This window comes from Streptomyces sp. NPDC014870, from assembly GCF_043081505.1.
Lineage (GTDB): Bacteria > Actinomycetota > Actinomycetes > Streptomycetales > Streptomycetaceae > Streptomyces.
In genome coordinates this window covers 1-57,326 of sequence record NZ_JBIBWQ010000014.1, presented here as the reverse complement: position 1 = coordinate 57,326, position 57,326 = coordinate 1, and the positions used below count along the sequence as shown (strand labels likewise).

Here is a 57,326-nt window from a genome sequence, read left to right as displayed (position 1 = left end):
CCATCCGCCGCAGCGCCCCGCGTACGCCCTCGGCGAGCGACTCCGGGCTGTGGGAGGCGTGCGCGGTGAGCGAGGAGGCCATGTTGATGGCCATGAACTCCATCGTGCCGCCGACGGTGTACGCCGTGTAGAAGAACGCGTTGTGCGCCGCGTCGAAGCGGACGGCGACCATCACCGGCAGCAGGTTGATCATGGCGAGGCTGAACAGCGCGCCGACGGAGTCCCCCGCCATGAAGCGCCCGATCTCGCGCATGCCGGGCGGTTCGCGGTCGCGGTCGGCGCGGGCCTGCCGGGGGATGAGCCGGCGGAAGACGAGCCAGCCGAGCGGTACGACCGACAGCGCGATCGCTGCCGACCAGGACACGAACACGCCGAGCACCGGCATCGTGGTGGCGAAGGCGGCGAGCAGCAGGAGCTTGCCGATGGAGAAGCCCGCGTTGCCGATCGGCACCCAGAAGGCACGCCTGAGCCCCGTGAGGACGCCATCCTGGAGGGTGAGGAGCGCCCAGCCGACGCAGGACGCGGTGAAGAAGAGACCGGCGGAGAGCGAGCCGAGCGGTGCGTACGACGGGCCCCACCAGTCGAGCGTGAGGAGGAAGACGCCGCAGGCCAGGGCGACCACGATCGAACTGACCAGGTAGATCCGGCCGACCAGCGGGCCGGTGGCGCGCCCGGCCCGGGGGACGTAGCGCACGACGGCGCCGATCATCGTCGTCGCGGTGATGGAGGCGAGCAGCCGCTGCGCGGCGATGGCGGCGGAGCCCTGCCCGACGGCCTCCTCCGAGTAGTAGCGGGCGGCGACCAGCCAGAAGCCGAGGCCGAGCGCGGCCGAGACGCCCGTGGACAGCATGAGGGCGTACGCGTTCCGGAACATCGAGTCCCCGGCGGACCCGCCGGACCCGCCCACCTCCTCGGCGCCGGGTGGCGGATCCGACGTCCCCTTCCCCCGCTCCCGGGCCTCCCCATCCGGCTCGTGCAGCCGGACGGCGTCAGCCACGGTCGCCGTCGCCGTCGCCGCCGTACCGCACCGGCCGGACGCCCGCCGCGTCAAGGGCGCCGATCACCTCGGTCGCCCGCCGGGGGTCCACCGGCAGGGCGTGCCGGGCGAACCAGGCCGCGGGCCCTGGCGCGCGCGAGGGGTCGGTGAAGAGTTCACCCGCGTACGTGTCGAGCGGCGGGTCGTAGAGGTAGCCGGTGACGATCCGGCGGCGGGCGAGCGCGGCGATCGCCGCGTCCCGGTCGTCGACGAGCAGCGGGACCCGGAACAGCGGCTGGATCCCGGCCCGTTCGGAGCACGTGCCCCACTCGCTCGCCGCCAGCCGCTCCGTACCGGCCCGGTGGACGGCGAGCGTGGTGTCCAGACCGGCCAGCAGGCGGTCCGTACGGCGCAGCCTGGCCGGGCCTGCGCCGAGGCGGTAGTCGTGCATGTCCACGCGGATCCAGGAGTGGAAGGGCGTGAGCCCCGGCGCGGCGGCGAGCGCCTGCTTCAACTCGTCCGCCCGCAGCGGCATCCGGATCTCCTCGCGCTCCTCCATCCCCAGCAGCCGCAGCGTGGCGTGCGCGGCCTTCACGAGCCGCAGCGCGCGGACGGTGGCCTCGGCGTACGGCCTTACGAGATAGGCCAGTTCGGCCGTCGTACGGGCAGGGTGCAGCAACTCGTCGCGCGCGGCGACGAGTTCGGCGCGCAGCGCCGGGTCCGCGATCGTCAGGAAGCCGCCGGTCTTCGCCCCGGTGTGCTTGGAGAGGCTGAACACGGAGGCCTCTCCCCAGGTGCCGACCGGGCGCCCGCCGACCCGGGAGCCGATCGCGTGGGCCGCGTCCTCCAGGAGCGGGATGCCCAACGCGTCGCATCGGGCGCGCAGTTCGGGAGCCGGGTCGGGGTTGCCGTACAGATTGGTGGTCAGTACGGCGGAAAGGCCGCGCCAGACCGAGTCCGGTACGGCGGCGATGTCGATCGACCCGTCGAGCGGGTTCAGCGGCGCCTGCACCGGGCGGAGCCCGGCCGCGAGGACCACGAAGAAGATGACGTCGTCGTTGACCGGTGACATCAGGACACGGCCGCCGGGCGCGCACCAGTGGCGCAGCGCGAGATAGAGACCGAAGCGGCACGACGGCACATGGAGGCACTCTCTGCCCCCGAGCCGGCCGCGCATGCGCTCTTCCAGTTCCGCGTACGCAGAAACCATGCGATTCCCCCCTGAACCCCGGCCCAATGTGTCCCATTCCGGGCGCCCCGTCAATAACGCGGAAGGGCCTGTCCGGTGAAGAACAGGCCCTTTCCACAGGTCACTTGGGGTGCCCGGAACGGGGGTGCGCCGGAGCGCGGGGTGCGCCGGAGCGCGGGCGTCGGCTCGGGGGAGAGCCGCCACCCGAGGACGTCACTCCTCCAGGGTCAGCCCCTGGCGCAGCCGTGTCAGCGTCCGCGAGAGAAGACGGGAGACGTGCATCTGGGAGATGCCCAGCTCCTCGCCGATCTCCGACTGGGTCATGCCGGCGACGAACCGCAGGGAGAGGATGCGCCGGTCACGGGGCGGCAGCGAGGCGATCATCGGCTTGAGCGACTCGATGTACTCGATGCCCTCGAGGCCGTGGTCCTCGTAGCCGATGCGGTCGGCGAGCGCGCCCTCGCCGTCGTCCTCCTCGGGCTGGGCGTCCAGCGAGCTCGCGGTGTACGCGTTGCTCGCGGCCATGCCCTCGACGACCTCGTCGCGGCTCAGGTCGAGCTCCTCGGCGAGTTCGCCGACCGTGGGGGCGCGGTCGAAGCGCTGGGACAGTTCGTCACCGGCCTTGGCCAGGTCGAGGCGGAGTTCCTGGAGCCTGCGCGGGACGCGCACCGACCACGAGGTGTCGCGGAAGAAGCGCTTGATCTCGCCGACGATGGTCGGCATCGCGAAGGTGGGGAACTCCACGCCACGGGCCAGGTCGAAGCGGTCGATGGCCTTGATGAGGCCGATCGTGCCGACCTGGATGATGTCCTCCATCGGCTCGCTGCGGGAGCGGAACCGCGAGGCGGCGAACTTGACCAGGGCCAGGTTCAGTTCGACCAGGGTGTTGCGGACGTACGCGTACTCGTGCGTGCCCTCTTCGAGGGCGTCGAGCCGAGCGAAGAGCGTCTTCGAGAGCGCCCGCGCGTCCAGCGGGTCGACCTGGTCGAAGGGACCGATCTCGGAGATCTCGTCGATCTCGGCGATCCCGTGGAAGTCTTCGGGGGTGGGGAGTTGGGCGGGGAGTCGGGTGGGGGTGTCGGTGAGGGGCTGAGGTGCTTCTGCCGACGGCGCGTCGTGGGTACGCGGGGCGTCGAGCCGGGGTGACATGGTCTCCTCCATCGTGTCTTCCTGCTGCGGTTTGCGGCGCCTCCAAGCCGGTCGTCGAGAACGTTCCTTACTAGCCCTACCCGTTCTTAGCGCAAAGTTGCAAGTGTCAATTGTCCGTTTTGTGGGGTTGTGTTGCGGTGTTGGGGTGCAAGCCTTGACGTCGCGCTTGTATGGTTCGAGGCACGTCATCCGGCATCCGCGAGAGCGAGAAGAGGCACGGGCATGGACCGCCAGCACATCGGCAGCGCGCAGCCAGGACGGCTGCGGGTCGAGGTCCGCACCGTGGGGGCGAGCGAGGTCCTCACTCCGGTGGGTGAGCTTGATCACCACACGGCCGAGGTGTTGCGTGCGCCACTCGACCGCGCGCTCGAAGCGGGCCGGTCACGGCTCGTCGTCGACTGCTCACGACTCGACTTCTGCGACTCCACCGGTCTCAACGTGCTCCTCGGGGCCCGGCTGAAGGCCGATGCCGCGGGGGGCGGGGTCCATCTGGCGGGGATGCGGCCGGTGGTGGCCAGGGTCTTCGAGATCACCGGTGCGGACGCCGTCTTCACCGTGCACGAAACGCTCGCGGCGGCGCTGCCCGACTAGCGCGCGGCGGGTGTCGTCGGGAGATGACCGGGCAGGAGAGCCCCGGTTTCGTCCGTTGTCTGGTGAATCTTTCTGGTGGATTCGGTGAGGTGAAGCGCTGATGGACACTGCTGCCGGTGGCAGGGAGGTCGAGGAGTCGGTGGGTCCCGTCGTGGAGGACGCCGTTCTCGATGTACGCACGCTCGCGCTCGGCGCCACCAGCGGGACCGTTCCGCTCGCCCGCGACTTCACCCGGACCGCGCTCTACGACTGGGGCTGGCTGCCGGCCGCGACCGCCGACGCGAGGGCGGCCGCCGAGGACGTCCTGCTCGTCGTCTCCGAACTGGTGACCAACGCCTGTCTGCACGCCGAGGGCCCCGAGACGCTGCGCGTGCTGCGCCGGGCCAAGGTGCTGCGCCTCGAAGTCACCGACCTGGGCGCGGGACAGCCCGCGCCGCGCACCCCGCACCGGGCCGCGCGGCCCGGCGGGCACGGCATGTTCATCGTCCAGCGGCTCTGCCTCGACTGGGGCATCGCCCGCGCGGCGGGCACCCCCGGCAAGACCGTCTGGGCGGAACTGGCCGCACCCTCCTGATCCTCGGCTCTTCAGCTCCTCGTGCCCGAGGCTCCTCGGTTCCTCGCGCCCGAGGCTCGTCAGCTCCTCGTGCCCGACGCTCCTCGGCTCCCGTGCCCGCGTCTTCGCGGCCGGTGTGACCGGGCCCACTTTCGGTCCTCCTTTTGTCTTCCCTCCGCAAGGCCCCAGGCGTACCTTGACGCGCAATCTGATGTGCCGTCAGTAACTTCGCGGTGAGGGGTGCTTGGATCGTGCCGTACCGAAGGAGAACAGCGTTCGCGCTGGCAGCGGCGGCGGCCGGCTCGGCTGTGCTGGCCTCGGCCCCCGCCGCGCACGCCACCGTCGTCGACGTGAACTACGCCTGCGAGACGAAGATCGGCCCCAAGAGCGCCGTCTCGCCCGTCGACATCAAGGCCGAGAAGAGCGGCTCCGGCTACACGATCACCATGTCCTTCGAGAAGGGCGTCTCCGACAGCCCGATCGAACTGCCCAAGGGGGTCATGACCCCGCGCGCCGAGCTGAAGCTCGGCGGCGCCGACTCGGGCACGCTGAAGGTCAAGGGGACTCCGAACACCGAGGCGATCCCGCCCAACACCCCCATCAAGATCGGGCAGTTGACGGGCACGTACACGCCGAAGAAGAGCGGCAAGGTCACCTTCACGGCAGGCCTGCTCACCGTCCACGCGCTCGGCATGGACGCGGCCGTCTGCACCCCCAAGAACAACCCGGCGCCCGCGCTCGAACTGGACGTGACGGCCGCCGGCGGCTCCGCCGACTCCGGCGGCGGGTCGTCCGACTCGGGCGGGGGCGAGTCCCCGAGCGGCGGCGAACTGCCCAAGACCGGCCCGCTCGAGTCCGCGACGGCGCTCGGCACGCTCGGCGGCACGGTGCTCCTGACCGGCGCGGCCGGAGTGCTCTGGCTCACCCGGCGCACGGCTCGCTGATGCGGACGGCGTGGGCCGGGACCGCGACCGCCGTCACCGCGCTGCTCGGAGCGGTGGCGGCGGCGCCCGCGCCCACACCGGCCTCCGGGTGGACGGCGGGAGCGGCCGGGGCGACCCAGCAGCGGCCGTACGTGTACCTCGAGGGCGCGGCGGGCAGCGTCCTGCAGGACACCCTCTCGGTCAGCAACCCGGGCACGCGACCGCTCGCCGTGCGGCTCAGCGGGCAGGGCACCCCGCTCGCCTTCGCCGCACGGACCGTGACCGTACCGGCGCGGACCCGGGCCGACGTGCCGTTCGCCGTCACCGTGACCGCCGGCACCGCCCCCGGCGACCATCGGGGCACGGTGACCGTGGCGGCCGACGGGCGCGAGGTGCGGGTGCCGGTGCACCTGCGGGTCAGCGGGCCGAGTCTGGCCGCGCTCACCGTCGAGGACGTCACGCTCGACGCCTCCGGGACCCTGCGCTACACCGTGGTCAACCGGGGCAGCACCGTCCTCGCGCCGAGCCTGGCCGTACGCGCCGACGGCGTCCTCGGCACGGTCCTCGACCGCCCGGCCCGCGCCCTGCCGCTCACCCTCCGCCCCGGTGAGCGCGCCACCCGCGCCGAGCCCTGGCCCGACCCGCCCGCGCTCGACTCGGTCACCGTCCACCTCCGCGCGACCGCCCCCGGCGCGACGCCGGCCGAGGCCCGCGCCGAGCGGGTCTTCGTGTCGACGGGCGCGGCCGTCACCGGCACGGGCGCCCTGCTCGCCGCGGCGGGCGCGGCCGCCCTCGTCCTGCGAAGACGCCGGGTACCGGCCCCGGAGCGGGCCGCGGAGGACGAGGGATTCCCGGTGGAGCAAGCCCAGTTGGCCGACGTGACGGCAGGAGCGGACCGATGAGAACGAGCGGTACGGGACGGCGCGCGGGCGCGCTCGCCGGGGCGGTCCTCGCCGCCCTGCTCCTCGCCCTGCTGCCGACCGTGGCCCAGGCCGAGGCCCAAGCTCAGGCTCAAGCCCAGGCCAAGGCCCGGCCCCAGGCTCGGGAGTCCGGGCCGACCGTCGCGCTGTCGCAGACCGAGGGCGGCAAGGGCGGCGAGATCACCGTGAGCGGCGCCGGCTGGAAGCCGGGCGCGCTGCTCATGCTGCTGATCTGCGGCCAGGGCGAGCCGGGCAAGGGCGTCGTCGGCGGCACCAACTCCTGCGCCAACACCCAGGGCCGGGCGGCCACCGTCGGCGCCCAGGGCGCCTTCAGCCAGAAGATGCCGGTCGCCGAGCCGCCCAAGCCCTGCCCGTGCGTGGTGCACGTCGCCGGGGTCACCGGTCAACAGGACGTCGTGGACGTGGCGTTCACGGTCGCCGGCCATCCGACCGCCCCGCTGCCCGAGGCCACCGGCACCGGACGGCTCGCCGTCCTCGCCTCCGTACGCCTCGAAGGCTCCAGCGGTGTCCTCGTCTGGTTCGGCGCGCCCGCCCGCCGCGAGGTCGTCTTCACCGTCGGCAACCTCGGCCAGACCCCCGTCAAGGACCCGGTCTTCCAGGTCGGCACCAGCCACGGCGTCTTCTCGCCGCAGTACGAGGAACGGCAGTGGCGCGGCACGATCCAGCCCGGCAAGAAGGCCCAGATCAAGCTGCCCGTCGAACTGTCGGCGGGCGCGCACGGCGACTACGAGGTCTCGGTGAGGTACGCCGGGAAGGTCCTGGTCGACCAGCCGTGGGGGGTCGGCCGGCCCTGGGGCGTGACGCTCTTCTGGCTGCTGCTCGCCGTGGTCGTCCCGGCGGCCCTCTTCCGGATCGGGATGGCGGTCGTGGACCGGGTGCGCCCCGGCGCCGTCGCCGGCTCCCGCTCCTCAGGGTCCCGCACCGCCGGCTCCCGCTCCTCCGGGTCCGGCTCGGGCGGACGCCGCCGGCGCCGTGCCCTCGTACGTACCCCCGAACCCCGCCCCGCGCCCGAGCGGGACGAAACCACAGCCACCACGGTCCTGCCGTGGTTCACCCCGGACTCCGCACCGTCCGCACCGTCAGAGATCAGCCCGACGACGAAGGGACACCAGTGAGCACGCAACGGAGGATGAGCGCGGCGGGAGTCGCGCTGATGCTCGGCGGCGCGGGGATCATGCTGGCCGCCAGCCCCGCGCAGGCGGCCGAGGTCTCGTACAAGACCGAGTGCATACCGCCGTCCATCTCCGGTCTCCCACCGGTGCAGGGCACCACGAAGGTGGAGATCACCGCACCGGCGGAGGCGAAGGTCGGCGACGAGGTCGAGGTCGTCTGGAAGACGGTCGAGGCCGCGTCCAAGAACCCCGACGTCCTCGACCTGGAGCAGAACACGGTCAAGCCGACCGGCACGATCAAGATCGGCGGCGCGGGGAGCGGCACGCTCGCCATGGAGGGGCCGCGCTCGAACCCGCCGATCCCGAAGAACAGCCCGATGAAGCTGCCGGACATGAAGGGCAAGCTGAAGCTGGACAAGGCCGGCGAGATCACGCTGACGCCGGACAAGTACAACATCAACGTCTCGAAGCCGCTGTCGACGGACACGAAGTGCTCGCCGAAGGAGGCGGTGCCGGTCGGCGCGACGATCAAGGTGACGGAGGGCGGCGGCGGTACGACGACGTCGGGCGGCACCACGACCTCGGGTGGCACCACGACCTCCGGCGGCACGACCGCGTCCGGGGGGACCACTTCCGGCGGCACGACCGCGTCCGGCGGCACCACCTCCGGCGGCACGTCCGGGGGCGGCGGCGGGCAGACCGACTTCACGGGCAAGGAAGTCGCCGTCCAGTTCTCCTGCCAGTCGCCGGGACCGGCGAACATCACCTCCAAGGTCACCATCAACGCCAAGAAGAGCGGCGGCAACTACGAGCTGACGGTCAAGACCGCCAAGGGCGTCATGGACAGCCCGGCCCCGCTGCCCGCGGGCGCGCTCAAGCCGTCGATGGCGGTCAAGCTCGGTGGCGCGGACAGCGGCACGGTCAAGGTCGAGGGTCCGGCGAACGCGGCCCCGCTGGAGCAGGGCAAGCCGGTCGACCTGCCGGACATGAAGGGCACGTACAAGCCGGGGGCGAACGGCAAGTCGACGCTCAGCCCCGGCACGCTGACCATCAACGTCTCGCTCGGCGGCTCGCCGATCGTGATCCCGTGCCAGGTCAAGGGCACGGTCCAGGCCTCCCTCGAACTCGACACGTCCAAGGTCGAGGGCGGCGCGGCGGGCGGCGGTGACGCGGCGGCCGGCGGCGGCTCCGGTTCCGGTTCGGGTTCCGCCGGTTCGGGCGGCGGGCTCGCCGACACCGGTGCCGAGGACGACGGCGCCCTGCGCGCGCTCGCCCTGGTCGCCGGCACGGTGATCCTGCTCGGCGGCGCGGTGTTCACGTTCACCCCGTGGGCGCGGCTGAGGCGCTGACCCCGGAGCGACCCCGGAGCGGCCTCCGGAAAACGGCCGAGGGCCGCCGCACCGAAACCGGTGCGGCGGCCCTCAGGCTTGTACGGAGGGGTGCGTCAGTGGACGCTGCCCATCATCCCCTGGACCTTCTTGCGGTACATGAAGACCGCGAAGCCCGCGAGGACGGCGAGCGCCGCCTGCATACCGATGATCCCTGTCCCGTTGAGGTCCACGCCCGCGAGCGAGAGCAGACCCGTGGTGCAGTCACCGGCGGTGACGGCGAGGAACCAGACACCCATCATCTGGGAGGCGTACTTCTGCGGAGCCATCTTCGTGGTCACCGAGAGGCCGACCGGGGAGAGGCAGAGCTCACCGATGGTCTGGATCATGTAGATCGAGACGAGCCACATCGGGGAGACCTTGGTGCCGTCGCCGGCCATGCCCATCGGGACGACGAAGACGAAGAACGACGCGCCGACCAGGACCAGACCCATCGCGAACTTCACGATGGTGTTCGGCTCCTGGTTCTTGCGGGCCAGCCAGAGCCACAGCCAGGCGAAGACCGGGGCGAGCGCCATCACGAAGAGCGGGTTCAGCGACTGGAACCAGGTGGCCGGGAAGCTGAAGCCGAGCAGCGAGTCCGAGGTCTTGCTGTCCGCGAAGAGCGCCAGCGTGGAGCCACCCTGGTCGTAGATCATCCAGAAGACGGCGGCGGCGACGAAGAACCAGATGTAGCCGTTCATCTTCGACTGCTCGGTCTTGTCGAGGTCCTTGTCGCGCTTGATGCGGACCAGGACGGCGACCGGGATGATCAGACCCGCGAGGGTGATCGGCACGAGCGCCCAGTTCAGGGTGTACATGCCCATCGCGACGACGGCGCCGTAGAAGACGGCGATCGCGGCGACGGCCAGGCAGACCTTGACCAGGATGCTCTTGCGCTCCTCGGCGGAGAGCGGGTTCGGGACGACGCTGCTCTTCGGGCTCAGGCTCTTGGTGAAGGCCAGGAAGCAGGCGAGGCCGAGGCCCATGCCGACCGCGGCGAGGGCGAAGCCCAGGTGCCAGTTGACCTTCTCGCCGAGGGTGCCGACGGCGAACGGGGCGACGAACGCACCGAGGTTGATGCCGATGTAGAAGAGCGTGAAGCCACCGTCACGGCGCGGGTCGTCCGGGCCGTTGTAGAGGTGGCCGACCATCGTGGAGATGTTGGCCTTCAGCAGACCCGAGCCGACGGCCACGAGCGCCAGACCGACGAAGAACATCGCCTGACCGGGGATGGCCAGCGAGGCGTGACCGGCCATGATCACGAAACCGGCGATCGTGACGGTCTTGCGGGCGCCCCAGACGCGGTCGCCGAACCAGCCGCCCGGCATGGCCATCAGGTAGACCATCGAGACGTAGACGGAGTAGATCGCCGTCGCCGTGGCCGCCGTCATCGCGAGGCCGCCGCCCTGGCTGCCGGTCGCGGCGTCCGCGCCTCCGGAGACCAGGTACAGGACGAGGAGGGCCCTCATGCCGTAGTAGGAGAAGCGCTCCCACATCTCGGTGAAGAAGAGGGTGGCCAGGCCGCGGGGGTGGCCGAGGAACGTCTTCCCGGAACCAGGGGTTCCGGTCGAAGCCGTCGTCAGGCTGGACGCCATGTCGATCCTTGCTCTGTCGGGACGCGCGCTTTGTGAGCGTGATGCGCCCGGTGGGGGAGGCCGGCACCGGCGGTGAGCGGTCGCACTCCGCCGGGATCCACGCCCCGGTCCGCGTCATCGCGTCCCGGAACCCGGCCCACAGGTCATTCACTGTCCTCAAGATTGGCGATGCCGACCTTGTGCAGAGAAGAGACCTTTGGCGCGATTAGCACTCCAAAGGTCCCCGTTTACCGCTACAGACGTCTCGCCACCTTACGACACGACAGTGACTGAATTGGAAGGACTTGAGAGATGGATCACAGGTGACATAGGAACCAACGGATGTCATTCCAAGGTCATGAGCAGGATGGCCGCCTTGATCCCCAGGGTACGGGGCAAGCCTGTGGATCATGCCCCGGGGCATGAGCGGCGCGGACTACCATCACCCCATGACCCGTGTACTGCTCGCCGAGGACGACGCATCCATCTCGGAGCCACTGGCCCGCGCGCTGCGCAGAGAGGGATACGAGGTCGAGGTGCGCGAGGACGGACCGACCGCCCTCGACGCCGGACTCCAGGGCGGCGTCGACCTCGTGGTGCTCGACCTCGGGCTGCCGGGCATGGACGGCCTCGAGGTCGCGCGGCGGCTGCGCTCCGAGGGGCACACGGTCCCGATCCTGGTCCTGACCGCCCGCGCCGACGAGGTCGACACGGTGGTCGGGCTCGACGCGGGCGCCGACGACTACGTGACGAAGCCCTTCCGGCTCGCCGAACTCCTCGCCCGGGTCCGGGCCCTGCTCCGGCGCGGCGCCACCGAGCCGGCCGTCGCCCCCGCGACGCACGGCGTGCGGATCGACGTCGAGTCGCACCGGGCCTGGATGGGCGACGAGGAGCTCCAGCTCACCGCGAAGGAGTTCGACCTGCTGCGGGTCCTGGTCCGCGACGCGGGCCGGGTCGTCACCCGCGACCAGCTGATGCGGGAGGTCTGGGACACCACCTGGTGGTCCTCGACGAAGACGCTCGACATGCACATCTCGTGGCTGCGGAAGAAGCTGGGCGACGACGCGGCGAACCCGCGGTACATCGCGACGGTCCGCGGCGTCGGCTTCCGCTTCGAGAAGAGCTGAGGCGGCGGGAAACCGCCGCGCCGGCCTCCCCCGGAGGGACAGTTGCGCCGCCGTCTGATCAACTCCACGCTCGCCGTGGTCCTCGTCGTCATCGCTGTCTTCGGCGTCTCGCTCGTCATCGTCGAGACGCGCACGATCTCCTCCAGCGCCCAGGAGAGCGTCGACTCCGAGGCCGTGCGTCTTGTCTCCATCGTCGACAGCCGTCTCATCGGCGGGGAGCCCGTCAACCCCGACATCCTCGCCGAGCAGAGCGGCGCCAAGCGGTACGCCCTCATCGAGATCCCCGGCCGCGCCCCCATCGAGATCGGCGAGCGCCCCGAGGGCAGCGTCATCCGCGGCAAGGCCGAGGGCGAGCGCGGCGAGACCGTGACCGTCGAGGAATCGCGCTCCACGATCACCAGCGAGGTCGGCCGCACCCTGCTGATCATCGGGGCCGTGGCCCTGCTCGCCGTCGTGGCCGCCGTCCTGCTCGCCGTACGGCAGGCGAACAAGCTGACGTCCCCGCTCACCGACCTCGCCGAGACCGCCGAGCGCCTCGGCTCCGGCGACCCGCGCCCCCGCCACAAGCGGTACGGCGTGCCGGAGCTCGACCGGGTCGCCGACGTCCTGGACGCCTCCGCCGAGCGGATCGCCCGGATGCTCACCGCCGAGCGCCGGCTCGCCGCCGACGCCTCGCACCAGCTCCGTACGCCCCTCACGGCGCTCTCCATGCGCCTGGAGGAGGTCTCCGTCGCCGACGACCTCGACACGGTCAAGGAGGAGGCGACGATCGCGCTCACCCAGGTCGAGCGGCTCACCGACGTGGTGGAGCGGCTGCTCACGAACTCCCGCGACCCCCGGACGGGCTCCGCCCTCGCCTTCGACCTCGACGAGGTCATCAAGCAGCAGATCGAGGAGTGGCGCCCGGCCTACCGCAGCGGGGGCCGCGCCATCGTCCACTCGGGCAAGCAGGGCATGCGCGCGGTCGGCACCCCCGGGGCCGTGGCCCAGGTGCTCGCCGCGCTGATCGAGAACTCCCTCATGCACGGCGGCGGCACGGTCGCCCTGCGCACCCGCGTCACCGGCAACCAGTCCGTGATCGAGGTCACCGACGAGGGCCCCGGCGTCCCCGCCGACCTCGGTGCGCGGATCTTCGAACGCGCGGTCAGCGGACGCAGCTCCACGGGCATCGGCCTCGCGGTCGCCCGGGACCTCGCGGAGGCGGACGGCGGACGTCTGGAGCTGCTCCAGCAGCACCCGCCGGTCTTCGCGCTCTTCCTGAGCCGCGAGGTCAGGAGCCGCAAGGACGCAGAACGGGAGCGCCCGGTCCGCTGAGCGCCGCCCCGACGGGCCAGGGCCTGTCCGGCGGATCATGACCGGGGCCGCCGGACAGGCCCTAGCGCACCCGGTCCGGCTGCTTCCGGCCGCCCTGCTTCGGGGTCTGCTCCAGGAACGATTCGGCGGTCTGCACGGCCTCCCGGGCCGGCAGCGTACGGAACACCCACGTGCGGTACGACCAGAAGCGGAACAGGGTCGCGACGCCGATCCCGAGGAACTTGAAGACGTTGCTCTGCAGCGGGGTGTCCCAGCCGAAGCCGTACGTCGCCGCGTACAGGATCCCGTTCTGGATCACGAGCCCGGCCGCGCTGAACACCAGGAAGAGCGTCAGCTCCTTCGTCCGCTGGCTCTTGTCGCGGTCCCGGTAGGTGAAGTACCGGAAGCCCAGGTAGTTGAAGCCGATCGCGACGACCGTGGCGATGACACTCGCCCGGACCACCTGCAGGTCCGTCAGGTGGCGGACCAGGTTGAAGACCCCGAGGTCCACCAACAGGCCGAGACCGCCGACCGCGCCGAACTTGGCGAACTCACGCGTGAGCCGGTCAAGCCGCACACGCAGTGCGCTTTGTTCACTCATGGTGATGGTCCAGCCCCGTCTGTTCGGATTCGTCAACCCAGCCATGCTAACCAGCCCACCTGTGACCCGCCCGAGGACATTGCAAACATCGGAAAATCCGGCTCGGCTGTCGTAAACCACAGGCGGACGAGGCTTCCCGCATGGTGCGGATACCCTAAGAGGGTGACGTTCCCGGTAGTCGGCATGGTCGGTGGCGGTCAGCTCGCCCGAATGACCCACGAGGCGGGCATCCCCCTCGGCATCAAGTTCAAGCTGCTCAGTGACACCCCGCAGGATTCGGCGGCGCAGGTGGTGAGCGAGGTCGTCATCGGCGACTATCGCGACCTGACTACGCTCCGTGACTTCGCGCGCGGCTGTGACGTGATCACCTTCGATCACGAACACGTCCCCGCCGGTCATCTGCGCGCCCTGGAGGAGGACGGCGTCGTCGTCCGGCCCGGGCTCGCCGCGCTGGTGCACGCCCAGGACAAGGGGGTGATGCGCGCCAAGCTCGACGAGATCGGCGCGCCCAGCCCCCGCCACCGCATCGTCGCCGATCCGGCGGACGCGGCGGCCTTCGCGGCGGAGGTGGGCGGCTTCCCGATCATCCTCAAGACCGTGAGCGGCGGTTACGACGGCAAGGGCGTCTGGTTCGTCCGCACGGAGGAGGACGCCCACGACCCGTTCCGGGCCGGCGTCCGGGTCCTCGCCGAGGAGAAGGTCGACTTCACGCGCGAGCTCGCCGCGAACATCGTCCGCTCCCCGCACGGCCAGGCCGTCGCCTACCCGGTCGTCGAGTCGCAGCAGGTCGACGGGGTCTGCGACACCGTGATCGCGCCCGCGCCGAACCTGTCCGACGAGCTGGCGGGCCAGGCCCAGGAGCTGGCCCTGCGCATCGCCAAGGAGCTGGACGTCGTCGGCCACCTGGCCGTGGAGCTGTTCGAGACGCGCGACGGCCGGATCCTCGTCAACGAGCTGGCCATGCGCCCGCACAACTCCGGCCACTGGACCCAGGACGGCGCGATCACCTCGCAGTTCGCCAACCACGTCCGCGCCGTCCTCGACCTCCCGCTGGGCGACCCCCGCCCCCGCGCGCCGTGGACGGTCATGTGCAACGTGCTCGGCGGCGACTACCCGGACATGTACTACGCGTACCTGCACTGCATGGCCAGGGACCCGCAGCTCAAGATCCACATGTACGGCAAGGACGTGAAGCCCGGCCGCAAGGTCGGACACGTCAACACCTACGGCGACGACCTCGACGACGTGCTGGAGCGCGCCCGTCACGCCGCCGGCTACCTGCGAGGAACGATCACCGAGTGAGCAGCATGAGCACCGCCACCGCGCCGGTCATCGGCATCGTCATGGGCTCGGACTCCGACTGGCCCGTCATGGAGGCCGCCGCCCAGGCCCTGGACGAGTTCGAGATCGCGTACGAGGTCGACGTCGTCTCCGCCCACCGCATGCCGCGCGAGATGATCGCGTACGGCGAGCAGGCCGCCGACCGCGGTCTGAAGGCGATCATCGCGGGCGCCGGCGGCGCCGCCCATCTGCCGGGCATGCTCGCCTCGGTGACCCCGCTGCCGGTCATCGGCGTGCCGGTCCCGCTGAAGTACCTCGACGGCATGGACTCGCTGCTCTCCATCGTGCAGATGCCCGCCGGGGTGCCGGTGGCCACGGTCTCGGTCGGCGGCGCGCGCAACGCGGGCCTGCTCGCGGCCCGGATCCTCGCCGCCCACGACGCCGAACTCCTCGGCCGGATGCGGGAGTTCCAGCAGGAGCTGAACGACCAGGCGACCGACAAGGGCAAGCGGCTGCGCGCCAAGGTCGAGGGCTCGGAGTCGTTCGGCTTCGCGAAGTGAGCGCCGGGGTGAGCGCGAGCGCGGCCGAGCGGCTCGCCGAGGCGCGCGGGCTCCTCGCCTCCGCCCCCGTCGTCGACGGCCACAACGACCTGCCCTGGGCGCTGCGCAAGAACGCCGGCTACGACCTGGACCGGCTCGACATCGCCGCCGACCAGACCGGCGCGCTCCACACCGACCTCGCCCGGCTGCGGGCGGGCGGCGTCGGCGCGCAGTTCTGGTCGGTGTACGTCTCCACCGAGCTGACCGGGGACGACGCGGTGAGTGCCACCCTGGAGCAGATCGACGTCGTCGACCAGCTCCTCGTGCGGTACGCGGCCGAGCTGGCCCCCGCCCTGACGGCGGACGACATGGAGGCGGCGCGCCGCCAGGGCCGGATCGCCTCGCTCAAGGGCGCCGAGGGCGGCCACTCCATCAACAACTCCCTCGCCACGCTGCGCGCGCTGCACACCCTGGGCGTGCGCTACATGACGCTCACGCACAACGACAACACCGCGTGGGCGGACTCGGCGACCGACGCACCGGGCGTCGGGGGGCTCTCCCCGTTCGGCCACGAGGTCGTCCGGGAGATGAACCGGGTCGGCATGCTCGTCGACCTCTCGCACGTGGCGGCCACGACGATGCGGGACGCGCTCGCCACCTCGGTCGCGCCGGTGATCTTCTCGCACTCCTCGTCCCTCGCGGTGTGCGACCACCCGAGGAACGTGCCCGACGACGTGCTCGGCCGGCTCCCCGCGAACGGCGGGGTCGCGATGGCCACGTTCGTGCCCAAGTTCATCCTGCCCGCCGCGGTGGAGTGGACCGCCCGGGCCGACGAGAACCTGCGGGCGCACGGCTTCCACCACCTCGACACGACCGCGGAGGCGATGAAGCTGCACCGCGCCTTCGAGGCCGAGAACCCGCGCCCGATCGCCACGCCGGCGACGGTGGCGGACCACCTCGACCACATGCGCGAGGTGGCCGGCGTCGACCACATCGGCATCGGCGGCGACTACGACGGTACGGCGTTCACCCCGGCCGGCCTCGACGACGTCGCGGGGTACCCGAACCTGATCGCCGAGCTCCTCCACCGGGGCTGGTCCCACGCCGACCTGACCAAGCTGACCTGGTCCAACGCGGTGCGCGCGCTCCGGGACGCGGAGGCCGTCTCCCGTGACCTGAGCGCCCGCCGGGGCCCGTCGAACGCGACGCTCGACTCCCTGGACGCGCCCGCCTCCTGATGGTCCATCACTTACTGAGTGGCCCGTCGCCGACCGAACCGGCGACGGGCCACGGCCGTCCCCGAGGGCCCGCGGTCACCGCCTCCGTCCCCCGAACGGCCTACTCCACCGCTCCTCACGAGGGGCTTCGTGCCACGGTGGACGGTACTGCCCAGTAAGTTCGGAGTTGTCACCACCATGGCAGATCTCGAAGATCATCACCCCTTCTCCGTCGAGCACACCGGCCCCGCGTCCGGCGACCTCGACACCCCCGAACAACCGCTGCCCCTCGACGAGTTGACCCGCGCGCAGGCACTTCTCGCCGCGCAGCCCGTCGTCGAGGGGCACTTCGACCCACCCCGGGATCCCGACCCGGAGGACCTTCCGCCGGTGCGGGCGGCGGAAGCCGGCGCGCAGCTGTGGTCCCTGCGCGTCGGCCCCGGAGAGGACGCGGCGGGCGTCATCGGCACCCTGCGCCGCATCGACGCGATCCGCGCCCTGGTCGCCGCCTGCCCCGAGGACCTGCGCCTCGCGCACACCACCGCCGAGACGGCCCACGCCGTCAACTGCGGCCGGACCGCGGTGCTCCTGGGCCCGGTGAGCTGGTCGGCCCTGGCCGGCTCGGTCGCCGCGCTGCGGGCGTACCACGCGCTCGGGGTACGGGCGGTCAACCTCACCCGGTTCGACGGCTTCGGCCGCGAGGCCGTACGGGAGATGAACCGCCTGGGCCTCGTCGTGGACCTCTCCGGGGCGGACCCGGAGTCGGTCCGCCGTACCCTCGCGGTCACCAGGGCCCCGGCCCTGCTGACCCGCGCGGAGCCGGCGGGCCTGCCGGACGACGTCCTCGGCCTGCTCGGCGGGAACGGCGGCGTCTGCATGGTCCCGGTGACCGAGGACCTGTCCGCGACCGCGGACACCCTCGACCGGGTCCGCGGTCTGGCGGGCCCGCACGGCGTGGGGCTCTCCCGCACCACGGACCCGGCCACCGGCTACGCGCCGCTCTTCGCGGAGCTCCTCCGCCGCGACTGGCCCGCCCCGGACCTGGTCGCCCTCGCCCACGGCAACGCCACGCGCACCCTGCGGGAGGCGGAGTTCCTCTCCCGTACGACGCGCCTGCGCCGCGCGGCCTGAGGAACGCGGAAGGGTCCCGCCTCCCTCACGGGCGGCGGGACCCTTCCCGTATGAAGACCTACGCGCGCGGGCGCCCCATCGCGCGGTACACCCAGCCCGCCTCGCGCCAGCGGGTGGCGTCCAGCGCGTTGCGGCCGTCCAGGATCACCCGGGAGGTCACCGCGGGCGCCAGCTCCGCCGGGTCCAGCTCGTCGCGGAACTCGCGCCACTCCGTCAGGTGCAGCACGACGTCGGCGCCGCGTACGGCCTCGAGGGCCGACTCCGCGTACCCGAGGGTCGGGAACAGCCGGCGGGCGTTCTCCATGCCCTTCGGGTCGTAGACCGTGACCTGTCCGCCCTGCAGGTGGATCTGGCCCGCCACGTTCAGCGCGGGCGAGTCCCGTACGTCGTCCGAGTCCGGCTTGAAGGTCGCGCCGAGCACCGCGACCCGCTTGCCGAGGAACGAGCCGCCGCCGACCGCGTCCCGGGCCATCTCGACCATCTGGCCGCGCCGGCGCATGTTGATGGAGTCGATCTCGCGCAGGAAGGTCAGCGCCTGGTCCGCGCCCAGCTCGCCCGCCCGCGCCATGAACGCGCGGATGTCCTTCGGCAGGCAACCGCCGCCGAAGCCGATCCCGGCCCGCAGGAACTTGGCGCCGATCCGCTCGTCGTAGCCGATCGCCTCCGCCAGCTTCGCGACGTCGCCGCCGGCCGCCTCGCAGACCTCGGCCATCGCGTTGATGAAGGAGATCTTGGTCGCCAGGAAGGAGTTCGCGGCGGTCTTCACCAGCTCGGCGGTGGGGAAGTCGGTGACGACGAACGGCGTGCCCTCGGAGATCGGGGTGGCGTACACCTCGCGCAGCAGCTTCTCGGCCCGCTCGCTCGCCACACCCGCGACGACCCGGTCCGGGTGCAGGGTGTCGTTCACGGCGAAGCCCTCGCGCAGGAACTCCGGGTTCCAGGCCAGCTCCACGCCCTCCGGCAGCAGCTCCGCGAGCCGCTCGGCCGAGCCGACCGGCACCGTCGACTTGCCGACGACCAGGGCGCCCTCGCGCACCACGGCCGCCAGCGATCCGAAGGCGGCGTCGACGTAGCTCATGTCACACGCGTACTCGCCGTGCTTCTGCGGCGTGTTCACGCAGACGAAGTGCACGTCGCCGAAGGCGCCGACCTCCTCCCAGGAGGTGGTGAAGCGCAGCCGGCCGGTCGACCCCTCGATCCCGGCGACGTGCCGGGCGAGCAGCTCCTCGAGGCCGGGCTCGTACATCGGTACGCGGCCGGTGGCCAGGAGCTCGATCTTCTCGGGCACGACGTCGAGGCCGAGCACCTCGAAGCCCAGCTCCGCCATGGCCGCTGCGTGCGTGGCGCCGAGGTAGCCGGTGCCGATCACCGTGATCTTGAGGGCCATACGGGACTCCAGGGAGGTCGGGCGGAATGCCTGCCCGAGCATAGTCGTGCGCTCTCGTGCCCTGGTCCGGGGCCCGGAAGGGCCCCGTCCGCGGGTCACCGGAATCAGCGGTCGGACGTGACCGTCACCGGCTCGTCGTTCCGGATCTGCGAGACCAACTGCTTCACCTTGGGCATGTCCCACTTCAGGGAGCCCTGCGGGGCGCTGCCGGAGATCGGGATGTTCATCGACTTCCCGTCGCCGCCGCTGATGCCCTTCATGGCGAAGAACATCTTGCCCAGGTCGTAGAGCGACATGTCCTTGTCCACGATCAGCGTGTCCAGGCCGGCCCCCAGCGTCGGGTACAGCCTGAACGGGTTGAGGATCGTGCCCGGTGTCGCCGCCTGGTTGGCCAGGGCGGAGAGGAACTTCTGCTGGTTCTTCGTCCGCGCGAGGTCCGACTCGGCGAAGGCGTACCGGGTACGGACGAAGGCGAGGGCCTGCTCGCCGTTGAGGGTCTGCTCGCCGGCCTGGAAGTCGGCGCCGGACTTCTTGTCCTTGAAGCCCTTCTCGATGTTCATGTCGACACCGCCGAGCGCGTCCACGATGTTCGCGAAGCCGGCGAAGCCGATCTCCGCGTAGTGGTCGATGCGAAGGCCGGTGTTGAACTCGACCGTGCGGACCAGCAGCTCCGGGCCGTCCATCGCGTAGGCCGCGTTGAGCTTGGAGCCGCCGCGCGCCCCGAACTTCTTGCCGGACTCCGAGCCGACGAAGGACGGGATGGTGACCCAGGAGTCACGGGGGAGCGAGACCATCGTGTTCCCGCTGGAGCAGGCCGCGAGGATCATCATCGAGTCGGTCCGCTTGCCCTCGGCGGAGCCGGTGTGCAGCTTCTTCTTCTCCTCGGCCGACATGCCCTCGCGGCTGTCGGAGCCGACGATCAGGTACGTCGTGCAGTCGCCCTCGGCCGGCCGCTCGATGACCTTGGAGAGGTCGACCTCGTTGCGCATCTGGGAGCTGGCCCAGGCGTACGTGCCGACGCTCCAGGCGAGCACGCCGACGACGAGCACGATGGAGCCGACCTTGATCCGGCGGCGCCAGTCGGGCGCTGCCCGACCGGGCTGCGGCTGCGGCGCGTACCGCGGGTCGTGCTGCGGCGGAATCGTGCCGCGGCCCCCGCCCTGCGGGGAGCCGTAGACCTGGCCGCTGCTGTAGCCGCTGTCGTAGCCGGAGGCCTGCTGCTGGGTGAAGTTCGGGTTGTACGGCTGGCCCTGGTCGTAGCCCTGGTCGTACTGCGGCTGCTGCTGGGGCACCTGCGGGCGCTGCACGTGACGCATCCGGCGGGGACCGTCGGGCTGCGAGTTCGGCCAGTCATTCATACGGACCATCTTGCAGGCCGCCCCTCTGGCGCCGACAGGGCGGGTGGGGATTCGGGGCGGCGCTGTTGCCAAGCTGATGCAAAGAGGACCGGACCGGGACGCGGCATAAGGTGGAGGGCATGACAGACCAGGGCGATATCCCGGGAAAGCCCACATCGGCGTCCCGCACCACACTCAGCCACATCATGACGAGCCATGACACCAACCTCCTCGGCACGGTGCACGGCGGCGTGATCATGAAGCTGGTGGACGACGCGGCGGGCGCCGTCGCGGGCCGCCACTCGGGCGGGCCCGCGGTCACCGCGTCCATGGACGAGATGGCGTTCCTGGAGCCGGTCAGGGTCGGCGACCTGCTGCATGTGAAGGCCCAGGTCAACTGGACCGGCCGGTCCTCCATGGAGGTCGGCGTCCGGGTCATGGCCGAACGCTGGAACGAGTCCACACCGGCCCAGCAGGTCGGCTCGGCCTACCTGGTCTTCGCGGCGGTCGACGGTGACGGCAAGCCCCGTCCGGTGCCGCCGGTCATCCCGGAGACCGAGCGGGACAAGCGCCGTTACCAGGAGGCCCAGATCCGCCGCACCCACCGCCTGGCCCGCCGCCGCGCGATCAAGGACCTCCGCGAACAGCGCGCCGCCGACGGCTACGAGGACTAGGGCCTGTCCGGCGGATCATGACCGGGGCCGCGACGCCTGGCACGGCGCCTCGCCGCGTTGCCGAAACGCCCCGATAGCTCCGCTATCGAGACGCTCCGGCGCCTTGCGATGCACCGCACCAGACGCCGCGTCCTATCCGGCCCTGATCCGCCGGACAGGCCCTAGAAGGCTTCCCCTTCGGAATGTCCTAGATGTTCCGAATGCCCCGGATGTCACGGACGTTCAGGGAGCTACGGACAGACCACCTGGTCCCCGGAGACCGCCTCGAACGGACCGCCCTCCGGCTCGTCCGTCCTGACCGGGGTGACGCCCTTGAAGTCGAGCCCGGCGACCACCCGCAGCGTCCCGCCCCGGCCCTTCACCGCCCGCAGCTCCACCCCCGGCAACGCGGCGGCCAGGGACTTCGCCGAGCGGTCCCAGCGCGGGTCGTACTCCACCAGCGTCCGCCGCCGCTCCGGGCCCTCCCCGGTGCGCGGCGCACGCGTCGTGTCGAAGCCGGTGGCGCGCAGCGCGTCGTCCACCTTGCGGCCGAGGCCGTCCGTCCGGGTCCCGTTGTAGACCTGCACCCGGATCGTCTTCGGGGCCACGTCCACCACCACCGGCTTCGGCCCGCCCTTCGCGTCGGCCGTCTCCGCCCGCGGCGCGGCCAGCGGCCGGTCCTCGCGCAGCGCCTGGAAGAGCTTCTGCGCCTTGGGGGCGTCCCACTTCACCGTCGAGCCGATGCCCGGCACGGGGAAGCTCATGTCCCCGACCGGCACGGAGACGAACTCCGACGACGCCGGCGTGAAGCCCTGCATCGCCTTGGCGAGCGAGAGCAGCTGCTCCGTACCGAAGCCCGCGTCGGCCCGGACCGAGTTCAGCATGGTCGTGGCCACCTCGCGGAACCGCACCGGGTTCAGCAGCACCCCGCCGCTGGACATCCGGTCGATGAGCGCCGCGAGGAAGCGCTGCTGGCGCTGCATCCGGCCGATGTCGGCCGCGCCGTCCACATGGCGCGAGCGCACGTACTGCAGCGCCTGCCCGCCGTTCAGCTCGTGCGGCCCGGCCGCCAGATCGAGGCCGGTGTACGTGTCCTTCATCGGCCGGGGCGTGCAGATCTCCACGCCGCCGACCGCGTCGACCGTCTTCATGAAGCTGGTGAAGTCGACCTCCAGATAGTGGTCGATCTTCACGCCCGTCATGTTCTCCACGGTCCGCACGGTCAGCCCGGGCCCGCCCTCGGCGTAGGCGGCGTTCAGCTTCACCGGATGCGCCTGGTGCCGCTTGCCGGTCGTCGCGTCCGTGTGCTCGGGCATCTCGGCGTACGAGTCACGGGGGAGGCTCACCACGCTCGCCCGGTCCCGGTCCTCGCTGATGTGGACGAGCATCACGGTGTCCGTGCAGTGGCAGGGCGCCCCGCCCAGCCGGTACGCCTTGCGCTGCTCCGGTGTGATGCTGTCGCGCCCGTCGGTCCCCACGACCAGCACGTTCATGCCGTGCCCTGCCTGGGGGCGGTTCTTCATGTCCTTGAACGGGTCGACCCGGTTGATCCCGGTGTCCAGGCCGGTGACCAGCGCGTGCCCGATGCCGCCCGCCCCGAGGACGACGACGGAGAGGGTGGTCGCCATCCGCATGCCCCACCGGGGCCGCGCGACCCGTCTGCCGCGGCGTGCCGGTACGGGACGGGCGACGGGCCGGGGACGGGGCGTGCGGGGCGGTGTGGGCACCGGGGGACACCTCCGCGGGTGTGACGAGGGAGAACCGTGAGCACCGTAGGCCCATACGATCAGCGCAAGGGTGCGGCCGTCCGCGCGCCGCGCTCGGTGTCCCCCATTCGCGGTAACGTGTCGGGCAATGAACGCCACGCCCCCCGTCTCCGTGATCATGCCGGTCCTCAACGAGGAGCGGCACCTGCGCAACTCGGTCCGTCACATCCTCGAGCAGGAGTACGACGGCGAGATGGAGGTGGTGATCGCGCTCGGCCCGTCCACGGACCGCACTGACGAGATCGCCGCCGAACTGATACGTGAGGACCCCCGCGTCCACACCGTGCCCAACCCCACAGGCCGCACGCCCGCCGCCCTCAACGCGGCGATCAAGGCGTCCCGTCACCCGATCGTGGTGCGGGTCGACGGTCACGGCATGCTGTCGCCCAACTACATCGCGACCGCCGTCCGGCTCCTGGAGGAGACCGGCGCGCAGAACGTCGGCGGCATCATGCACGCCGAGGGCGAGAACGACTGGGAGCACGCGGTCGCCGCCGCGATGACCTCGAAGATCGGCGTCGGCAACGCGGCCTTCCACACCGGCGGCCAGGCGGGCCCGGCCGAGACCGTGTACCTGGGTGTGTTCCGGCGCGAGGCGCTGGAGCAGCAGGACGGCTACAACATCGAGTTCATCCGCGCCCAGGACTGGGAGCTGAACTTCCGTATCCGCGAGGCGGGCGGCCTGATCTGGTTCTCGCCCGAGCTGCGCGTCCAGTACCGCCCCCGGCCGAGCGTCCGCGCGCTCGCCAAGCAGTACAAGGACTACGGCCGTTGGCGCCACGTCGTGGCCCGCTACCACCAGGGCTCGATCAACCTCCGCTACCTCGCACCGCCGACCGCCGTCTGCGCGATCGCCGCCGGTGTCGTCGTCGGCGCGGTGCTCACCCCGCTCGGCTTCCTGATCCCGGCCGGCTACCTGGCCGCGATCACCGCGGGCTCGGTCCCGGCGGGCAAGGGCCTCCCGCTGAAGGCCCGCCTGCAGATCCCGGTCGCCCTCGCGACGATGCACATGTCCTGGGGCTACGGCTTCCTGACGAGCCCGCGCGCGCTCGCGAAGAAGGTCATCGCGAGCCGCCGTCCGGCGGTGACGACGACCGCGTCGCAGGTCTGAGACGACGTAAGGACACGCACACGGCGAACGGCCGGGTCCCTTCCGGGGCCCGGCCGTTCGCCGTCGTCACACCCGGTCCGTCAGCTCTTGCCGTCCCAGCGGTAGACGCTGTAGACGTCCATGCAGTCCACCTTGTCGTCCGCGCCGACCGGCAGGTCGCCCTCCTTGGACGTCGGCTTCTTGTACGTGGCGCCCTCGCGCCAGTCCGCGCCGATGACAAGTGTGATGCTCTGCGCCGTGGCGTCCGCGCGGACCGCCGAGTCGGGCAGCCCGAGCGCCTTGGCCACGGACAGCGCGTCCGCCTTGCCCTGATCGCCGCCGGACTTGGGGTACTTGATCACGGTGTCCTTGCGGGGCTCGGCGTTCCGCGAGGCGTCCGCCTTCGTGAACCCCTTGCCCTGCAGGGTCTGCTCCATCGCGCCGGCCCGGCCCTCGGTGGGCGCCGCGCCGTCGCCGCCCGTGCCGTTGACGACCATGACGGCGAGCGTCGCGGGCGCGGCGGCCGTCGGCCCCTGCGGCTTCGGCTTCGCGGACGCGGTCGGCTTGGCGCCGGCCGGGTCGCCGTTCTTGTCGAAGGCGACGTCGTCGCGGAGCATCGCCCACATCTTCTCGGCGGCGCTCGGCACCATCACGAGCTTGTTGTTGTCCTGCGACCACTCGGTCGTGGGGACCGTCGCCGTCGTGAGGCGGTCCAGCTTCACGTTCTTGAGCTGCATGGAGAGATCGAAGAGCTTCGTCACCGAGCGGATCTCGTCGGAGACCTGCAGCGCCTCCGTCGCGGTCTCGGCCAGGCCCATGAGGCGTCCGGTGTCGGTCCAGGCGTTCTGCTTCTGGAGCTTCTCCATCATGCCGTTCATGTACATGTGCTGGGCCTTGGCGCGGTTCTGGTCGTTGCCGAACGCGTGCCGGGTGCGCAGCCACTGGAGCGCCTGCTCGCCCTTGATCTCGGTGGTGCCCTCCTTGAGCTTCAGACCTGAGCCGCCCTTCACCAGCCGCGTCGACCTGTCGTGGACGCCGGTCTTCACACAGACCGGGACGCCGCCGACCTCGTCGGCCATCGCGACCACGCCCGCGAAGTCGACCATCATCCAGTGGTCGATGTAGACCCCGGTGAGGCTCTCCCAGGTGGTCAGCGTGCAGCCGGGACCACCGCGGGCCAGGGTGTCGTTGATGGGATCCGTGGTGGTCGCCGCGTAGGTCTCGCCCTTCTCGCCCGTGCACTTGGGGATCTTGACGATGGTGTCGCGCGGGATCGAGACGATGTTGGCGTTCTTCCGGTCCGCCGAGATGTGCAGCAGCATCTGCACATCGGCGAGCGGCTTGCGGTTCCGCTCGTTCTTGCCGCCGCCCAGCGCCACGTTCTTGTCGTCGGAGCGGTCGTCCGAGCCGATCAGCAGGATGTTGAGCGGGGTGTCGCCGAGCGCGTTCGGCGCGGCCTTCTTCACACCGCTGTCGCCACCGGCCCGGTGACCACCGCGGAGGTTGTCGTTGAGGTGCTGGTAGTACAGGTATCCGGCGGCGGCCGTCCCCAGTATCAGGAACGACAGGGTCGCCGCGACCCAGCGGAGTATCTTGCGTTTGCCGCTCTTCTTGGCGCGCCTGCGCGGTCCTTTGCGCCGGTGGCTCGCACGCCCTTCGCCGTCGCTCCGGCCAGGACCGCTCGTGTCGCCCTTGCCCGCGCTCGGGCTGTCGGAACGCCGGTCGCCCGGAGCCGGGGCGCCGGCGGGCCGGTCACCCGGTCCCCGTTCGCCCTCGTCCCCGTAGAGACTCTCGTCCCAGCCCAATTCGCGGGCGTGCGGAACGCGACCCCGGGTCCCCTCCCCACGCACGCTGTTCTGTCCCACCCCTGGTCCCCCTCCTCAGGCGCGCGCCGAGCCCCGGTGTTTCCGGGTCACTGGGCGCACACCTTCTTGTCTGCGGTCTGAGCACCCTCCGGCGCCTTTGCCGGACCGGTGATGGGCACCCCCGCGCCCTTGAAGTCGGCACCGAGGATCAGCGTCATGGGTGCGAGCGCCTCGGCGTCCTGCGTGTCCGGCTTGAGCGCCGTGGCGGGCAGGCCCATCATGTCCGCGAGCTTGCGGGCCTGAGCGGCCTGGTTCGGTGCGTAGGTGAGCGTCGTCTTCGCCGCCTTCTCGGGGGCGTTGCTCTTGTTCGTGGACCTGGTGACGCCCTGCTCGTTCTGCAGCCAGTTGATCGTCGACTGGGCGGCGCCCTGGATGCCGCTGCCGTTGAAGACGTCGACGCGCACCTCGCGCGCGGTGGAGCGGGTGCCCTTCAACAGGGCGGCCTGGGCGTTCTTGGCGTCCTGCTGCTTCTGCTTCACCTCGGTGAGCGAGGTGTCGGACTGCAGCATGGCGAAGAGCTGCGGCGCCTTGGTCGGGTCGGGCACGACCGTCGCCTTGATCTTCTCGGCGGGGTTGTCGATGACCGGCAGCGTCGTGAAGGTGATGTTCTTCGTGTCGATCTTGGCGAGTTCCTCGCCGAGCGACTTGAGCTTCCCGATGCTTCCTATGCCGGAGTCGACGGTCAGCGCCTTCGTGGCCGCCTCGGCGAGGTCGAGCAGCTTGCTCGGACTGGTCAGCGTCTCGTCCGACTTCATCTGACGGATCATCGAGCTGAGGAACTGCTGCTGGACCTTGATCCGGTCGAGGTCGCTCTCGTTGCCGAAGCTGTGGCGGGTGCGGACGAAGGCCAGGGCCTGCTCGCCCTGGATGACCGACTCACCGGCCGGCAGGTTGAGCTTGGAGTCCTTGTCCTTGACCGGCTTGACCAGGCAGACCTTCACGCCGCCGACGGCCGTCGTCAGCTCCTTGACGGCGTTGAAGTCGGCCATCATGAAGTGGTCGACCGTCAGTCCGGTGAGCTCCTTGACCGTACGCATCGTGCAGCCGGGGTCGCGGTCGGACTGGCCGAGACTGACGTTGAACCGCTCGTCGGACTGGCCCGGGATCGTCTTGATCTTCCCGTCCGGCATCTTGGTCTGGCACTCGGGGATCTCGGTCTTCAGGTCGCGCGGGATGGACATCGCCGTGGCGTTCGTCCGGTCCTTCGAGACGTGGAAGAGGATCGTGGTGTCGGCGTGGCCGGGGCTGTTCTTGTCGCCGTAGCCCTCGTTGCCGTCGCCGGTCCGCTTGTCCGTGCCGATCAGCAGGATGTTGATGGCCTGGTCCTTCTTGAAGCCCGTGCTCTGGGCCCCGACCACGTCGACCTTGTTGATGTTCCCGTTGAGGTGGTCGTAGTAGGCGTACGCGCCCACCGCGCCGCCCACGAGCACGAACGCCATCGTCCCGCCGGTCCACAGCAGGACCTTCTTCTTGCGGGACTTCGCGGTCTTGCGCTTGCGCCGGCCCTGCTGCGGGACGCCGCCCGCGGGCCCCTCGGGGGCGCGGCGGCGGCGCTGGCCGGGAACAGGGGCCTCGGCGGGCGCGCCGGTCGTACGAGAGCGCTGGCCGGACCGTGCGCCCTCGGCGGATCTCGGAGCCGGGGGCGTCGCGCCACGGGGACGGGACTGTGCGGGCGACTGCCGCTGGGGCTGCCCAGCGGAGTGGTTCAGTCGCAGTTCGTAGTTGCCCGTCTGCGGGTTGAGGACCCACTGGTCGGCGGGGTCGATCTCATCCGCCTGTCCACGGCTGTGCGCGTCCACGGTTACTTGAATCCTCCGTCGGTGCCACGCGAGGCGCCTCCCCCGACTGGCGCTCGGTCGTTCGATCCGTCGAGTGCGCGACCACAGGGTCGCGAGCATCGGACCGCGTCACACTATCCGCCCAGTTCAGCGTGGGGCGACGTCCGTGACAAATTCCACGCCCCTTACAACTGGGCAATCTGCCCAAACCCCTTCCGTCACCGCCCTCCCCCCGGTCTCCTTGGACTCTCCTTTACTTGTGCGTCACTCGGCGGCCCTCAGGAGCAGGCTCCCTCCGCCGCGTTGCGCCCCGTGAACGTCGGCGTCGGCGCCGGCCCCGGAGAGGCCGCGTCGTCCGGCTTCCCGTCCCCGACCTGGGGCGCGCCCGGGGTCGCGCCGGCCCCGCTCGCGCCCGCGGACGGCGAGGGCTCGGCGCCCGGAGCCACCGTCACGGGCTTGTCCTCGCGCAGCCGCTTGAAGAGTTGGCTCGCCTCGGGCTGTACGAGTTCGTCCCGGTTCGCGTCGTACGAGTACGGCCGTCGCGGCACCGTGAGGAACTGCACCTTCTCCGTGGGGATCGCCCGCATCGACCGCGCCAGGTCGTACAGGTCCCGCAGCGAGTCGAGCCCCGGGTCCGTCGTGATCGACTTCGTCGCCGCGTCCAGGACCGGGTAGAGCCTGGTCGGGTTCAGCAGCACGCCGTTGCTCTGCACCTTGTTGACCAGCGCACCCAGGAACTGCTGCTGGCGGTCCATGCGTTCCGTGTCGCTGCCGTTGCCCAGCGTCTTGCGGGCCCGTACGAAGCCCAGCGCCTGCTCGCCGTGGAGGGTCTGGCGCCCGGCCGGCAGCGTCAGCTTGGCGTCCTTGTCGTCGATCGGCTCCTTCAGGCAGATCTCGACGCCGTCGACGGCGTCGACCATCTTCTTGAAGCCGCGGAAGTCGATCACCATGTGGTGGTCGATCCGGATCGCGGTGAGCCGCTCGACGGTACGGATCGTGCACGCCGTGCCGCCGATCTCGAAGGCGGAATTGAACTGGGCGAACATCTCCCCGGTCCGCGTCCCGCCCTTCGTGCGGCAGCTGGGCATGCTCACCATCAGGTCACGCGGGATCGACACGGCCGTCGCGCTCGACCGGCCCGCCGCGATGTGCAGCAGGATCGTGGTGTCGGAGCGCTGGGTGCCCTTGTCCTTCCCGTACTTGGTGTTGCCCGCCCCCGACCGCGTGTCCGAGCCGATCAGCAGGATGTTCTGCGCCCCCAGCGCCCCCGGTGTGGGCCGCTCCTTCTCGTACGCGCGCAGTTCCGCGGCGGCGTCCGTGTCGGTGGTGATGTTGTTGTCGAGCTTGCGGTAGAGCCACCAGCCGGCACCCGCCGCGGCGAGGAGGACGACCGAACACCCCAGAGCCGTCCAGCGCAGCCAGTGACGCTTGCGCGGGGCCTCCGGTTCGGCGGGCGTGCCGGCACTGTCCGTCACGTCTGAGTCCATCCTTCGCGGCGTCGGCGGCGCGCCCGGAAGCCGCCGCTCGAAGAGTGGGACGGCCGAACCGGACGCATGGTTGTGCGGGAGGGGTGCGTACCCGCCGATCATGTACCGGAGTTGACGCGCGGACCCGGGGACTCGGCGAGTCGGTGCGCCATACGGGTGGAAGGGGGGAACCTCAGCCGGTGACCGGACGACGGCCGCCCGCCCTGCGACGGCCGCCCGCCCTGCGACGGCTGCCCACCCTGCGGCGGTCGCCCGTCAGACGGTGGTCGCCGTGACGCGCTCGCTCTCCACCCGCTTGTCCAGCGACTCGGGGGCCAGCTGGTCCAGGTTCCGGCACAGGACGACGGACGCCCCGGCCGCGAGCGGCGCGTAGAGACCGGCGGAGAGCCCGTCCCAGCCGTCGTAGGCCCGGCCGGAGAGCAGCCGCGCCCCGGGAGCGAGGCCGAGCGCCTCGGCGTCCGCGCGGGCCCGGTCGACGAGCTGTGCGCCCGTCAGTTCCGTACCGTCGACGAGGAGCGCGGGTCCGTCCGCGTCCACCGGGACGAACGGGGCGAACCGGTCACCCTGGCTCGGTACCTCCACCGCGTAGTCCGCGTACCCGGCGGGCGGGGTGGGGAAGCGGCGGCCCAGCGGGGCGAGGGAGAGCGCGATCCGGTCCCCCGAGCAGGCGAGCCCGGCGTCGAAGGAGCCCGGTCCGGCGACGACGTAGTCGGCGTCCGCCGGTTCGCCGCCGATCTCGGCGACCACGCCGACCGAGGAGCAGGCCAGCAGCCAGACCGCGGTCTGCCAGTGCGCGGGCAGCAGCAGCGCGAGCCGGTCGCCGGGGGAGGCGGACAGCTCGCCCTGGAGCAGATTGGCCGTCTTGGCCACCCAATTGGCGAAGGTGGCCACGGACAATTCGACGCGCTCACCGGTGGCGTCGTCGTAGAAGGTGACCAAGGGGCGGGCGGGGTCCGCGGCGAGCGCGGATCGCAGCAGGTCGGCGGGGGTGCGGTCGCTGGCGTTCACGCGGGCAAGGGTACGCGGGCGGGGGTGCGGGGACCCGCCGTACCGGTGACACCGTCCTCCGGTCGGACCGACGGGCCGTCAGTTTCCGGCCCGGATCCCGCCGAGCGGAACGGGCCCGCGGTGCGGACGATCCCTACATGCGTGCCTACCTCGTCTCCTCGATCGCCGTCACGTGCGCGGCGGCTCTCGCCCTGCCGTTGTCCCTCGCGACGCCGGCGGCGTCGCACCAGCCGGCCGCGCTCGCCGCGAGACCGGACGCCGAAGTCGCCGGGTCCACCCAGTCCCTCCCCCTCCAGCCCCTGGAGGACGGCCGTCGGGCCATCCGCGCGCCGGGTGCCACGGGAGCGGTGCAGGGGCTGACCCGACGGGACGTCAGACCCTTCTCCCTCCTGGGGGTCGTCTGGGACGACGCCCGGGCGCACCTGCACGGCACGGTCCAGGTCCGCACCCGGGCGACCGGGACCGGGGGCTGGTCGGCCTGGCAGGAGCTGGAGGTCCACAACGACGAGCACGGGGCCGACCCCGGCACCGCCGAGGCCGTGTCGGGAGCGGTCCGCGGGTCCACCGCGCCGCTGTGGGTCGGCGACTCGGACGGCGTCGAGATCCGCGTACTCCCGGAAGGCGGCAGCGGTACGGGCCGCGGCCTGATCCCGTCGGGTCTCCGCCTGGAACTGGTGGACCCGGGGCAGGAGCAGGACCCGGCGCAGCAGCAGGAGCAGGGCCGGGACCGCTTCGACGCGCTCGACGGAAAGGCCCCCGCGGCCTACGGCGGGACGGTGTCGCACGGGAGCCAAGGGGTCCGCGCCGCCCAGCGGGGCCCGAGCGTCGAGGAGGCCGCGGCCTTCTCCGTGAACGCGCAGCTCGCCCCGGTCGGTACGGCCGTGATCCCGGCGGCCGCCGCGGCGAAGCCGTACATCGGACCGCGCCCGAAGATCATCACGCGCAAGGGCTGGGGGGCGAACGAGAAGCTCCGCGAGAAGGGCTTCGTCTACACCAAGTCGGTCAAAACGGCCTTCGTCCACCACAGCGCCACCGGCAACAACTACACCTGCAAGCAGGCGCCCTCCGTCCTGCGCAGTATCTACCGCTACCACACACAGAGCAGCGGCTGGCGCGACTTCGGCTACAACTTCGCCGTCGACAAGTGCGGAAACATCTACGAAGGCCGCGCCGGGGGAGTGTCCAAGCCGGTCCTCGGCGCCCACACGCTCGGTTTCAACACCAACAGCATGGGCATCGCCGTCCTCGGCACCTACAGTTCGACCAATCCGCCGGCCGCCGTGACCACCGCGATCGCTCGGCTGACGGCGTGGAAGCTGGGGCTGCACGGGGGGAATCCGAAGGGGAAGGCCACGCTCACCTCGGGTGGGGGGAACCGGTACAAGAAGGGCACGAAGGTCAAGTTCAACACCATCGCCGGACACCGTGACGGCTACGCCACGGCCTGTCCCGGAGCCCGCCTCTACGGAAAGCTCGGCACCACCCGTACCGCCTCCGCGAAGTACCAGGGGCGGCCGTGATGCGGTCGCCGGTCCGACCATCTGCATAAACTGACCGGTCATATCGCCCAGACGAGCGAAGACGGCCCGAACGGGCGATGAGACCGGCCCCGGACAGGAAGCAGAGACGACAGGTGACAGAAGCGATCCTCCTGGTCGGTGGCAAGGGCACACGGCTACGGCCCCTGACGGTGAACACGCCGAAGCCGATGGTTCCGGCGGCGGGCGTGCCGTTCCTGACGCACCAGCTGGCCCGGGCGAAGGCGGCGGGGGTGGACCACGTGGTCCTGGCCACGTCGTACCTGGCCGAGGTCTTCGAACCCCACTTCGGCGACGGGTCCTCGCTGGGGCTCAGCCTGGAGTACGTGACCGAGGAGGAGCCGCTCGGCACCGGCGGCGCGATCCGCAACGTCGCCTCCCGTCTGCACGCGGGCCCGGACGACCCGGTCCTCGTCTTCAACGGCGACATCCTGACCGGCCTGGACATCCGGGCCCTGGTCGCCGCCCACGGCGACTCGGGCGCGGACGTCTCCCTGCATCTGACACGGGTCGAGGACCCGAGGGCGTTCGGCCTGGTCCCGACGGACCCGACCGGGCGGGTGACGGCCTTCCTGGAGAAGCCGCAGACGCCCGAGGAGATCGTGACCGACCAGATCAACGCGGGCGCCTACGTCTTCCGCCGCTCGGTCATCGACACGATTCCGACGGGCCGCCCGGTCTCGGTGGAACGCGAGACCTTCCCGGAGCTCCTCGCCAGGGGCGCCCACCTCCAGGGCCTGGTGGACTCCACGTACTGGCTCGACCTGGGCACCCCCCAGGCCTTCGTCCGGGGCTCCGCCGACCTGGTCCTCGGCCGCGCCCCGTCCCCGGCGGTCCCGGGCCGCTGCGGCGACCGGCTGGTCCTCCCGACGGCCCGCGTCGCCCCGGACGCCAAGCTCACGGGCGGCACGGTCGTGGGCGCGGGCGCGGTGGTCGGCGAGGGTGCCCGCGTCACGGGCTCGACGCTCCACGCGGGCGCGGTGGTGGAACCGGGCGCGGTGATCACCGACTCCCTGATCGGGGCGGGCGCCCGCATCGGCGCGCGTACGGTCCTCACCGGCGCGGTCATCGGCGACGGCGCCCACGTGGGCGCGGACAACGAACTCCGCGAAGGCATCCGCATCTGGTGCGACACGACCCTCCCCCCAGGAGCCGTCCGCTTCTCCTCGGACCAGTAGCCGACAGCCGCCCACGGGAAGACCCGCACCTCTTTCATCCCAGTTGTACGGGTGGTGCGGGTGGGAAACGGCAAGCCCGGCCGGAGGCCGGGCGCAGCACCCGCCGGGCGCTACCCCGCCCGGCTACGCTCATACACATGGCCGGCCGCTTCGCACCCCGTACCCCCACGACCCGCACGACCGTGCGCGGCGGCCACATCCCCGTACCCGCCACGAGGGCGCCCGCCCCCGCGACCGGGGTGACCCGCCACTGGACCCCCGCCGCCCCCACGGACCTGGGCCTCACCCTCGGCCCCCTCCGCAGAGGCACCGGCGACCCCACCCTCCGTACCACCCCCGACGGCTCCGTCTGGCGCGCCGCCCGTACCCCGGAAGGCCCGGGCACCCTCCGCGTCGCCCTCCGGCACGGCACCGCCGAGGCCGAAGCCTGGGGACCCGGCGCGCAGTGGCTCCTCGACCGGCTCCCCCAACTCCTCGGCGCCGACGACGACCCCGCCGCCTTCGTCCCCCGCCACCGGCTCCTCGCCGCCACGCACCGCAGCCGCCCGGGCCTCCGCCTCACCCGCACCGGCCTGGTGATGGAGGCGCTGATCCCGTCGATCCTGGAGCAGAAGGTCACCACGACCGAGGCGTACCGCGCCTGGCGCCTCCTCGTCCGGAAGTACGGCGAACCGGCCCCCGGCCCCGGGGCGCAGCACCGTCTCCACGTGATGCCCGACCCCCGCACGTGGGCCCTGATCCCGTCCTGGGAATGGCACCGCGCCGGCGTGGACGACAAGCGCGCCGCCACCGTCCTCCGCGCGGTCAAGGTCGCCCGCCGCCTGGAGGAGGCCGCGGGCATGGAACCCGAACAGGCGCAGCAGCGGCTGGAGTTGATCCCCGGCATCGGACCGTGGACCTCCGCCGAGACGATCCAGCGCAGCAACGGCGCCCCGGACGCGGTGACGGTGGGCGACTACCACCTGCCCGGCATCGTCGGCTACGCCCTCGCGGGCGACCGCACCACCGACGACGCGGCGATGCTCGAACTGCTCGCTCCGTACGCGGGCCAACGCCACCGCGCGGCCCGCCTCATCCTCCTCAGCGGCCGGACCCCACCACGCAGGGCGCCGCGCATGACCCCGGGCGACATCGCGTCCCTCTGACCCGCCACGCACCCCCGAGGCGTCACCGCACCCCCGAGCTGCCACGCACCTCCGAGCCGCCACGCACCCCCGAGGCGTCACCGCACCTCGATGAACCGCCCCGCCTGCCGCGCCGGCCGCTCCTTCGGCGCCGCCGCCGCGTGACCGACCGCGACAGCGCCCATCGGGTCCCAGTCCTCCGGGAGCCCGAGGACCTCCCGTACGACATCGCGGCAGAACATCGTCGAGGACACCCACGCAGACCCCAGCCGCTCGCCCGCGAGCGCCACCAGGAAGTTCTGTACGCCGGCCCCCGCCGCCACCACGAACATCTCGCGCTCGGCCGCGTCCCGGCGCGGATCGCCGTAGTGGTGCGAGCCGTCCATGACCAGGCACGGCACCACCAGGTACGGCGCGTTCCGCAGCACGTCACCGCGGCGCACCCGCTTGGCGACGGACTCCTCCGACTTGCCGTCCCGCCGCAGGTCCGCGATCCACGCGTCCCGCATCGCGTCCAGCAGCCGCAACCGCGAGGTCTCCGACTCCAGGAGCACGAACCGCCACGGCGTCGTGTGGTGCGGCGCGGGGGCCGTGACGGCGGCGGCCACCGCGCGCCGTACGGCGCCGGGGTCCACGGCCTCGTCGGTGAACTCCCGGACCGTACGCCGCAGGGTCACCGCCTCCCGGACCGCCTCCGAGGTCCCGAGCCGGAACATGTCGTCGGCGGCGCCGCGCACCAGCGCCCTGGCGCCCTGCTCGACGGAACCGTCCACGACGTGCGGCAGTCCGCGCACGACGGCGACCGGCAGCCCGCTCGCCTTGCCCTTCACGAGGTCACCGGCGGCGGCCAGCTCGTCCGCCGTCGCGACGACCGTGGCGCTGAGCGGGTTGCCGTACGCGTCCGTGCCGCCGCGCAGGTCGTCCAGGACGCGTACCCCGGCGGCGCCGATGGCCACGTCGGTCAGTCCGCTGCGCCAGGGCCGCCCGAAGGTGTCCGTGACCACGACCCCGACGTCCACGCCGAGCGCGTCCCGCAGCCCTTCGCGGATCGCGCGGGCCGAGGCGTCCGGGTCGACGGGCAGCAACAGCACGGTCCCGGCGGGGGTGTTGGAGGCGTCGACCCCGGCAGCGGCCATCACCAGACCCTGCCGGTTCTCGACGATCCGCAGGGTGCCACGCCGCGCCACGACCCGTACGGTCTCGGCGTCGATCGCCTCCTCGCGGTCGTCGGCGGCGATCACCCGCCCCTCGGCCTTGCTCACGATCTTGGAGGTCACGAGCAGGACGTCCCCGTCCTCGAGACCGGGCGAGACGGAGGCGATCAGCTTGGCGAGATCGTCCCCGCTCCGCACCTCGGGCAGCCCGGGGACCGCCCACACCCGATACCCGAGCGCCCGCCCGCTCATGCCCGGACCTCCTCCGCCAGCGCCAGCGCCTCGCGCGCCATCGCCGCCGTCGCGTCCAGGTCCGTCATCATCAGCGGCACCGCACGGCAGCGGATCCCCGCCGACTCGACCTCCGCCACCGCGCCCGCGTCGACCGTGTCGACCAGCCAGCCGTCGAGCAGCCCCGAGCCGTAGTGCCGGGCCACCGCGGAGGCCGTGGACTCCACGCCCACCGCCGCGAGGACCTTGTCCGCCATGCCCCGTACCGGCGCGTCGCCGACGATGGGGGAGAGGCCGACCACCGGCACGTCCGCCTCGGCGATCGCCTCGCGGATGCCCGGCACGGACAGGATCGTGCCGACCGACACGACCGGGTTGGACGGCGGGAACAGGATGACGTCCGCCTCCGCGATCGCCTCCAGGACGCCCGGCGCCGGCTTCGACGCCTCCGCGCCGACCGCGACCACGGCCTGGGCGTCCACGGACGCCCGCAGCCGCACCCAGTACTCCTGGAAGTGCACCGCCCGCGACTCGCCGTCGACCTCGATCGCGACGTGCGTCTCGACGCGGTCGTCGGACATCGGCAGCAGCCGTACGCCCGGCTGCCAGCGCGCGCACAGCGCCTCGGTGACCGCACTGAGCGGATATCCCGCGGCCAGCATCTGCGTACGGACGATGTGCGTCGCGAAGTCGCGGTCGCCGAGGCCGAACCACTCCGGCCCCACCCCGTACGCCGCGAGCTCCTCCTTCACCGTGAAGGACTCGTCCTCCCGGCCCCAGCCCTGCTCCTCGTTGATGCCACCGCCGAGGGTGTACATCACCGTGTCGAGGTCGGGGCAGACCTTGAGACCGAAGAGATGGATGTCGTCACCGGTGTTGCCGACGACCGTGATCTCCGCGTCCGGCGCGGCCTGCTTGAGGCCGCGAAGGAAGCGGGCACCACCGATGCCACCGGCCAGAACCACAATGCGCATGCGGACAGTCTGTCAGGCGCGGCCTGCTCCTCTGAGGGGCGGTGGTCGGGCGACGATCGGGCTTGTCAGGCCGGTACGACACCGTGGGTCGTCGGGGCGCACTGAGCCCGCAGCGACTCGTGCATGGGCATCGACGTCAGGCCCGGGTAGTAGACGTGCAGGCTGACCGCCGGTTCGAGGGAGTCGTTGACGACCTCGTGGACGTACCCCGGCGCGAAGACCCGGGTCGCGCCCCCGTCGAGCTTCCGCACGCCCCGCTCCGTACGCTCCGTCAGTTCGCCCTGGAGGACGGTCAGGACGCCCGACGAGGCGCCGTGGTCGTGCATCCCGCTGCCCTGGCCGGGCACCCAGGAGAGCAGCCAGACCTCGTAGCCGGGGCCGGTGCGCAGCCGGTGGTACCAGCGGGCCGTGGCGTCGTACTCGACGTGCGGGGCCCACTGCGCGCGGTCGGCGGCGATGGAGCGGGCGAGGCCGACGAACTCGGCCACGGTGGCGGGGTGCTCGCGGGCGGGCTGCAGGAGGTGGGGGACCTCGAGGATGTCGCCGGCGATCTGAAGGTCGCTGTCGCTGTTCATGGGTGCGGTGGTTCCTCGGCAGTAACAGAAGTCGTGCAGGGGGGTCACACAGAAGCCGTGCAAAGAGCCGTGCAAGGGGTCACGCGGGGCAACGCGGAGACACAGAAGAAGTCGCTGGAGCTCGGGGGCGTCAACAGCTGGAACAGCAACAGCAACAGCGCGCCTGGACAGCGCTGCGGTACCCACGGGCGTGGGTCGCGGAGGGCGCTGAGGTCGCTGGCATGGCATCAAAGGTGACGGGCGGGCCACCCGACTGTCAACTCAATGCCCGTTTTGGGTGGAATGTTTCACCTCATCCGGTTACATCGTCTGGAGAAAGGTTTGTTCAGTCGCCGACCGGGAGACATGGCGCAACATCCGCGCCCGTAAACGCGGCCGGGGTCTTGTGATCAGACTGTGATCCGGATCGCTTCCGTGGCTGGATCGCAACAAGATCCACGCTCCGGACGTCTCTCTCAGCGAGAGGGGGCGGCGTGGTCAGGCCGGTGGCATGTGTCAGGTTTTTGGTGATTTGAACACTTTCCGCATAGCCTTGGTTCCGCAGAGTGAATACCGGGCCCAATAGCAGATTCCGGCTTGACTCGCACAGAGCACGAACTTGTAATTTCACTCGTGTCGTTCGGCCGGAATCGGTGACGGCCACACCACGGGGACGCGAAGACAGACGAGGGGCGCACATGACCGAGTTGTTCCAGGAACTGCTGGTCGAGGACGCGGACGAGGAACTCGGCTGGCAGGAGCGCGCGCTGTGCGCCCAGACCGATCCCGAGTCCTTCTTCCCCGAGAAGGGCGGCTCGACCCGCGAGGCCAAGAAGGTCTGCCTCGCCTGTGAGGTCCGCTCCGAATGCCTGGAGTACGCCCTGCAGAACGACGAACGGTTCGGGATCTGGGGCGGTCTGTCCGAAAGGGAACGCCGTCGCCTGAAGAAGGCCGCCGTCTGACCCGACGGCTCCGGCGCCACCGGCCCACCGGCGCGACCCACCGGTTCCAGCCACCCGCACTGGCCGACGGCGCCACCCACCCGCCGAACCGCACACACCCGTACACATCGAACGGTCCGCCCCCTGTGCTCTGTCCACAGGGGGCGGACCGTTTTCCTGCCAGCCGTTAGTGTGGGGCCCCGTCCGAGACGCACCCACGCCCCCCGCGGGCGACCCCCCCCGGCCGGAGGGCCCGTACCTCGATGTCCTCAACTCCTGAGTTCCCACGACACGTCGTCACCGCCGTGCTCGTCGCACACGACGGTGCCCGGTGGCTGCCGGACGCCCTCGCCGGGCTGCTCGCGCAGGAACGCCCCGTGCAGAACGTCATCGCCGCCGACACCGGCAGCGCCGACGACTCCGCGCGGCTGCTCGCCGACGCGATCGGCGCCGACCGCGTACTGCACCTGGCCCGCCGTACGGGCTTCGGCGCCGCCGTCGAGGAGGCCGCCCGCACCGCGCCCGTGCTCGGCCCCGAGGAACTCACGTACCTGAAGCGCCCCAGCGGTTGGGACCCGGTCAGCCGGACCTGGAGCGACGAGGCCGTCTACGACCTGCCCGAACTCCCGCACGGCGAGCCCGTGCAGTGGCTCTGGCTGCTCCACGACGACTGCGCCCCCGAGCCCGACGCCCTCGCCGAACTGCTGCGCGTCGCCGACGCGGACGCGTACGCCGCCGTCGTCGGCCCCAAGCTCCGCGGCTGGTACGACCGCAGGCAGCTGCTCGAAGCCGGTGTCTCCATCGCCCGCAGCGGCCGCCGCTGGACCGGCCTCGACCGCCGCGAGCAGGACCAGGGCCAGCACGACCAGGTCCGCTCCGTCCTCTCCGTCTCCAGCGCCGGCATGCTCATCCGCCGTGACGTCTTCGAGGAGCTCGGCGGCTTCGACCGCCGGCTGCCCCTCATGCGCGACGACGTCGATCTGTGCTGGCGCGCCCACGCCGCGGGACACAGCGTCCTCGTCGCCCCCGACGCCGTCCTGCGGCACGCCGAGGCCTCCGCCCGCGAGCGCCGCACGGTGGACTGCGCCGGCCGCTCCGTCGCCAACCCGCACCGCGTCGACAAGGCCGGCGCCGTCTACACCCTGCTCGTCAACAGCCGCGGCGCCACCCTGCCGTACGTCCTGCTCCGGCTGATCGTCGGCACACTCCTGCGCACCCTCGCCTACCTCGTCGGCAAGGTCCCCGGACAGGCCGTCGACGAGGTCATGGGCCTCTTCGCCACCCTGCTGCGCCCCGAGAAGATCCTCGCCGCGCGCAAGCGACGCAAGAACCCGGCCGTCGCCGCGAGCGAGCTCCGGCCGCTCTTCCCGCCGCCCGGCGCCACCGTCCGCGCCGCCGCCGAGCAGGTCGTCGCGAACTTCGGCGGCTCCGACGCCGATTCCGGCGGCTCGCGCCACGGCGCCGTCGAATCGGGACCCGGCGGCGACGACGCCGACTTCCTCGAACTCGAGCAGTTCGCCCGGCTGAAGAAGATCGCCCGCAAGCCCGGGCCCGTCCTCTTCGCCCTCCTCCTCGTCATCTCCGTCGTCGCCTGCCGCGGCCTGTTCGGCGGCGGCTCCCTCGCCGGCGGCACGCTGCTGCCCGCCCCCGGCACCGTCTCCGAGCTGTGGGGCCGGTACGCCGACAGCTGGCACGCCCTCGGCACCGGCGGCACCCAGAGCGCACCGCCCTACCTCGCGGTGCTCGCCGGACTCTCCGCGCTCTTCCTCGGCTCCACCTCGTTCGCGCTCACCGTGCTGCTCGTCTGCTCGGTCCCGCTGGCCGGCTTCACCGCCTACTTCGCGGCCCGCCCGCTCGTCGAGTCCGCCCTGCTGCGCGCCTGGGGCGCCATCGCGTACGCCTTCCTGCCCGCCGCCACCGGCGCGCTCGCCGCCGGCCGCCTCGGCACCGCGATCCTCGCGATCCTGCTCCCGCTGATCGCCCGCGCCGCCGTCGCCGCCTTCGGCCTCACCGCCACCGGCAGCGCCCGCGGCAGCTGGCGCGCCACCTGGGCGTACACCTTCCTCCTGACGTTCACGATGGCGTTCACGCCGATCGTCTGGCCGATCGCCGTCGTCCTCGGCATCGCCGTGCTCGTCCTGCGCCGCGACGACATCGCCGCCTACGGTCTGCGCTTCCTCGCCACCGTCGGCACCCCGATCCTCGTGCTCGCGCCCTGGTCGCTCTCCCTCCTGACCAGCCCGAGCGCCTTCCTGCGCGAGGCCGGGCTCGACATCCGTACGGGCACGGCCTCCGCCCTCGACCTGCTCGCCATCAGCCCCGGCGGCCCCGGCACCACGGGCGGCCTCCTGCTCATCGGCGTCGTCCTCGCCGCCCTGGCCGGACTGCTCCGCGAGGAGCGCCGGTCCGCCGTCCTCGCCGCCTGGGCCGCCGCCCTCGTCGGCCTCCTCTTCGCCGCGCTCTCCAACGGCGCCGGCGGCACCGGCTGGGCCGGCCCCGCCACCCTCGTCTACGGCACGGCGCTGCTCGCCGCCGGCATGGTCGGCGCCGAGTACGGCCGGACCCGCGTCGCCGCGCACGGCTTCGGCTGGCGTCAGCCGGTCGCCGCGCTCATCGCGCTCGCCGCCGCGCTCGGCCCGGTCGTGGCCGCCGTCGGCTGGATGATCGGCGGCGCCGACGGCCCGCTGACCCGCCGCGACCCCGTGCAGGTACCGGCGTTCGTCGCCGAGGAGAGCGACACCCGTGACCAGCCCCGCACCCTCGTCCTCGGCGGCAGCTCGCCGGGCGAGGTCGCGTACACCCTGGTCCGCGGCTCCGGCGGCCGCCTCGGCGACGCCGAACTGGCCGCGGCGGGTGGCGACGACACCCGCCTCGACAAGGTCGTCGCGCACCTGGTGGCGGGCTCCGGCGCCGACCAGACCGAAGAGCTCAGCGGGTTCGCCATCCGCTACGTCCTCGTCCGCGACGGGGCCCCGCGCGAGATGAGCCGAGTCCTCGACGCCACCCCCGGTCTCAGCAGGCTCAGCCAGCTCGACGGCAGCGCCCTCTGGCGCGTGGACCGCGAGGTCGCCCGCGCGATGATCGTCCCCGCGGCCAAGAGCGGCTCGTCCGGCGCCACCACCGGCGCCACCGACTCCACCGACACCACGGACTCCTCCGGCGCCACCGACGCGGCGACCAAGCCGGTCGCCGTCGCCGCCGGGCCCGTCGAGGCGCACACCGACATCCCGGCCGGCCCGGCGGGCCGCATCCTGCGCATCGCCGACCGCGCCGACGAGGGCTGGACCGCCACCCTCGACGGCAAGAGGCTGGAGAAGACCACCGTCGACGGCTGGGCCCAGGGCTTCCAGCTGCCCGCCGACGGCGGTCGGCTCGACGTCACGTACGACCAGCCGCTCACCCACACCCTGTGGATCTGGACCCAGGTCGGCCTCGCCGTCGTCCTGCTCGTGCTCGCCCTGCCCGGGCGGCGCCGCGAGATCGACGACGACCTGCCCGACGAGGAGGTCGTCATCCCCGCCCAGGCGATGGAGGGCGACGGCCGCCGCGCCCGCCGCCTCCGCGCCGCGGCGGAAGCGGAAGCCGCCCAGGACCAGGACCAGGCGGAACCGGCGTACGAAGCACAGCCCGAGTCCGAGGCGCAGCCCGAGCCGGTTCCCGTGCCCCAGGAGCAGCCGTACGCGGCCGGCGACTGGCAGCAGCAGGAGCAGTACGGGCAGCAGGGCTACTACACCCAGCCCCAGCAGTACGCCGACTACGGCGCCGACCCGTACCAGCAGCAGCAGTACGACCCGTACGCCCAGCAGGGCTACGACCCGCAGCAGCAACAGCAGCAGCAGGCGTACGAGCAGTACCCGCAGCAGGGCTACGACCAGCAGCAGCCCTACGACCCGTACGCGTACGGGTACGAGACCGAGCAGCGTCCCGACGGGAGCAGCAACCAGTGAAGCGCCCCACCCTCTCCCTGATCGCGGTCGCCACCGCCCTCGCCGCCGTCACCGGCTTCGCCGCCCTGACCGCGCCCGACGGCTCCGCCGCCCCCGAGGCCAAGGCGCCGACCACGCTGCCCGTGGAGCGCTCCAGCCTGCTGTGCCCGGCGCCCAGCAACTCCGAGGTGGCCGAGACGGACTACGTCTCGTACACCCCGGCGACCGCGAAGGCAGCGGGCTCCCCGGCCACCGGCTCCGGCTCCGCCGCGCCCACGGCCAAGGCCGAGCTGAAGGCCGCCGCGTCCGCCGCCACGCCCGGCGGCGCCACGGCGAAGAAGCCCGGCGCGGCCAAGGCCCCGGCCACCGTCACCGAGCCCGGCAAGCCCGTCGCCGCCGAGGCGAACGGCCCCACCGCCCCCGCCCTCACCGGCGCCGCCACGGGCGGCCTTGCCCCCGGCTGGACCGTCCAGCAGACCACCGTCGTCACGGCCGGCGGCGCACGCGGCCTGCTCGGCGTCGCCTGCACCGCGCCCGACACGGACTTCTGGTTCCCGGCCGCCTCCACGGCCAAGGAACGCCAGGACTACGTCCACCTCACCAACCCCGACGACACCGCCGCCGTCGCCGACATCGAGCTGTACGGCCCCGAGGGCCCGCTCAAGTCGCAGCTGAGCGAGGGCATCCCCGTACCGGCCCACTCCAGCGTCCCCGTCCTGCTCTCCACGCTCACCAGCCAGGCCCCCACGGCCGACGTGACCGTGCACGTCACGACCCGCAGCGGCCGCGTCGGCGCCGTCATCGGCGCCGCCGACGACAAGCTCGGCAGCGACTGGCTCCCGGCCTCGGCCGACCCGGCCGGCACCGCCGTCCTGCCCGGCATCCCGGCCGACGCGACCTCGGTGCGCCTGGTCGCGTACGCACCCGGCGAGGACGACGCCGAGCTGAAGATCCAGCTCGTCGGCGAGACCGGCACGATCGTCCCGGCGAGCGCGCAGGCCCTGCACGTGAAGTCGGGGATGACCGCGTCCGTCGACCTGCCGGACCTCACCCGCGGCGCGACCGGCTCCCTCCTGCTCACCCCGTCCGACCCGAAGAAGTCGACGCCGTTCGTGGCGGCGCTGCGCGTCACCCGCGGCAAGGGTGACAAGCAGGAGGTCGGGTTCATCCCGGCCACCGCCGCGATCGCCGCCCGCGCCACCGTCGCCGACAACCGCGCGGCGGGCTCGACGCTCTCGCTCACCGCGCCCGGCGAGGCGGCCCAGGTCAAGGTCACCGCGTCGGCCGGTACGGGCGGCGGCTCACCGGTCTCCAAGACCGTCACGGTCAAGGCGGGCACGACGGCGAAGGTCACCGACCTCGTCCCGGCCGGCCTCAAGGGCTCCTACGCCCTGACCGTCGAGCGGGTCTCGGGCGGCCCGGTCCACGCGTCCCGCCTGCTGGCGGTCCCGACGGACGGGATCCCGATGTTCACGGTCCAGTCCCTGGTGGACGACCGGGGCACGGTCCGGGTCCCCACGGCGCGGCAGGACCTCTCGGTCCTGGACGACTGAGACGACCGAGGCGACTGAGGCCCTGGGGCCGCCGTACCGAAAGCGGCCTCAGTCCTGCCCGTACCGGGGATCGACGGACTCGGGGGAGAGCCCGAGCAGCTCGGCGACCTGCTCGACGACGACCTCGTGGACGAGCAGGGCCCGTTCGTCGCGGCTCTTGGAGCGGATCTCGACGGGCCGCCGGTAGACGACCACCCGGGCCGGGTCGTCCTTCGCCGCCGGGGCGGAGCCGCCCAGCGGCACCGCCTCGCCGGGCACCGACGGCGGCACGTCGAGGACCAGGAACTCGACGTCCGAGAGCTGCGGCCAGCGCCGCTCCAGGCGCTCCACCGAGTCCAGGACGAGATCGCGGAAGGTGTCGGCACGGCTCGCGGACAACGGCACCTGCGGCGGGGCCACCGGCCCGCGCATCCCGCGGCCATGACGGTCACGACGGCGCGTCCGGGGCTCCACCGGCGCCGGACGCGCTTCGGCGGAGTCGGACTCGCCCACGCGGGAGTCGCCCGCGAGGGGGTCGCCCGAGCGGGGCTCGTTCACCGGAGAGTCGCCCGCGCGGGCCTCGGCCGGGCGGGACGAGGGGCGCGGCGGCACAGGACTGTCCATCACTGACGCAGCGTAACTCTCCTCGGTGGTCCACGACCGTGGCGCACACGTGCCACCTCGGCGCCGCCGCCACCAGGGTTGTCGATACTTGAACATTCCAGCCAAGCGCGGGCTCGATTCCATAGGTTCCCGCGATCGGCCATCTGGCCGTCGTTGACCGGATTCCTGTCGGACGTTGTCCGGATCGACCGCCGTCCCCACCCCCGTTCCCCTCCTTACGCGCAGGTCAGGACGGCCACCCGGGGAGGGTCCGTGTCCGAGGTCACACCGCGACACGGTGGAGTGACCTGGTGGAGAGTCGTCGCGGCCCGCTCAAGAGTGCGGTACCGTCCAACGTCGTGAGCCCTGTACGTCGCTGTTCGCGCACCGCGTGCGGCCGCCCTGCCGTCGCGACACTGACGTACGTCTATGCCGACTCGACTGCGGTCCTCGGCCCGCTCGCCACCTACGCCGAGCCCCACTGCTACGACCTGTGCGCCGAGCACAGCGAGCGCCTCACCGCGCCACGCGGCTGGGAGGTCGTCCGGCTCGCCGATCCCTCCGCGCCCTCCCGCCCCAGCGGCGACGACCTCGAAGCCCTCGCCAACGCGGTACGGGAGGCGGCCCGCCCCCAGGAACGCGCGGCGGAGGCCGGCGGCAAGGGCGGCGGCGGTCGCGGCGGGGACCCCATGGAGGTCGGCCGCCGGGGCCACCTGCGCGTCCTGCGCTCCCCGGACAACTGATCCCGGCCCCCGGCCACTGATTCCGGTCCGCGGCCACTGATTCCGGCCCCCGGCTACGGATTCCGGCACCCCTGCCGCTGATTCCGGCCCCGCCACACAGGCGCTCTGCCCTCCCGCGCACGGCCCCCGGTAGGTTGGGCCTTCGCACACGCGCCGCACACGCGTGCCGACGAAGGCGTATTCAGGAGGGTTGTTCCGTGGCTGCTGATCTGTCGCAGATCGTGAAGGCGTACGACGTCCGCGGGGTGGTGCCCGACCAGTGGGACGAGCGGCTCGCGGAGCTGTTCGGCGCCGCGTTCGTCCAGGTGACGGCCGCGGACGCGATCGTGATCGGCCACGACATGCGGCCCTCGTCGCCGGGCCTCTCGGCTGCCTTCGCCCGTGGCGCGGCCCGGCTCGGCGCCGACGTCACCCTGATCGGGCTCTGCTCGACGGACCAGCTCTACTTCGCCTCCGGCAGCATGAACCTGCCGGGCGCCATGTTCACGGCCTCCCACAACCCGGCCCAGTACAACGGCATCAAGATGTGCCGCGCGGGCGCCGCCCCCGTGGGCCAGGACACCGGGCTCTCCGAGATCCGCGCCTTGGCGGAGCGCTGGTCGGAGGAGGGTGCGCCCGAGGCTGCGCCCACGACCGGCACGATCACCGAGCGGGACACGCTCAAGGAGTACGCCGCCCACCTGACCGGGCTGGTCGACCTCACCGCGATCCGCCCCCTGAAGGTCGTCGTGGACGCCGGCAACGGCATGGGCGGCCACACCGTCCCCACCGTCTTCGAGGGCCTCCCGCTGACGCTCGTACCGATGTACTTCGAGCTCGACGGCACGTTCCCGAACCACGAGGCCAACCCGCTCGACCCGGCCAACATCGTCGACCTCCAGGCCCGCGTCCGGGCCGAGGGCGCCGACCTGGGCCTCGCCTTCGACGGCGACGCCGACCGCTGCTTCGTCGTCGACGAGCGGGGCGAGGCGGTCTCCCCGTCCGCGATCACGGCGCTCGTCGCCGCCCGCGAGCTGGCGAAGGCGCCCGGCGGCACGGTCATCCACAACCTGATCACCTCCTGGTCGGTCCCCGAGGTCGTCCGCGAGAACGGCGGCGAGCCGGTCCGCACCCGTGTCGGCCACTCCTTCATCAAGGAGGAGATGGCGAAGACGGGCGCGATCTTCGGTGGCGAGCACTCCGCGCACTACTACTTCAAGGACTTCTGGAACGCCGACACGGGCATGCTCGCGGCGCTCCACGTCCTGGCCGCACTCGGTGGCCAGGACGGCCCCCTGTCGGACCTGGTCTCCTCGTACGACCGCTACGCGGGCTCCGGCGAGATCAACTCCACGGTCGCCGACCAGACGGCCCGCACGGCGGCCGTCAGGGCCGCGTACGCCGACCGGGACGGCGTCACGCTCGACGAGCTGGACGGCCTGACGGTGGCGGCGGCCGACTGGTGGTTCAACCTCCGCCCCTCGAACACCGAGCCGCTGCTCCGCCTGAACGTGGAGGCCCGCGACGAGGCCACCATGGCCACGATCCGCGACGAGGTCCTGGCCCTGGTCCGCGCGACGTCCTGACCCGACCGCCCCGCCGGGGGACGGCGACGGCGGCGGAGCCGCGCGTCCCGTTCCCCGGCGGTAGGCTGACCTGGCCCGAAGGGCAGCACCACCATTCGTCTGTTCGAAGGGGAAGACCCATGCCGCTCGAAGCCGGCCTCCTGGAGATCCTGGCCTGCCCGGCGTGCCACGCGCCGCTGAACGACCGCACGGCGGCCGAGACCCCCGAACTGATCTGCACCAGCCCCGACTGCGGCCTCGCGTACCCGGTCCGCGACGCCATCCCGGTCCTCCTGGTCGACGAGGCCCGCCGCCCGCAGTAGGCCTGTGCGGGACCCGTGTGGGCAATCGTCCCGCTTGGGGGTCCCCCCTGGACGAAGTCCTTGGGGGAGGGACGGGTGGGCACACGGGACGGCGCCCATGCGGGCGCGTCCGCTCCGAGCACCCCCGCACCACGAGGGCCCGCACCACGAGGGCCCGCACCGCGCAAGAGCCCCCGCCCAAGAGCCCCGCACGAGCCCGCACCCGCCCCGTCGTACCCGGAGGCACCGCCCCATGCTCGACGAGACCCTCCTCGACGCCCCGGCCGCCCTCGCCCTCGCCGACCGTCGCAGCCTGCTGCGCGGCGCCGCCGAGGCCGGCGCACGGGTGCGGACCGCGGCCCGGCACGCCACCGAAGCCGGCATCGCCGAGCTCAGCCCCGAGGGCCGCCCACGCGCCGTCCTCGTCGCGGGCCCCGGCACCGCCGCCGCAGGTGTCGCGGACCTGGTCGGCGCCCTCGCCGGCGCCGCGGCCCCGGTGATCCGCCTCCAGCCCACCGGCGTCGCCCCGGCCTCCGGAGCCCTGCGCTGGGCCCTGCCCGGCTGGGCGGGCTCCGTGGACCTCCTCCTCATCCCGACCACCGACGGCTCCGAACCCGGCCTCGCGCTCCTCGCCGAGCAGGCGTACCGGCGCGGCATCACGGTCGTCGCCGTCGCCCCGAAGACCGCCCCGCTCGCCGAGACCGTCAGCGCGCCCCGTGGACTGCTCGTCCCGATGGCGATGGCCCCGCACGAGAGCCCCGAGGAGTACGAGGAGTCCCTCGCCGCGGGCCCCGGCGCCCTGTGGGCCCTGTTCACCCCGCTCCTCGCGCTGCTCGACCGCGTCGGCCTGGTCGAGGCCCCGCCCGAGACGCTGGAGAAGGTCGCCGACCGCCTGGACCGTACGGCCGAGCGCTGCGGCCCCGCCATCGCCACGTACAGCAACCCGGCCAAGACGCTCGCCGCCGAACTCGCCGACACCCTCCCGCTGATCTGGACCGAGGGCGACGCCGCGGGCCCCGTCGGCCGCCGCTTCGCCGCCGTCCTCGCCGAACTCGCCGGACTGCCCGCCCTCGCCGCCGAACTCCCCGAGGCCCTGCCCGCGCACGGCGTCCTGCTCGCGGGCGACTACGCGGCCGGTGCCGATCCCGACGACTTCTTCCGCGACCGCGTCGAGGAGCAGCAGGCCCTGCGCGCCCGGGTCGTGCTGCTGCGAGACCGCCCGGCCGACGCGGGCGGCCTGACGGCCGCGCCCGCGGCCCGCGAACTCGCGCTCAGCCACGGCACGGCCATCAGCGAACTGGAGCCGCTCGCGTCGGAGGAGCCCCCCGGCGAGGCGGGCGAGCTCCTGGAGATCCTGGCCGAACTCCTCGCGGTGACGGACTTCGCCGCCGTGTACCTCTCCCTGGCCTCCGCGGGCATCGCACCCCCGCCACCCCCGTCGTAAGCCAACCGTCACGGCGCCGCCATCCCCCGGACGCCCCCACCCCACTTCCATCACCGCACCATCGCGCCACGGCGCCAAGGCGCCACCGCACTGAGGAAAGCTGGAAGGCTCCATGGACCGCCTCGTCAACACCGTCCGCCCCTACGCCTGGGGCTCCACCACGGCCATCCCGGAACTCCTGGGAACCCCGCCCACCGGCGAGCCCCAGGCCGAGATGTGGATGGGCGCCCACCCCGGCGCCCCCTCCCGCACGGAGCGCGGAGCGCTCAACGAGGTGATCGAGGCCGATCCCGTACGCGAACTGGGCGCGCCGGCCGTCGACAAGTTCGGCCCGCGGCTGCCGTTCCTGCTCAAGCTGCTCGCCGCCGGAGCGCCGCTCTCCCTCCAGGTCCACCCCGACCTGGCCCAGGCCAAGGCCGGCTTCGCCGCCGAGGAGGCGGCCGGCGTCCCGATCGACGCGCCCCACCGCAACTACAAGGACGCCAACCACAAGCCCGAACTGGTCTGCGCCCTCACGCCGTTCACCGGCCTCTGCGGCTTCCGCGACCCCGTCGAGGCCGCCGACGCGCTCTCCGCGCTCGGCGTCGACTCCCTCAAGCCGTACGTCGACCTCCTGCACGCCCACCCCGAAGAGGACGCGCTGCGCGAGGTCCTGACGGCCCTGCTGACCGCCGACCCCGCCGAGATGGCGCACACCGTCGCCGAGGCCGCGGCCGCAGCCGAGCGCCTGGGCGGCGCCCACGCCCCGTACGCCACGCTCGCCCACCACTACCCGAGCGACCCCGGCGTCATCGCCGCCATGCTCCTCAACCTCGTCCAACTCCAGCCCGGCGAAGCCCTCTACCTCGGCGCGGGCGTCCCGCACGCCTACCTCGACGGACTCGGCGTCGAGATCATGGCCAACTCCGACAACGTGCTCCGCTGCGGTCTCACCCCGAAGCACGTCGACGTCCCGGAGCTGCTCAGGATCGTCCGCTTCGAGCCGACCGACCCAGGCGTCCTGCGCCCCGAGGCCTCCCCGTCGGGCGAGGAGGTCTACGACACCCCGACCGACGAGTTCCGCCTCTCCCGCCTCGTACGCGCCGAGGGCGCCGCCCCCACCGACGTCACCGCCTCCACCCCGCAGATCCTGCTCGCCGTCGCGGGCCGGCCGAAGGCGGGCGAAGTGACCCTCGCTCCCGGTGAGTCCGTCTTCGTACCGGCGGGTGAATCGACCGAACTGTCCGGTACGGGAACGGTCTTTCGCGCCACCGTCGTCGCCTGATGCAACAATGACCGGCCGAATGGCGGCAACAGTGCCGGAGTACCGACGAAGGGAACACGTACACCCATGAGCGCGTCAGGCGGAACCAAGGCGATCGTGGCGGCACTCGCCGCGAACCTCGCGATCGCGGTAGCCAAGTTCGTGGCGTTCCTCTTCAGTGGCTCGTCCTCGATGCTGGCCGAGAGCGTCCACTCGCTGGCCGACTCCGGCAACCAGGGCCTGCTGCTGCTCGGCGGCAAGAAGGCGAAGCGCGAGGCGACTCCGCAGCACCCCTTCGGCTACGGCCGCGAGCGGTACATCTACGCCTTCCTCGTCTCGATCGTCCTCTTCTCCGTCGGCGGCATGTTCGCCATCTACGAGGGCTACGAGAAGATCAAGCACCCGCACCCGATCGAGGACTGGTACTGGCCGATCGGCGTCCTCGTCTTCGCGATCATCGCCGAGACCTTCTCCTTCCGCACGGCCATCAAGGAGTCGAACGCGATCCGCGGCGGCCAGTCCTGGAAGGAGTTCGTGCGCCGGGCCAAGGCTCCCGAACTCCCGGTCGTCCTCCTGGAGGACCTGGGCGCGCTGGTCGGCCTCTTCCTCGCCCTCGGCGGCGTCGGCATCGCGCTCCTCACGGGCGACGGCGTCTGGGACGGCATCGGCACCCTCTGCATCGGCATCCTCCTCATCGCCATCGCGATCGTCCTCGCCGCCGAGACCAAGTCGCTGCTGCTGGGCGAGTCCGCGGGCCTCGAGCAGGTGAAGCAGATCGAGGCGGCGGTCGTCGACGGCGAGACCGTCACCCGGCTCATCCACATGCGCACGCTCCACCTCGGCCCGGAGGAGCTCCTGGTGGCCGCCAAGGTCGCCGTCCGGCACGACGACACGGCCGCCGACGTGGCCCACGCCATCAACGCGGCCGAGGACCGCATCCGCGCCGCCGTCCCGATCGCCCGGGTCATCTACCTGGAGCCGGACGTCTACAGCGAGGCGGCGGCCGCGGCGGGCGAGAACCCGGCGAAGACCCCGGGCGGCTCCACCCACTGACGCCCGTTGGCTGGTTGTGGGCAATCGTTCCGCAGGGCGGAACGGGTGGGCACAACCGACGACGAGCGGCGCCGCTTCAAGCCCCGCACCACGAGGGCCCGAGGTCACCAAGACCCCGGGCCCTTGTTGCTGCGGCGACGGCTACTGAACCTCGCCCAGGATCCCGAGGAGCGCCGCCTCGTCCCCGGCCTCCAGCAACCGCTCCCGGAACCCGGGATCCATCAGCTTCCGCGACAGCATCGCCAGAATCCGCAGATGCTCGTCCCCCGCCGCCGCCTCCGGCACCGTGATCATGAAGATCAGCCGCGCCTTCGTGCCGTCGAGGGAGCCCCACTCCACACCCTCGGCCGACCGCGCAAACCCGACGACCGGCGCCGTCACGGCATCGGTCTTGGCGTGCGGGATGGCGATCTCCTCGCCGAGCCCGGTCGTGCCCTGCGCCTCCCGGGCGAACGCGGCGGCCACGAGCCCGTCGAGGTCCCTGACCTTCCCGGTCGTGGCGAGCATCGCGGCCATCTCCCGGATGGCGGCGTCCTTGTCGCCCGCGTCCAGGCGCACGTCCACGGTCGCGGCCGTCAGATACCCGGAGAGCGCGGAGGCCGGCTCGCCACCGGAGCCACCCACGCCGACGCCGACGGAACCGGGCGCAGCCGTAGCCGCAGCCGTGGACACAGCGGCCGCACCCACCAGCTCAGGCGAGGGAACCCCGGCCACAGCGGGCACGGGCGCGACCACGCCACCCCGGTTCCGCCGCTCCCGGATGTCGATCAGCGCGTTCGTGGTGAGCGCGGTGACGACCGTGCCGACCGCGACGGCCAGGAAGAACATCGGCACACCGCCCACCGCGCCGAGCACCGCCACGATCGGCCCGCCGTGCGGCACCGCGTCCGTCACCCCGGCCATGCCCGCGAGCGCACCGGCGACCGCGCCGCCCAGCATGTTCGCGGGGATCACCTGCGCCGGCCGCGCCGCCGCGAACGGGATCGCGCCCTCGGAGATGCCGAACATGCCCATGAAGAGCGAGGCCATCCCGGTCTCCCGCTCCTGCTCTGAGTACAGCTTGCGCCGCAGCAGCGTCGCCAGGCCCTGGCCGAGCGGCATCACGGGAATCGCGGCGGCGCACATGCCCATGACGGTCATGTTGCCCGTGGCGATCAGCCCCGCGCCGAAGAGGAACGCCGTCTTGTTGACCGGACCGCCCATGTCGAACGCGATCATCAGGCCGAGAATCGCCCCGAGCAGGATCGCGCTGGTCCCGGTCATCCCGCCGAGCCAGCTCGTCAGGTGCTCGAAGACCCAGGAGATCGGCTGCCCGATCACGTAGATGAAGAACAGCCCCAGGGCCGTGGTCGCCACGATGGGGATCACGATGATCGGCATGATCGGCTGGACGAACTTCGGCACGCGGACCTTCTTGATCCACAGCACCAGATAGCCGGCGAGGAAACCGGTCACGATCGCCCCGATGAAACCCGCGCCGGCCCCGGAGTGGTACAGCGAACCGTCGGCGGCGATCCAGCCGCCGATCATGCCCGGTACGAGCGCGGGCCGGTCCCCGATCGCGTAGGCGATGTAGCCGGACAGGACCGGCACCATCAGCTTGAAGCCGATGACACCGATGTTGTTGACGTCCATCCAGAAGGAGTCCTCCGGGATGACCAGTCCGTCGGGGCCCGCGTGCCCGCCGACGGCGAGCGAGATCGCGATCAGCAGCCCGCCGACGACGACGAACGGGATCATGTACGAGACACCGTTCATCAGCGCCTTGTACGCGACACTCCGCTCCTTCCCGCCGCTCCCGCTGCCGCTTGCGCCGCCGCTCTCCGGCGCACCGCCCCCGGACCGGAGCACGGGCGCGCTGCGCACCTGCTCGATCAGCCGCTCCGGATGGTGGATGCCCTCGGCCACCCCGACGGTCAGCACCCGCTTGCCCGCGAACCGGCTGAGGTCGACGTCCTTGTCGGCGGCCACGATGATGCCGTCCGCGTGGGTGACATCGTTGTCAGTCAGCACGCTCTCGGCCCCGATGGACCCCTGGGTCTCCACCTTGATCTCGACGCCGAGCGCCTGCGCGGCCTGCGCCAGCTTCTCCGCCGCCATATAGGTGTGGGCGATACCGGTCGGACAGGCGGTGATCGCGAGCAGCCGCACCTTCCGCCCCTCACTCGCTGGACTGGTCACAGGCTTCTCCTCGTACTCGCTCGCTGGTGGTTCCCCCGCATCGTGCCTCAGATGGCAACGCTGTCAAAAGTGCGTAAGGCCCCGAACGACCGGGCCACAGGGCCCGAAGTCGAGACCGGATCCGGCCGAATCGTCGCCCTGGGCGGGCTGTGGATCGCCGCGGCGATCGGTGTAGATTCGTGACCAGCCAGACGTCGCTGCTGATGGCGGTCGGGCGGTCCCTGCGAGGACCGGCCGAGGGAGAGAGGGCCTCCGACGACTGCACCGCGTGAGTACGCCGGGCATTCGTGTGCCCGCGCCCCCTCATGTCGCGGTGTCAGGCGCGCCCCAACCGACTCTCGAACCGATCGCACCGATCGTGAGGAGCAGCCCAGTCATGACGACTGCCGCCACCCAGCAGGACTTCAAGGTCGCCGACCTGTCGCTTGCCGTCTTCGGCCGCAAGGAGATCACCCTCGCCGAGCACGAGATGCCCGGCCTGATGTCGATCCGCCGCGAGTACGCCGAGCAGCAGCCCCTCGCCGGCGCCCGGATCACCGGCTCCCTGCACATGACCGTGCAGACCGCCGTCCTGATCGAGACCCTGGTCGCCCTCGGCGCCGAGGTCCGCTGGGCCTCCTGCAACATCTTCTCCACCCAGGACCACGCCGCCGCGGCCATCGCCGTCGGCCCGAACGGCACCCCCGACGCCCCCGCCGGCGTCCCGGTCTTCGCCTGGAAGGGCGAGACCCTGGAGGAGTACTGGTGGTGCACGGAGCAGGCCCTGACCTGGCCGAACACGCCCACCGGCGGCCCGAACATGATCCTCGACGACGGTGGTGACGCCACCCTCCTCGTCCACAAGGGCGTCGAGTTCGAGAAGGCCGGCTCCGCCCCGGACCCGTCCACCGCGGACAGCGAGGAGTACGGCTACATCCTCCGTCTCCTCAACCGCACCCTCGGCGAGAACCCGCAGAAGTGGACCCAGCTCGCCTCCGAGATCCGCGGTGTCACCGAGGAGACCACGACCGGCGTCCACCGCCTGTACGAGATGCAGCAGGCCGGCTCGCTGCTCTTCCCGGCGATCAACGTGAACGACGCCGTGACGAAGTCGAAGTTCGACAACAAGTACGGCTGCCGCCACTCCCTGATCGACGGCATCAACCGCGCGACCGACGTCCTGATCGGCGGCAAGACCGCCGTCGTCTGCGGCTACGGCGACGTCGGCAAGGGCTGCGCCGAGTCCCTGCGCGGCCAGGGCGCCCGCGTCATCGTCACCGAGATCGACCCGATCTGCGCGCTCCAGGCGGCGATGGACGGCTACCAGGTCGCCACCCTCGACGACGTCGTCGAGACGGCCGACATCTTCATCACCACCACGGGCAACAAGGACATCATCATGGCGTCCGACATCGCCAAGATGAAGCACCAGGCCATCGTCGGAAACATCGGCCACTTCGACAACGAGATCGACATGGCCGGCCTGGCCGCCACCCCCGGCATCGTCAAGGACGAGGTCAAGCCGCAGGTCCACACCTGGACCTACCCCGACGGCAAGGTCGTCATCGTCCTCTCCGAGGGCCGCCTGCTGAACCTGGGCAACGCGACCGGCCACCCCTCCTTCGTGATGTCGAACTCCTTCGCGGACCAGACCCTGGCCCAGATCGAGCTGTTCACGAAGCCGGAGGAGTACCCGACCGACGTCTACGTCCTCCCGAAGCACCTGGACGAGAAGGTCGCCCGACTCCACCTCGCCTCGCTCGGCGTGAAGCTCACGACCCTCCGCCCCGAGCAGGCCGCCTACATCGGCGTCCAGGTCGAGGGCCCGTACAAGCCGGACCACTACCGCTACTGATGCCGGCACCGACGGCGCCCGTGCACTGACGCACGCCCGTCACCAGCACCCGTAGAGGATCAGGCAGGCCCCCGCACCCCCGTGCCGGGGGCCTGCCCCGTATGACCGGCCCGCACCCGGGCCTCTCTACCCCCCGACGAAGCACCCCGAGGACCCGGACCCATGCCCCGCGGCCGTTATTCGCTCCATGACCCGCACGATCACACCCCCCTCGGCGAAGAACACTTCAACTGCGCGCCCGGCCCCTCCGGCTGGCGCTACGTCTCCCAGATCACCACCCCCTCCGGCGACCACGCCGGCTCCGTCGACCTGGCCATCGACGAACTCGGCCGCCCCATCCGCCTCGAACTCCACGCCGCGAGCTGGCAGGTCCGCGGCGCCGCCCTCGAAGGCGTCACCTGGGTCCGCACGGACCCCACCGGAACCCACGCCACCGAAGGCAATGTGCGCGCCCATGCCTTCACCGGCACATCCCCGGCGTTCCTCGTCGCGATCACGCGCCTGCTGCGCCTCACCCCCGCTTCCCCCGCGACCCGCGTCCGGCTCGTCGCCTTCACGGATCCCGTGCTCGCCCCCCTCACGATCGACCAGTCCTGGGCCCTGGTGAACAGTGAAGCGCACGCCACTGACAACGGCCCTCTGATCGTGGACGAGTACCAGGTCAACGCCCTGGACACGGGCGAACAGCACACGGTTCACATCGCCGGAGACGTGGTCCTCTCGGCCCCCGGCATCGAACTGGAATCCCTCGAAACCCCGCCGTCCGTCTTCCCCGACACCGGGAACTAGGCGGGCGGCGCGAACCCGGTAGAACGAGGGGCCTCGGCGGCGGGCGCACCGGCCAGTGGACCGGCGGGCGGACCGGCCGGCGCCGACGGAACACCCCCGCCGGAGTCACCCCCGCCACGCGGAGCACCACCAGCCCCCGCGAACCCGATGCCGGCCACCCCGGCTTCCCCGGTCACTCCGCCCGTCACTCCCGACGCCGTCCCGGCAGGGGAAGGGGAGAAGGCCCGCCGCGCGTCCCGGGCCTGCCGTTCGCCGACGACCCCGGCCAGAAAGGCCGCCGCGGGCACCCCGGCGGGCGGCGGAGTCCCCGTCCGCGCGACCAGCTCGTCCGCGAGTCGCTCGGCGATCCGCCGTCCCACCTCGGGATCCAGCTGCCCCATCCGCGTCAGGTACTGCCGTATCTCCAGCCAGAGCCCGTCCGGCACGCCGGAGAGGTCCAGCGCGGTGAAGCGGCCCACGAGCCACGGCGGGGGAGGAGGGACGAACGCGTTCCGCGCCGCGGGCACCCGCTCCCGTACGACGAGGGTCCCGGCGAAGACATCACCGAGCCGCCGCCCACGCGCGGACACGAGCGAGGCGATACAGGCGACGACCCCGAACGTCATCAGAATCTCCACGACCCCCATGGCGCCCCGCACCAGCGCGTGCCGGAACCGGACCGGCCCGCCGTCGTCCCGCACCACCCGCAGCCCGCAGGCCAGCTTCCCCAGCGACCGCCCGTGCGACAGCGTCTCCACCGCGATGGGCGCCCCCACGAGCACAAGCACGAAGCAGGCGATGCCCACCGCCATCTGCGCGGCCTCGTCAAGGGAGGCCGTGGCCATCGTGAGCCCGACCATGACCAGCAGATAGACGGTCCAGACGACCACCAGATCGAGGAAGAGCGCCAGAGCCCGGCTGGGCAGCCGAGCCGGCTGCAGTCCCAGTACGACGGCGTCCCCCGTCACCACCCCGCTCACGAAGCCCCACCTTCCTCAGCCCTGCCCGGACCCACCCCTGGATACGACAGTCTGCCAAGCTGACCGGCAGCGCGCCGCAGTAGTACGGACCCGTCAGCACCCCCAGTGCCTGGAGCAGCAGCCGATCATGGACCTTGACGTCTTCGTCACCGCCCACCGCGCCGAGTGGGACCGCCTCGACCAGCTCCTGCGCCGCGGCGGCAAGCTGACCGGCGCCGAGGCCGACGAACTCGTGGCCCTGTACCAGCGGACGGCCACCCACCTCTCCCTGATCCAGTCCAGCGCGCCTGACCCCATGCTCACGGCCCGGCTCACCCAACTGGTCGCCCGAGCCCGAGCCACCGTCACCGGCACCCGCCGCTCGTCCTGGCGCGACGCGGTCACGTTCCTGACGGCCGGCTTCCCGGCCGCGGTCTACCGCTCACGCCACTGGTGGATCCCGACCGCCGTCCTGTCCCTCCTCCTCGCGGCGGTCATCGGCTGGTGGATCGGCACGCACCCGGAGGTGCAGTCCGCCATCGGCGCCCCCGCGGAGCTCCGCGAGATGACCCGCCCGGGCGGCCAGTACGAGACGTACTACTCGAGCAACCCGGCCGGCTCGTTCGCGGCCCAGGTCTGGACGAACAACGCCCGGGCCGCCGCGATGTGCCTGGTCCTGGGAGCGTTCCTGGGGATCCCGGTGATCGGGATCCTTTTCCTCAACATGCTGAACGTCGGCGTGGCCATCGGCCTGATGTCCGCCGCCGGCCGCCTCGACATCATGCTGGGCCTGCTCCTCCCGCACGGCCTCCTCGAACTGACCGCGGTCTTCGTCGCCGCCGGCACCGGCCTCAAGCTCGGCTGGACGGTCATCGACCCCGGCCCGACGACCCGCAGGGCGGCGCTCGCAGCCCAGGGCCGCGCGGCGGTCGGCATGGCCATCGGACTCGCCCTCGTCCTCTTCCTCTCGGGTCTCATCGAAGGCTTCGTGACCCCGTCGGGCCTCCCGACCTGGGCACGCATCACGATCGGCGTCGCCGCCGAGCTGGCATTCCTCGCCTACGTCTACGTCCTGGGCGGTCGCGCGGCCCGCGCGGGCGAGACCGGCGACCTCGCCGACGCCGACCGCACCGCCGAGCTACCGACCGCCGCCTGATGTGCGTACGCCCCCGCTGACCTGCTAGTCTCCTCTTCGCCCACAAAAAACTGTTGACACGGTTCGCGTGGGGAGGTAGATTCAAACGGTTGCCTCGGACTGGACAAGTTCGGTGGCCACGAGTTAGTATCTCTCTTGCTCCGGTCGGGATTCGATTTCCACGGAGCCACCCCGATTCCTTATTCGAATCACGAAAGCCACCGATTAGGTCGGCCGGAATGAATCTGATAAAGTCGGAATCGCCGGAAGGGGAAACGCGAAAGCGAAGAACAGCCCGGCAGCCCGCTCCAGCGGGTGGCAGAAACGGAAAACGGATCTGCTAAGCTGGAAACACGAAAGACCGAAGGGAAAAGCCCGGAGGAAAGCCCGAGAGGGTGAGTACGAAGGAAGCGTCCGTTCCTTGAGA

47 protein-coding genes (1 of these 47 running past the window's edge) are annotated in these 57,326 nt (G+C 72.0%); 29 read left to right on the top strand and 18 right to left on the bottom strand.

The window, feature by feature from the left end; translation table 11 throughout:
• The 3 genes from ACF09C_RS33825 to ACF09C_RS33815 form a co-directional block, all read right to left on the bottom strand.
• Window positions 1–997, bottom strand: partial view of a lipopolysaccharide biosynthesis protein gene (locus tag ACF09C_RS33825; RefSeq protein WP_392097063.1) — the 5' end (the start) only. It extends 1,073 nt beyond the left edge of the window; the window shows 997 of its 2,070 coding nt (coding positions 1–997); it begins with the start codon at window positions 995–997; its stop codon lies off the left edge, out of view.
• Complete coding sequence (locus ACF09C_RS33820; RefSeq protein ID WP_392097061.1) at window positions 990–2,186, bottom strand: DegT/DnrJ/EryC1/StrS family aminotransferase; 1,197 nt, start codon at window positions 2,184–2,186, stop codon at window positions 990–992. Before ACF09C_RS33820 ends, ACF09C_RS33825 begins: the two co-directional genes overlap by 8 nt.
• A 192-nt stretch (window positions 2,187–2,378) precedes the next feature.
• On the bottom strand, window positions 2,379–3,326 hold the full coding sequence (locus ACF09C_RS33815) for an RNA polymerase sigma factor SigF (RefSeq protein WP_392097059.1): 948 nt from the start codon (window positions 3,324–3,326) through the stop codon (window positions 2,379–2,381).
• 210 nt (window positions 3,327–3,536) lie between these two features.
• Between ACF09C_RS33815 and ACF09C_RS33810 the strand changes: the two genes are divergently transcribed.
• From ACF09C_RS33810 to ACF09C_RS33785, 6 genes are all read left to right on the top strand, one after another.
• Window positions 3,537–3,905, top strand: a complete 369-nt coding sequence (locus ACF09C_RS33810; protein ID WP_392097057.1) for an STAS domain-containing protein — start codon at window positions 3,537–3,539, stop codon at window positions 3,903–3,905.
• A gap of 100 nt (window positions 3,906–4,005) precedes the next feature.
• Window positions 4,006–4,479: an ATP-binding protein gene (locus ACF09C_RS33805; RefSeq protein ID WP_392097056.1), complete on the top strand. Its 474-nt coding sequence runs from the start codon at window positions 4,006–4,008 to the stop codon at window positions 4,477–4,479.
• A 230-nt stretch (window positions 4,480–4,709) separates the two neighbouring features.
• On the top strand, window positions 4,710–5,402 hold the full coding sequence (locus ACF09C_RS33800; protein ID WP_392097054.1) for a peptidase: 693 nt from the start codon (window positions 4,710–4,712) through the stop codon (window positions 5,400–5,402).
• Window positions 5,402–6,283 carry a hypothetical protein gene (locus ACF09C_RS33795; protein WP_392097052.1) on the top strand — a complete coding sequence of 294 codons (882 nt, stop codon included), beginning with the start codon at window positions 5,402–5,404 and terminating at the stop codon, window positions 6,281–6,283. Before ACF09C_RS33800 ends, ACF09C_RS33795 begins: the two co-directional genes overlap by 1 nt.
• Window positions 6,280–7,437, top strand: a complete 1,158-nt coding sequence (locus tag ACF09C_RS33790) for a hypothetical protein (RefSeq protein WP_392097051.1) — start codon at window positions 6,280–6,282, stop codon at window positions 7,435–7,437. The genes ACF09C_RS33795 and ACF09C_RS33790 overlap by 4 nt, the downstream gene beginning before the upstream one ends.
• 14 nt (window positions 7,438–7,451) lie before the next feature.
• Window positions 7,452–8,783: a hypothetical protein gene (locus ACF09C_RS33785; RefSeq protein WP_392097050.1), complete on the top strand. Its 1,332-nt coding sequence runs from the start codon at window positions 7,452–7,454 to the stop codon at window positions 8,781–8,783.
• Between the two features lie 95 nt (window positions 8,784–8,878).
• Here ACF09C_RS33785 and ACF09C_RS33780 read toward each other — a convergent pair whose 3' ends face one another.
• Window positions 8,879–10,399, bottom strand: a complete 1,521-nt coding sequence (locus ACF09C_RS33780) for a peptide MFS transporter (protein WP_392097048.1) — start codon at window positions 10,397–10,399, stop codon at window positions 8,879–8,881.
• 428 nt (window positions 10,400–10,827) lie between these two features.
• Between ACF09C_RS33780 and ACF09C_RS33775 the strand changes: the two genes are divergently transcribed.
• Entirely contained in the window at window positions 10,828–11,505 is a 678-nt protein-coding gene (locus ACF09C_RS33775; protein WP_189602000.1) for a response regulator transcription factor, read from the top strand.
• A gap of 42 nt (window positions 11,506–11,547) precedes the next feature.
• Entirely contained in the window at window positions 11,548–12,819 is a 1,272-nt protein-coding gene (locus ACF09C_RS33770; RefSeq protein WP_392097046.1) for an ATP-binding protein, read from the top strand.
• Window positions 12,820–12,880: 61 nt separating this feature from the next.
• Here ACF09C_RS33770 and ACF09C_RS33765 read toward each other — a convergent pair whose 3' ends face one another.
• Window positions 12,881–13,399 carry a GtrA family protein gene (locus tag ACF09C_RS33765; RefSeq protein WP_362416935.1) on the bottom strand — a complete coding sequence of 173 codons (519 nt, stop codon included), beginning with the start codon at window positions 13,397–13,399 and terminating at the stop codon, window positions 12,881–12,883.
• Between the two features lie 183 nt (window positions 13,400–13,582).
• Here ACF09C_RS33765 and ACF09C_RS33760 point away from each other — a divergent pair, with 183 nt between their 5' ends.
• From ACF09C_RS33760 to ACF09C_RS33745, 4 genes are all read left to right on the top strand, one after another.
• Complete coding sequence (locus tag ACF09C_RS33760; protein WP_392097339.1) at window positions 13,583–14,701, top strand: 5-(carboxyamino)imidazole ribonucleotide synthase; 1,119 nt, start codon at window positions 13,583–13,585, stop codon at window positions 14,699–14,701.
• Between the two features lie 5 nt (window positions 14,702–14,706).
• Entirely contained in the window at window positions 14,707–15,240 is a 534-nt protein-coding gene (purE, locus tag ACF09C_RS33755) for a 5-(carboxyamino)imidazole ribonucleotide mutase (RefSeq protein WP_362417161.1), read from the top strand.
• An 8-nt stretch (window positions 15,241–15,248) separates the two neighbouring features.
• Complete coding sequence (locus ACF09C_RS33750) at window positions 15,249–16,457, top strand: dipeptidase (protein ID WP_392097044.1); 1,209 nt, start codon at window positions 15,249–15,251, stop codon at window positions 16,455–16,457.
• Window positions 16,458–16,634: 177 nt separating this feature from the next.
• Window positions 16,635–17,567 carry a membrane dipeptidase gene (locus tag ACF09C_RS33745; RefSeq protein WP_392097042.1) on the top strand — a complete coding sequence of 311 codons (933 nt, stop codon included), beginning with the start codon at window positions 16,635–16,637 and terminating at the stop codon, window positions 17,565–17,567.
• A 58-nt stretch (window positions 17,568–17,625) separates the two neighbouring features.
• On the opposite strand, the gene ACF09C_RS33740 is transcribed toward ACF09C_RS33745, so the two are convergent.
• Window positions 17,626–18,954 carry a UDP-glucose dehydrogenase family protein gene (locus ACF09C_RS33740; RefSeq protein ID WP_392097040.1) on the bottom strand — a complete coding sequence of 443 codons (1,329 nt, stop codon included), beginning with the start codon at window positions 18,952–18,954 and terminating at the stop codon, window positions 17,626–17,628.
• A 104-nt stretch (window positions 18,955–19,058) separates the two neighbouring features.
• On the bottom strand, window positions 19,059–20,312 hold the full coding sequence (locus tag ACF09C_RS33735; protein WP_392097039.1) for an LCP family protein: 1,254 nt from the start codon (window positions 20,310–20,312) through the stop codon (window positions 19,059–19,061).
• A 119-nt stretch (window positions 20,313–20,431) separates the two neighbouring features.
• On the opposite strand from ACF09C_RS33735, the gene ACF09C_RS33730 reads away from it, so the two are divergent.
• Window positions 20,432–20,965 (top strand): acyl-CoA thioesterase, encoded by a 534-nt coding sequence (locus tag ACF09C_RS33730; RefSeq protein WP_392097037.1) that lies wholly within the window; start codon window positions 20,432–20,434, stop codon window positions 20,963–20,965.
• 230 nt (window positions 20,966–21,195) lie between these two features.
• Here ACF09C_RS33730 and ACF09C_RS33725 read toward each other — a convergent pair whose 3' ends face one another.
• On the bottom strand, window positions 21,196–22,578 hold the full coding sequence (locus tag ACF09C_RS33725; protein WP_392097036.1) for an LCP family protein: 1,383 nt from the start codon (window positions 22,576–22,578) through the stop codon (window positions 21,196–21,198).
• Window positions 22,579–22,798: 220 nt separating this feature from the next.
• Here ACF09C_RS33725 and ACF09C_RS33720 point away from each other — a divergent pair, with 220 nt between their 5' ends.
• Window positions 22,799–23,821 (top strand): glycosyltransferase family 2 protein, encoded by a 1,023-nt coding sequence (locus ACF09C_RS33720; RefSeq protein WP_392097034.1) that lies wholly within the window; start codon window positions 22,799–22,801, stop codon window positions 23,819–23,821.
• A gap of 80 nt (window positions 23,822–23,901) precedes the next feature.
• Here the strand turns inward: ACF09C_RS33720 and ACF09C_RS33715 are convergent, their stop codons facing one another.
• The 4 genes from ACF09C_RS33715 to ACF09C_RS33700 form a co-directional block, all read right to left on the bottom strand.
• Entirely contained in the window at window positions 23,902–25,665 is a 1,764-nt protein-coding gene (locus ACF09C_RS33715; RefSeq protein WP_392097032.1) for an LCP family protein, read from the bottom strand.
• 47 nt (window positions 25,666–25,712) lie between these two features.
• Complete coding sequence (locus ACF09C_RS33710) at window positions 25,713–27,464, bottom strand: LCP family protein (RefSeq protein WP_392097031.1); 1,752 nt, start codon at window positions 27,462–27,464, stop codon at window positions 25,713–25,715.
• A 257-nt stretch (window positions 27,465–27,721) separates the two neighbouring features.
• Window positions 27,722–28,918: an LCP family protein gene (locus tag ACF09C_RS33705; protein WP_392097029.1), complete on the bottom strand. Its 1,197-nt coding sequence runs from the start codon at window positions 28,916–28,918 to the stop codon at window positions 27,722–27,724.
• A gap of 267 nt (window positions 28,919–29,185) precedes the next feature.
• Window positions 29,186–29,938, bottom strand: a complete 753-nt coding sequence (locus ACF09C_RS33700) for a TIGR03089 family protein (RefSeq protein WP_392097028.1) — start codon at window positions 29,936–29,938, stop codon at window positions 29,186–29,188.
• Window positions 29,939–30,075: 137 nt separating this feature from the next.
• Between ACF09C_RS33700 and ACF09C_RS33695 the strand changes: the two genes are divergently transcribed.
• The 3 genes from ACF09C_RS33695 to ACF09C_RS33685 all read left to right on the top strand — a co-directional run bounded on the left by ACF09C_RS33695 (window position 30,076) and on the right by ACF09C_RS33685 (window position 33,799).
• The gene (locus ACF09C_RS33695; RefSeq protein WP_392097027.1) at window positions 30,076–31,458 is read left to right on the top strand and encodes a peptidoglycan recognition protein; all 1,383 of its coding nucleotides are present in this window, start codon (window positions 30,076–30,078) and stop codon (window positions 31,456–31,458) included.
• A gap of 113 nt (window positions 31,459–31,571) precedes the next feature.
• Entirely contained in the window at window positions 31,572–32,654 is a 1,083-nt protein-coding gene (locus ACF09C_RS33690; protein WP_392097026.1) for a sugar phosphate nucleotidyltransferase, read from the top strand.
• A 137-nt stretch (window positions 32,655–32,791) separates the two neighbouring features.
• A complete protein-coding gene (locus tag ACF09C_RS33685) occupies window positions 32,792–33,799 on the top strand; it encodes a DNA-3-methyladenine glycosylase family protein (RefSeq protein WP_392097025.1) in 1,008 nt (335 codons plus the stop codon).
• A 77-nt stretch (window positions 33,800–33,876) separates the two neighbouring features.
• On the opposite strand, the gene ACF09C_RS33680 is transcribed toward ACF09C_RS33685, so the two are convergent.
• The 3 genes from ACF09C_RS33680 to ACF09C_RS33670 form a co-directional block, all read right to left on the bottom strand.
• Complete coding sequence (locus ACF09C_RS33680) at window positions 33,877–35,184, bottom strand: coenzyme F420-0:L-glutamate ligase (RefSeq protein WP_392097024.1); 1,308 nt, start codon at window positions 35,182–35,184, stop codon at window positions 33,877–33,879.
• Window positions 35,181–36,137 (bottom strand): 2-phospho-L-lactate transferase, encoded by a 957-nt coding sequence (gene cofD / locus ACF09C_RS33675; protein WP_392097022.1) that lies wholly within the window; start codon window positions 36,135–36,137, stop codon window positions 35,181–35,183. The genes ACF09C_RS33680 and cofD overlap by 4 nt, the downstream gene beginning before the upstream one ends.
• A gap of 65 nt (window positions 36,138–36,202) precedes the next feature.
• Window positions 36,203–36,712, bottom strand: a complete 510-nt coding sequence (locus tag ACF09C_RS33670; protein ID WP_392097021.1) for a cysteine dioxygenase — start codon at window positions 36,710–36,712, stop codon at window positions 36,203–36,205.
• Between the two features lie 677 nt (window positions 36,713–37,389).
• On the opposite strand from ACF09C_RS33670, the gene ACF09C_RS33665 reads away from it, so the two are divergent.
• The 3 genes from ACF09C_RS33665 (at window position 37,390) to ACF09C_RS33655 (ending at window position 43,111) form a co-directional block, all read left to right on the top strand.
• The gene (locus ACF09C_RS33665; protein WP_015033978.1) at window positions 37,390–37,653 is read left to right on the top strand and encodes a WhiB family transcriptional regulator; all 264 of its coding nucleotides are present in this window, start codon (window positions 37,390–37,392) and stop codon (window positions 37,651–37,653) included.
• Window positions 37,654–37,895: 242 nt separating this feature from the next.
• A complete protein-coding gene (locus ACF09C_RS33660) occupies window positions 37,896–41,579 on the top strand; it encodes a glycosyltransferase family 2 protein (protein ID WP_392097020.1) in 3,684 nt (1,227 codons plus the stop codon).
• Window positions 41,576–43,111, top strand: a complete 1,536-nt coding sequence (locus tag ACF09C_RS33655) for a DUF5719 family protein (RefSeq protein ID WP_392097019.1) — start codon at window positions 41,576–41,578, stop codon at window positions 43,109–43,111. The genes ACF09C_RS33660 and ACF09C_RS33655 overlap by 4 nt, the downstream gene beginning before the upstream one ends.
• 48 nt (window positions 43,112–43,159) lie before the next feature.
• On the opposite strand, the gene ACF09C_RS33650 is transcribed toward ACF09C_RS33655, so the two are convergent.
• Window positions 43,160–43,603 (bottom strand): metallopeptidase family protein, encoded by a 444-nt coding sequence (locus ACF09C_RS33650; protein WP_392097337.1) that lies wholly within the window; start codon window positions 43,601–43,603, stop codon window positions 43,160–43,162.
• 401 nt (window positions 43,604–44,004) lie between these two features.
• Here ACF09C_RS33650 and ACF09C_RS33645 point away from each other — a divergent pair, with 401 nt between their 5' ends.
• From ACF09C_RS33645 to ACF09C_RS33620, 6 genes are all read left to right on the top strand, one after another.
• A complete protein-coding gene (locus ACF09C_RS33645; RefSeq protein WP_392097017.1) occupies window positions 44,005–44,436 on the top strand; it encodes a DUF3499 domain-containing protein in 432 nt (143 codons plus the stop codon).
• A gap of 197 nt (window positions 44,437–44,633) precedes the next feature.
• Window positions 44,634–46,001 (top strand): phosphomannomutase/phosphoglucomutase, encoded by a 1,368-nt coding sequence (locus ACF09C_RS33640; protein ID WP_392097015.1) that lies wholly within the window; start codon window positions 44,634–44,636, stop codon window positions 45,999–46,001.
• Between the two features lie 119 nt (window positions 46,002–46,120).
• A complete protein-coding gene (locus ACF09C_RS33635; protein WP_362416875.1) occupies window positions 46,121–46,303 on the top strand; it encodes a Trm112 family protein in 183 nt (60 codons plus the stop codon).
• A 232-nt stretch (window positions 46,304–46,535) separates the two neighbouring features.
• Window positions 46,536–47,726 (top strand): SIS domain-containing protein, encoded by a 1,191-nt coding sequence (locus tag ACF09C_RS33630; RefSeq protein ID WP_392097013.1) that lies wholly within the window; start codon window positions 46,536–46,538, stop codon window positions 47,724–47,726.
• Window positions 47,727–47,838: 112 nt separating this feature from the next.
• The gene (gene manA / locus ACF09C_RS33625; RefSeq protein WP_392097011.1) at window positions 47,839–48,990 is read left to right on the top strand and encodes a mannose-6-phosphate isomerase, class I; all 1,152 of its coding nucleotides are present in this window, start codon (window positions 47,839–47,841) and stop codon (window positions 48,988–48,990) included.
• A gap of 66 nt (window positions 48,991–49,056) precedes the next feature.
• A complete protein-coding gene (locus ACF09C_RS33620) occupies window positions 49,057–50,022 on the top strand; it encodes a cation diffusion facilitator family transporter (RefSeq protein WP_392097009.1) in 966 nt (321 codons plus the stop codon).
• A 141-nt stretch (window positions 50,023–50,163) separates the two neighbouring features.
• On the opposite strand, the gene ACF09C_RS33615 is transcribed toward ACF09C_RS33620, so the two are convergent.
• Entirely contained in the window at window positions 50,164–52,203 is a 2,040-nt protein-coding gene (locus tag ACF09C_RS33615; protein WP_392097007.1) for a fructose-specific PTS transporter subunit EIIC, read from the bottom strand.
• Window positions 52,204–52,579: 376 nt separating this feature from the next.
• Between ACF09C_RS33615 and ahcY the strand changes: the two genes are divergently transcribed.
• Together ahcY and ACF09C_RS33605 are read left to right on the top strand one after the other, a co-directional pair.
• Window positions 52,580–54,037: an adenosylhomocysteinase gene (ahcY, locus tag ACF09C_RS33610; RefSeq protein ID WP_392097005.1), complete on the top strand. Its 1,458-nt coding sequence runs from the start codon at window positions 52,580–52,582 to the stop codon at window positions 54,035–54,037.
• A gap of 162 nt (window positions 54,038–54,199) precedes the next feature.
• On the top strand, window positions 54,200–54,826 hold the full coding sequence (locus ACF09C_RS33605; RefSeq protein ID WP_392097004.1) for a hypothetical protein: 627 nt from the start codon (window positions 54,200–54,202) through the stop codon (window positions 54,824–54,826).
• On the opposite strand, the gene ACF09C_RS33600 is transcribed toward ACF09C_RS33605, so the two are convergent.
• The gene (locus ACF09C_RS33600; RefSeq protein WP_392097003.1) at window positions 54,823–55,785 is read right to left on the bottom strand and encodes an RDD family protein; all 963 of its coding nucleotides are present in this window, start codon (window positions 55,783–55,785) and stop codon (window positions 54,823–54,825) included. The two genes, ACF09C_RS33605 and ACF09C_RS33600, sit on opposite strands and share 4 nt — an antisense overlap.
• Before the next feature lie 127 nt (window positions 55,786–55,912).
• Between ACF09C_RS33600 and ACF09C_RS33595 the strand changes: the two genes are divergently transcribed.
• Complete coding sequence (locus ACF09C_RS33595) at window positions 55,913–56,920, top strand: stage II sporulation protein M (RefSeq protein WP_392097001.1); 1,008 nt, start codon at window positions 55,913–55,915, stop codon at window positions 56,918–56,920.
• Window positions 56,921–57,326 lie beyond the last annotated feature (406 nt).

What these genes read in the sequence shown, in the direction of transcription:
- ACF09C_RS33790 (WP_392097051.1), top strand. Translation starts at nt 6,280, where the DNA reads ATGAGAACGAGCGGTACGGGACGGCGCGCGGGCGCGCTCGCCGGGGCG.
- ACF09C_RS33820 (WP_392097061.1), bottom strand. Translation starts at nt 2,186, where the DNA reads ATGGTTTCTGCGTACGCGGAACTGGAAGAGCGCATGCGCGGCCGGCTC.
- ACF09C_RS33745 (WP_392097042.1), top strand. Translation starts at nt 16,635, where the DNA reads ATGGCAGATCTCGAAGATCATCACCCCTTCTCCGTCGAGCACACCGGC.
- ACF09C_RS33670 (WP_392097021.1), bottom strand. Translation starts at nt 36,712, where the DNA reads ATGAACAGCGACAGCGACCTTCAGATCGCCGGCGACATCCTCGAGGTC.
- ACF09C_RS33595 (WP_392097001.1), top strand. Translation starts at nt 55,913, where the DNA reads ATGGACCTTGACGTCTTCGTCACCGCCCACCGCGCCGAGTGGGACCGC.
- ACF09C_RS33815 (WP_392097059.1), bottom strand. Translation starts at nt 3,326, where the DNA reads ATGGAGGAGACCATGTCACCCCGGCTCGACGCCCCGCGTACCCACGAC.
- ACF09C_RS33725 (WP_392097036.1), bottom strand. Translation starts at nt 22,578, where the DNA reads ATGCGGATGGCGACCACCCTCTCCGTCGTCGTCCTCGGGGCGGGCGGC.
- purE (WP_362417161.1), top strand. Translation starts at nt 14,707, where the DNA reads ATGAGCACCGCCACCGCGCCGGTCATCGGCATCGTCATGGGCTCGGAC.
- ACF09C_RS33620 (WP_392097009.1), top strand. Translation starts at nt 49,057, where the DNA reads ATGAGCGCGTCAGGCGGAACCAAGGCGATCGTGGCGGCACTCGCCGCG.
- ACF09C_RS33740 (WP_392097040.1), bottom strand. Translation starts at nt 18,954, where the DNA reads ATGGCCCTCAAGATCACGGTGATCGGCACCGGCTACCTCGGCGCCACG.
- ACF09C_RS33795 (WP_392097052.1), top strand. Translation starts at nt 5,402, where the DNA reads ATGCGGACGGCGTGGGCCGGGACCGCGACCGCCGTCACCGCGCTGCTC.
- ACF09C_RS33765 (WP_362416935.1), bottom strand. Translation starts at nt 13,399, where the DNA reads ATGAGTGAACAAAGCGCACTGCGTGTGCGGCTTGACCGGCTCACGCGT.
- ACF09C_RS33730 (WP_392097037.1), top strand. Translation starts at nt 20,432, where the DNA reads ATGACAGACCAGGGCGATATCCCGGGAAAGCCCACATCGGCGTCCCGC.
- ACF09C_RS33775 (WP_189602000.1), top strand. Translation starts at nt 10,828, where the DNA reads ATGACCCGTGTACTGCTCGCCGAGGACGACGCATCCATCTCGGAGCCA.
- ACF09C_RS33665 (WP_015033978.1), top strand. Translation starts at nt 37,390, where the DNA reads ATGACCGAGTTGTTCCAGGAACTGCTGGTCGAGGACGCGGACGAGGAA.
- cofD (WP_392097022.1), bottom strand. Translation starts at nt 36,137, where the DNA reads ATGCGCATTGTGGTTCTGGCCGGTGGCATCGGTGGTGCCCGCTTCCTT.
- ACF09C_RS33605 (WP_392097004.1), top strand. Translation starts at nt 54,200, where the DNA reads ATGCCCCGCGGCCGTTATTCGCTCCATGACCCGCACGATCACACCCCC.
- ACF09C_RS33760 (WP_392097339.1), top strand. Translation starts at nt 13,583, where the DNA reads ATGGTCGGTGGCGGTCAGCTCGCCCGAATGACCCACGAGGCGGGCATC.
- ACF09C_RS33635 (WP_362416875.1), top strand. Translation starts at nt 46,121, where the DNA reads ATGCCGCTCGAAGCCGGCCTCCTGGAGATCCTGGCCTGCCCGGCGTGC.
- ACF09C_RS33720 (WP_392097034.1), top strand. Translation starts at nt 22,799, where the DNA reads ATGAACGCCACGCCCCCCGTCTCCGTGATCATGCCGGTCCTCAACGAG.
- ACF09C_RS33780 (WP_392097048.1), bottom strand. Translation starts at nt 10,399, where the DNA reads ATGGCGTCCAGCCTGACGACGGCTTCGACCGGAACCCCTGGTTCCGGG.
- ACF09C_RS33805 (WP_392097056.1), top strand. Translation starts at nt 4,006, where the DNA reads ATGGACACTGCTGCCGGTGGCAGGGAGGTCGAGGAGTCGGTGGGTCCC.
- ACF09C_RS33680 (WP_392097024.1), bottom strand. Translation starts at nt 35,184, where the DNA reads ATGAGCGGGCGGGCGCTCGGGTATCGGGTGTGGGCGGTCCCCGGGCTG.
- ACF09C_RS33785 (WP_392097050.1), top strand. Translation starts at nt 7,452, where the DNA reads ATGAGCGCGGCGGGAGTCGCGCTGATGCTCGGCGGCGCGGGGATCATG.
- ACF09C_RS33735 (WP_392097039.1), bottom strand. Translation starts at nt 20,312, where the DNA reads ATGAATGACTGGCCGAACTCGCAGCCCGACGGTCCCCGCCGGATGCGT.
- ACF09C_RS33810 (WP_392097057.1), top strand. Translation starts at nt 3,537, where the DNA reads ATGGACCGCCAGCACATCGGCAGCGCGCAGCCAGGACGGCTGCGGGTC.
- ACF09C_RS33695 (WP_392097027.1), top strand. Translation starts at nt 30,076, where the DNA reads ATGCGTGCCTACCTCGTCTCCTCGATCGCCGTCACGTGCGCGGCGGCT.
- ACF09C_RS33660 (WP_392097020.1), top strand. Translation starts at nt 37,896, where the DNA reads ATGTCCTCAACTCCTGAGTTCCCACGACACGTCGTCACCGCCGTGCTC.
- manA (WP_392097011.1), top strand. Translation starts at nt 47,839, where the DNA reads ATGGACCGCCTCGTCAACACCGTCCGCCCCTACGCCTGGGGCTCCACC.
- ACF09C_RS33685 (WP_392097025.1), top strand. Translation starts at nt 32,792, where the DNA reads ATGGCCGGCCGCTTCGCACCCCGTACCCCCACGACCCGCACGACCGTG.
- ahcY (WP_392097005.1), top strand. Translation starts at nt 52,580, where the DNA reads ATGACGACTGCCGCCACCCAGCAGGACTTCAAGGTCGCCGACCTGTCG.
- ACF09C_RS33630 (WP_392097013.1), top strand. Translation starts at nt 46,536, where the DNA reads ATGCTCGACGAGACCCTCCTCGACGCCCCGGCCGCCCTCGCCCTCGCC.